The 57,671-nt window shown below is 62.1% G+C and carries 45 protein-coding genes (2 of these 45 only partly in view); 29 read left to right on the top strand and 16 right to left on the bottom strand.

Annotated features, from left to right (window positions below; genetic code table 11):
- On the top strand, positions 1-4,473 hold part of the coding region annotated (locus IAE33_RS24910) for an amino acid adenylation domain-containing protein (RefSeq protein ID WP_442967354.1) (this coding region is incomplete at its 5' end). Its footprint begins 5,939 nt before the window's first position; 4,473 of 10,412 annotated nt are visible.
- Positions 4,474-4,535: 62 nt separating this feature from the next.
- Positions 4,536-5,507 (top strand): alpha/beta hydrolase, encoded by a 972-nt coding sequence (locus IAE33_RS07485; RefSeq protein WP_201163000.1) that lies wholly within the window; start codon positions 4,536-4,538, stop codon positions 5,505-5,507.
- A 198-nt stretch (positions 5,508-5,705) separates the two neighbouring features.
- Here IAE33_RS07485 and IAE33_RS07480 read toward each other — a convergent pair whose 3' ends face one another.
- From IAE33_RS07480 to pvdM, 5 genes are all read right to left on the bottom strand, one after another.
- Positions 5,706-8,180, bottom strand: a complete 2,475-nt coding sequence (locus IAE33_RS07480) for a TonB-dependent siderophore receptor (RefSeq protein ID WP_201162999.1) — start codon at positions 8,178-8,180, stop codon at positions 5,706-5,708.
- A 103-nt stretch (positions 8,181-8,283) separates the two neighbouring features.
- Positions 8,284-9,945 carry a cyclic peptide export ABC transporter gene (locus IAE33_RS07475; protein WP_201162998.1) on the bottom strand — a complete coding sequence of 554 codons (1,662 nt, stop codon included), beginning with the start codon at positions 9,943-9,945 and terminating at the stop codon, positions 8,284-8,286.
- 113 nt (positions 9,946-10,058) lie between these two features.
- Positions 10,059-10,925, bottom strand: coding sequence for a dihydropyoverdine dehydrogenase (gene pvdO / locus IAE33_RS07470; protein WP_201163002.1), 867 nt, complete (start codon positions 10,923-10,925; stop codon positions 10,059-10,061).
- A gap of 82 nt (positions 10,926-11,007) precedes the next feature.
- Entirely contained in the window at positions 11,008-12,288 is a 1,281-nt protein-coding gene (gene pvdN, locus IAE33_RS07465) for a pyoverdine-tailoring periplasmic protein PvdN (RefSeq protein WP_201162997.1), read from the bottom strand.
- Positions 12,289-12,296: 8 nt separating this feature from the next.
- Entirely contained in the window at positions 12,297-13,649 is a 1,353-nt protein-coding gene (gene pvdM / locus IAE33_RS07460; protein ID WP_201162996.1) for a pyoverdine-tailoring dipeptidase-like protein PvdM, read from the bottom strand.
- Positions 13,650-13,826: 177 nt separating this feature from the next.
- On the opposite strand from pvdM, the gene pvdP reads away from it, so the two are divergent.
- On the top strand, positions 13,827-15,449 hold the full coding sequence (pvdP, locus tag IAE33_RS07455) for a pyoverdine maturation tyrosinase PvdP (protein WP_201162995.1): 1,623 nt from the start codon (positions 13,827-13,829) through the stop codon (positions 15,447-15,449).
- Between the two features lie 37 nt (positions 15,450-15,486).
- On the opposite strand, the gene IAE33_RS07450 is transcribed toward pvdP, so the two are convergent.
- The 3 genes from IAE33_RS07450 to IAE33_RS07440 are packed head-to-tail and all read right to left on the bottom strand — an operon-like array spanning position 15,487 to position 20,052.
- Positions 15,487-16,905: an efflux transporter outer membrane subunit gene (locus tag IAE33_RS07450; protein ID WP_201162994.1), complete on the bottom strand. Its 1,419-nt coding sequence runs from the start codon at positions 16,903-16,905 to the stop codon at positions 15,487-15,489.
- Positions 16,906-16,908: 3 nt separating this feature from the next.
- Positions 16,909-18,873 (bottom strand): MacB family efflux pump subunit, encoded by a 1,965-nt coding sequence (locus IAE33_RS07445; protein ID WP_201162993.1) that lies wholly within the window; start codon positions 18,871-18,873, stop codon positions 16,909-16,911.
- Positions 18,874-20,052: an efflux RND transporter periplasmic adaptor subunit gene (locus IAE33_RS07440; RefSeq protein ID WP_201162992.1), complete on the bottom strand. Its 1,179-nt coding sequence runs from the start codon at positions 20,050-20,052 to the stop codon at positions 18,874-18,876.
- Positions 20,053-20,213: 161 nt separating this feature from the next.
- Between IAE33_RS07440 and IAE33_RS07435 the strand changes: the two genes are divergently transcribed.
- The 3 genes from IAE33_RS07435 to IAE33_RS07425 all read left to right on the top strand — a co-directional run bounded on the left by IAE33_RS07435 (position 20,214) and on the right by IAE33_RS07425 (position 22,792).
- Positions 20,214-20,741, top strand: a complete 528-nt coding sequence (locus IAE33_RS07435; protein ID WP_272867583.1) for a sigma-70 family RNA polymerase sigma factor — start codon at positions 20,214-20,216, stop codon at positions 20,739-20,741.
- Positions 20,742-20,908: 167 nt separating this feature from the next.
- Positions 20,909-21,382, top strand: a complete 474-nt coding sequence (locus IAE33_RS07430) for a histidine kinase (protein WP_201162991.1) — start codon at positions 20,909-20,911, stop codon at positions 21,380-21,382.
- Positions 21,383-21,454: 72 nt separating this feature from the next.
- Positions 21,455-22,792, top strand: coding sequence for an MFS transporter (locus tag IAE33_RS07425; RefSeq protein ID WP_201162990.1), 1,338 nt, complete (start codon positions 21,455-21,457; stop codon positions 22,790-22,792).
- 63 nt (positions 22,793-22,855) lie between these two features.
- Here the strand turns inward: IAE33_RS07425 and IAE33_RS07420 are convergent, their stop codons facing one another.
- Entirely contained in the window at positions 22,856-24,520 is a 1,665-nt protein-coding gene (locus IAE33_RS07420; protein WP_201162989.1) for an electron transfer flavoprotein-ubiquinone oxidoreductase, read from the bottom strand.
- A gap of 553 nt (positions 24,521-25,073) precedes the next feature.
- On the opposite strand from IAE33_RS07420, the gene IAE33_RS07415 reads away from it, so the two are divergent.
- From IAE33_RS07415 to IAE33_RS07375, 9 genes are all read left to right on the top strand, one after another.
- Positions 25,074-25,823, top strand: a complete 750-nt coding sequence (locus tag IAE33_RS07415) for an electron transfer flavoprotein subunit beta/FixA family protein (RefSeq protein ID WP_016498683.1) — start codon at positions 25,074-25,076, stop codon at positions 25,821-25,823.
- On the top strand, positions 25,824-26,753 hold the full coding sequence (locus IAE33_RS07410) for an electron transfer flavoprotein subunit alpha/FixB family protein (protein WP_201162988.1): 930 nt from the start codon (positions 25,824-25,826) through the stop codon (positions 26,751-26,753).
- Between the two features lie 73 nt (positions 26,754-26,826).
- Entirely contained in the window at positions 26,827-27,648 is an 822-nt protein-coding gene (locus IAE33_RS07405) for a substrate-binding periplasmic protein (protein WP_201162987.1), read from the top strand.
- Between the two features lie 9 nt (positions 27,649-27,657).
- Positions 27,658-28,011 carry a DUF4398 domain-containing protein gene (locus IAE33_RS07400; RefSeq protein ID WP_201162986.1) on the top strand — a complete coding sequence of 118 codons (354 nt, stop codon included), beginning with the start codon at positions 27,658-27,660 and terminating at the stop codon, positions 28,009-28,011.
- Positions 28,008-28,820, top strand: a complete 813-nt coding sequence (locus IAE33_RS07395; protein ID WP_201162985.1) for an OmpA family protein — start codon at positions 28,008-28,010, stop codon at positions 28,818-28,820. Before IAE33_RS07400 ends, IAE33_RS07395 begins: the two co-directional genes overlap by 4 nt.
- Before the next feature lie 192 nt (positions 28,821-29,012).
- A complete protein-coding gene (locus IAE33_RS07390; RefSeq protein ID WP_028632214.1) occupies positions 29,013-30,455 on the top strand; it encodes an aminotransferase-like domain-containing protein in 1,443 nt (480 codons plus the stop codon).
- A 64-nt stretch (positions 30,456-30,519) separates the two neighbouring features.
- Positions 30,520-30,972: a hypothetical protein gene (locus tag IAE33_RS07385; RefSeq protein WP_201162984.1), complete on the top strand. Its 453-nt coding sequence runs from the start codon at positions 30,520-30,522 to the stop codon at positions 30,970-30,972.
- Positions 30,973-31,099: 127 nt separating this feature from the next.
- Complete coding sequence (locus IAE33_RS07380; RefSeq protein WP_201162983.1) at positions 31,100-31,354, top strand: YkgJ family cysteine cluster protein; 255 nt, start codon at positions 31,100-31,102, stop codon at positions 31,352-31,354.
- Positions 31,355-31,387: 33 nt separating this feature from the next.
- A complete protein-coding gene (locus IAE33_RS07375) occupies positions 31,388-31,993 on the top strand; it encodes an START domain-containing protein (protein ID WP_028632217.1) in 606 nt (201 codons plus the stop codon).
- 102 nt (positions 31,994-32,095) lie between these two features.
- On the opposite strand, the gene gltA is transcribed toward IAE33_RS07375, so the two are convergent.
- The gene (gene gltA / locus IAE33_RS07370; RefSeq protein WP_028632218.1) at positions 32,096-33,385 is read right to left on the bottom strand and encodes a citrate synthase; all 1,290 of its coding nucleotides are present in this window, start codon (positions 33,383-33,385) and stop codon (positions 32,096-32,098) included.
- Between the two features lie 352 nt (positions 33,386-33,737).
- On the opposite strand from gltA, the gene sdhC reads away from it, so the two are divergent.
- The 11 genes from sdhC to IAE33_RS07315 all read left to right on the top strand — a co-directional run bounded on the left by sdhC (position 33,738) and on the right by IAE33_RS07315 (position 47,735).
- On the top strand, positions 33,738-34,124 hold the full coding sequence (gene sdhC, locus IAE33_RS07365) for a succinate dehydrogenase, cytochrome b556 subunit (protein ID WP_174435875.1): 387 nt from the start codon (positions 33,738-33,740) through the stop codon (positions 34,122-34,124).
- Positions 34,118-34,486: a succinate dehydrogenase, hydrophobic membrane anchor protein gene (sdhD, locus tag IAE33_RS07360; protein WP_028632220.1), complete on the top strand. Its 369-nt coding sequence runs from the start codon at positions 34,118-34,120 to the stop codon at positions 34,484-34,486. Before sdhC ends, sdhD begins: the two co-directional genes overlap by 7 nt.
- A 3-nt stretch (positions 34,487-34,489) precedes the next feature.
- Positions 34,490-36,262, top strand: coding sequence for a succinate dehydrogenase flavoprotein subunit (sdhA, locus tag IAE33_RS07355; protein WP_028632221.1), 1,773 nt, complete (start codon positions 34,490-34,492; stop codon positions 36,260-36,262).
- Positions 36,263-36,273: 11 nt separating this feature from the next.
- Entirely contained in the window at positions 36,274-36,978 is a 705-nt protein-coding gene (locus IAE33_RS07350) for a succinate dehydrogenase iron-sulfur subunit (protein WP_028632222.1), read from the top strand.
- Positions 36,979-37,221: 243 nt separating this feature from the next.
- Positions 37,222-40,053, top strand: a complete 2,832-nt coding sequence (locus tag IAE33_RS07345; RefSeq protein WP_201162982.1) for a 2-oxoglutarate dehydrogenase E1 component — start codon at positions 37,222-37,224, stop codon at positions 40,051-40,053.
- A gap of 42 nt (positions 40,054-40,095) precedes the next feature.
- The gene (gene odhB, locus IAE33_RS07340; protein ID WP_201162981.1) at positions 40,096-41,316 is read left to right on the top strand and encodes a 2-oxoglutarate dehydrogenase complex dihydrolipoyllysine-residue succinyltransferase; all 1,221 of its coding nucleotides are present in this window, start codon (positions 40,096-40,098) and stop codon (positions 41,314-41,316) included.
- Between the two features lie 96 nt (positions 41,317-41,412).
- A complete protein-coding gene (gene lpdA, locus IAE33_RS07335) occupies positions 41,413-42,849 on the top strand; it encodes a dihydrolipoyl dehydrogenase (RefSeq protein WP_201162980.1) in 1,437 nt (478 codons plus the stop codon).
- A gap of 172 nt (positions 42,850-43,021) precedes the next feature.
- The gene (gene sucC / locus IAE33_RS07330) at positions 43,022-44,188 is read left to right on the top strand and encodes an ADP-forming succinate--CoA ligase subunit beta (protein ID WP_028632226.1); all 1,167 of its coding nucleotides are present in this window, start codon (positions 43,022-43,024) and stop codon (positions 44,186-44,188) included.
- Positions 44,188-45,072, top strand: coding sequence for a succinate--CoA ligase subunit alpha (sucD, locus tag IAE33_RS07325; protein ID WP_016393102.1), 885 nt, complete (start codon positions 44,188-44,190; stop codon positions 45,070-45,072). Before sucC ends, sucD begins: the two co-directional genes overlap by 1 nt.
- 386 nt (positions 45,073-45,458) lie before the next feature.
- Positions 45,459-46,772 carry a branched-chain amino acid transport system II carrier protein gene (gene brnQ, locus IAE33_RS07320; RefSeq protein ID WP_201162979.1) on the top strand — a complete coding sequence of 438 codons (1,314 nt, stop codon included), beginning with the start codon at positions 45,459-45,461 and terminating at the stop codon, positions 46,770-46,772.
- Positions 46,773-46,985: 213 nt separating this feature from the next.
- Positions 46,986-47,735, top strand: a complete 750-nt coding sequence (locus tag IAE33_RS07315) for a DUF599 domain-containing protein (protein WP_028632228.1) — start codon at positions 46,986-46,988, stop codon at positions 47,733-47,735.
- Positions 47,736-47,801: 66 nt separating this feature from the next.
- Here IAE33_RS07315 and IAE33_RS07310 read toward each other — a convergent pair whose 3' ends face one another.
- Positions 47,802-48,074: a hypothetical protein gene (locus IAE33_RS07310; RefSeq protein ID WP_028632229.1), complete on the bottom strand. Its 273-nt coding sequence runs from the start codon at positions 48,072-48,074 to the stop codon at positions 47,802-47,804.
- Positions 48,075-48,381: 307 nt separating this feature from the next.
- Between IAE33_RS07310 and htpG the strand changes: the two genes are divergently transcribed.
- From htpG to IAE33_RS07295, 3 genes are all read left to right on the top strand, one after another.
- Complete coding sequence (gene htpG / locus IAE33_RS07305) at positions 48,382-50,286, top strand: molecular chaperone HtpG (RefSeq protein WP_201162978.1); 1,905 nt, start codon at positions 48,382-48,384, stop codon at positions 50,284-50,286.
- Positions 50,287-50,350: 64 nt separating this feature from the next.
- Positions 50,351-51,076, top strand: coding sequence for a dienelactone hydrolase family protein (locus IAE33_RS07300; RefSeq protein WP_201162977.1), 726 nt, complete (start codon positions 50,351-50,353; stop codon positions 51,074-51,076).
- Between the two features lie 85 nt (positions 51,077-51,161).
- Positions 51,162-52,166, top strand: coding sequence for an amidohydrolase family protein (locus tag IAE33_RS07295; protein WP_201162976.1), 1,005 nt, complete (start codon positions 51,162-51,164; stop codon positions 52,164-52,166).
- Positions 52,167-52,228: 62 nt separating this feature from the next.
- Here IAE33_RS07295 and fabB read toward each other — a convergent pair whose 3' ends face one another.
- The 5 genes from fabB to IAE33_RS07270 form a co-directional block, all read right to left on the bottom strand.
- Positions 52,229-53,449 carry a beta-ketoacyl-ACP synthase I gene (gene fabB, locus IAE33_RS07290; protein ID WP_060481494.1) on the bottom strand — a complete coding sequence of 407 codons (1,221 nt, stop codon included), beginning with the start codon at positions 53,447-53,449 and terminating at the stop codon, positions 52,229-52,231.
- An 11-nt stretch (positions 53,450-53,460) separates the two neighbouring features.
- The gene (fabA, locus tag IAE33_RS07285) at positions 53,461-53,976 is read right to left on the bottom strand and encodes a 3-hydroxyacyl-[acyl-carrier-protein] dehydratase FabA (RefSeq protein ID WP_008089108.1); all 516 of its coding nucleotides are present in this window, start codon (positions 53,974-53,976) and stop codon (positions 53,461-53,463) included.
- Between the two features lie 207 nt (positions 53,977-54,183).
- Positions 54,184-56,112: an ATP-binding protein gene (locus IAE33_RS07280; RefSeq protein ID WP_201162975.1), complete on the bottom strand. Its 1,929-nt coding sequence runs from the start codon at positions 56,110-56,112 to the stop codon at positions 54,184-54,186.
- The gene (locus IAE33_RS07275; RefSeq protein ID WP_201162974.1) at positions 56,109-56,999 is read right to left on the bottom strand and encodes an ABC transporter substrate-binding protein; all 891 of its coding nucleotides are present in this window, start codon (positions 56,997-56,999) and stop codon (positions 56,109-56,111) included. The genes IAE33_RS07280 and IAE33_RS07275 overlap by 4 nt, the downstream gene beginning before the upstream one ends.
- Positions 56,999-57,671: the final stretch of a TonB-dependent receptor plug domain-containing protein gene (locus tag IAE33_RS07270; RefSeq protein ID WP_201162973.1), read on the bottom strand. The gene runs 1,442 nt beyond the window's last position; the window shows 673 of its 2,115 coding nt (coding positions 1,443-2,115); the start codon falls outside the window, past its right edge; it ends in the stop codon at positions 56,999-57,001. Before IAE33_RS07270 ends, IAE33_RS07275 begins: the two co-directional genes overlap by 1 nt.

The following is a 57,671-nucleotide window of genomic DNA, read 5'->3' as shown; positions in this document are numbered from 1 at the left end:
TCGGCAGACGATGTCGAAGACATCTACGCGCTTTCGCCGATGCAGGAGGGCATGCTGTTCCACTCGGCGAGCGACAATGAGGCAGGGCTGTACATCAACCAGGTCAGCCTGCCGATTGAAGGTGTCGACCCCCAACGCCTTCTGGCGGCCTGGCATTTCGTCAGCGAGCGCCACGACATCCTGCGTAGCAGCTTCCACTGGCAGGGCGACCTGGCCAAGCCATTCCAGGTGGTGCATCGCCAGGTCGAATTGGCCATGGAGATGCAAAACTGGCATGGCCAGCCTGACCAGGAGCAGCGCCTGCAGACCGTGGCGCAGGCGCAGATCGACCGGGGCTTCGAGCTTAGCCAGGCGCCTCTGCAACGTTTGGTGCTCGTGCGCCTGGACGAGCAGCGTTACCAACTCATCTGGACGAGCCACCATATCTTGATGGACGGCTGGAGCCAGTCGCGACTTTTCGGTGAGGTGCTGCAGCATTATGCCAATGGCCAGGTAGCCGGTGACGTTGGGCGTTACCGTGATTTCATCGCCTGGTTGGCACAGCAGGACCAACAGGCCCTGCGTAGGTTCTGGGAGCAGCGTCTCGCGCAGCTTGAGCAGCCGACTTCGCTGAGCCAGGCGATGCATCCTCGTCACGACGCCACTGAAACTGGTCACCGCGCCCTGTACTCCTGTTGGGATACGCAGCAGACCGCAGCGATGCAGGCCTGGTGCCGCCAGCAGCGAATTACCCTCAACACCTTGGTGCAAGGCGCCTGGCTGCTGGTGTTGCAGCGCTTCACCGGGCAACGCACAGTCACTTTCGGGGCTACTGTGGCCGGCAGGCCGCAGAGCCTGGCTGGGGCCGACAACATGCTGGGCCTGTTCATCAACACCTTGCCGGTGATCCAGACCCTGGAACCGAGCCAGCCGCTGGCCGAGTGGTTGCTGCAGTTGCAGGCCTACAACCTGGATATTCGCGACAACGCCCATGCGCCGTTGGCAGATATCCAGCGCTGGTCGGGGCACGGTGGCCAGGGGCTGTTCGACAGCATCATCGTGTTCGAGAACTACCCGATCGACGAACGTCTGAACGAGGAATCCGACACCGGCCTGAGCTTTGGCCAGTCGAACAACCACGGTGTGACCAACTTCCCGATGGACTTGGCAGTGATGGTCGGCGAGCGCCTGAGCATCGAGTACATGTACATGCTGGAGGCGTTCTCCGAAGCTGCGGTAGAGCAGATTCGCCACTGCATGGAGGTAACCCTTGATGCCATGCTGGCTGGCGCGGGGCAGGCATTGGGCAGCTTGCAGCGCCTGGCGCCAGAAGAGCGACACGACCTGTTGGCCTGGAGCCGCGAGTCCGATACCGGAGCCTTGCCGCAGTTGCTGCCTGCCCTCATCCAGCGCCATGCCATCGAGCGCCCGCAAGCGATTGCCGTGGAGTGTGCGGGCAAGTCGTTGAGCTACAGCGACCTGGAGGTACGCGCCAACCGCCTGGCCCATGCCTTGATGGCTCGAGGGGCGGGGCCGGAGGTACTGGTCGGCGTGGCCATGCCGCGTTCGGTGGACACGATCGTGGCGTTCCTCGCAGTGCTCAAGAGTGGCTCGGCCTATGTGCCGTTGGACATTGCCTACCCCGCGGAGCGGCTGGCCTACATGATGCAGGACTGCGCCATGTCGTTGCTGGTGTGCCATAGCACGCTCACGGCCCGCTTGCCGGTACCGGACGGGGTACTCGCTATCGAGCTGGATCGCCTGGACCTGACGGCCTGTCCTGCGTCGGCACCGGCCAGCGCTGCCGGGCCGGACACCTTGGCCTACCTGGTGTATACCTCCGGTTCCACGGGCCGGCCGAAAGGCGTAGCGGTGCCCCAGGGGCCGCTGAGTGGGCATTGCCAGGCCATCGCCGAGCTGTACGAAATGGATAGCAGCGCCTGCGAGCTGCACTTCATGTCGTTCGCCTTCGACGGCGCCCATGAGCGCTGGCTGACCATGCTCTACTGCGGCGGTCGCCTGGTGATCCGTGACGAGGAACTGTGGACACCGGAGCAAACCCATCGGGTACTTGCCGAGCAGGCAGTGACCATAGCTTGCTTCCCGCCGGCCTACCTGAAGCAACTGGCCGACTATGTTCGCGAAAGTGGCGTGGCACCGGCGCCAGTGCGTATCTACTGCTTCGGCGGTGATGCGGTACCCGAGCAGACGTTCGAGTTGGTCAAGAACACCTTGCGCCCACAGTATGTGACCAATGGCTACGGCCCGACCGAAACCGTGGTCACGCCGGTGTTGTGGAAGACCAAGGCCTCTGCCCAGTGCGAAGCCGCCTATGCGCCGATTGGCCGAGCAGTGGGGGCGCGCAGCCTCTACGTTCTGGACGATGACCTGGAGCTGTTGCCGCGCGGTCTTGCAGGCGAGTTGTACATCGGTGGCCAGGCCCTGGCCCGTGGTTACTACCGCCAGCCTTCGCTGACCGCCGAACGTTTCGTGCCTGACCCCCATGGTGCGCCTGGCGCACGGGTATATCGCTCCGGGGACCTGGTGCGCCTGCGCCAAAGCGGTGTGCTGGACTACGTCGGTCGTATCGACCACCAGGTGAAGATTCGCGGCTTCCGTATTGAACTGGGCGAGATCGAGGCTAGCCTGCGCCAGCAGGACGGTGTACGCGATGCGCTCGTGGTAGTACGCGATGGCCCGTCGAGCAAGCAACTGGTGGCTTATGTGATCACCGACGGTGGCCAGGAGTGCAGTGAGCGGCTGCGTGCGGGGCTGCGCCAGAGCCTGCCCGAGCACATGGTGCCGGTACAGGTGATCACCCTGGTCAGCTTCCCGCTCACGCCCAATGGCAAGCTCGACCGCAAGGCCTTGCCCGAACCGCAGTTTGAAAGTGACGCCTATGTGGCTCCCGACACTGACGCCGAGCGCTGGATGGCGCAGATCTGGGCGCAGGTGTTGCAGGTGGACAAGGTCGGCCTGACCGATAATTTCTTCGAACTGGGCGGCGATTCGATCCTGAGCCTGCAGGTGATTTCCCGGGTGCGTAACCACCCCGAGCTGCACATGGACCTGAAGTTGCGCGACTTGATGCGCTACCAGACCATCAAAGGGCTGTTCGAGCAGAAGCCGGCTGGCACGCAACGCCAGGGCGAGGATTTGACCCAGTTGGCCAGCGAAGGGTTGTTCAGCTTGCTGCCGATCCAGGAATGGTTCTTCGAACAGGATATGCAGGAGAAACACCACTATAACCAGGGCATCTTGTTGCGCGCTCGTCAGCCACTGAATCACGATCGCCTGCAGCAGGCACTGGGCTTGCTGCTGCAGCAGCACGACGCGCTGCGTCTGCGGTTCCGCAAGGAAAACGGCCGCTGGTACCAGCAATATGCTGCGGTCGGTGAACTGGACCCGGCAGACCACCTGCTGCACCACACGGTCGCCGACGACCAGAAGGTGGCCGAGTTCGCCGACTGGGCGCAGCGCAGCCTGAACCTGGAAACAGGGCCGGTAATGCGCGTGGTGCATTTCGTGCTGGACAATGGCGAAAGCCGCTTGCTGCTGGCGGTCCACCACCTGGTGATAGACACCGTCTCGTGGCGCATCCTGCTGCAAGACCTGCAACAGGCCTACCAAGCCCTCTGCGAGGGCCGCGAGGTCAACCTGCCGCTACGCAGCAGCAGTTACAGGGCCTGGGTCGAGCGGCTACGGGATCATGCGCCGGTACTGGTCGAACGCGAACTGGACTGGTGGTTGCAGCAGTTGGACCAGCCGAGCGTCGACCTGCCATGCGACAACCCACGTGGCAAGGACCTGGTGGAGCACCTGGTGGGCCTGCCGGTAACCCTGTCGCAGAGCTGCACTTCGCAATTGCTCAAACGCGTGCCGGTGGTTTACCAGACCCAGATCAACGATGTGCTGCTAGCCGCACTCAGCCGCGTACTTTGCCGCTGGAGCGCGCAACCGAGCGTGTTGATCCAATTCGAGGGCCATGGCCGTGAAGACCTGTTCGACGAGGTCGAGTTGTCGCGGACCGTGGGGTGGTTCACCAGCATGTACCCGATTCGCCTGGAGCCCGGTGTAGATGCCGACGTCGGTCAATCCATCCAGGCCGTGAAGGCTCAGTTGGCGGCGTTGCCCAACAAAGGCCTGGGCTATGGCGTATTGCGCCACCTGGCCGAACCCTCGGTGTGCGAGCGTCTGCAGCGGCTGCCACAGGCACGGGTGACCTTCAACTACATGGGCCAGTTTGACCAAAGCTTTGACGACGAGGCCTTGCTGGTGCCCGCCGAGGAGGGGGCTGGCCAGTGCTACAGCCGCAAGGCGCCACTGGGCAACTGGCTGGAAATCGTTGGCCAGGTGTTCGATGGCCAGTTGACCTTGCGTTGCCTGTTCAGCAAGCGCCGCTACCGGCCACAGACCATCGAGTGGCTGATGGCCGAGCTTCAGGGCGAACTGGAGGCGCTGGTGGCCCATTGCATGGATGAAGCACTGGCCTGATCGCCGGTTGACGACTTACCGGGCGAGCTTGGCTCGCCCCTTTTTTTCAAGGAGTGCCGTAGATGGCATTGCATCCCGAATTGGAAGCTTTTCTCGACCTGGCTGACGACAGTGCGGCAGGCGGGTCGGTACCGTTCCATGAATCGACTGCGCAGCAGGCGCGGGCCTTGTTCGAACAGACCACGCAACAGTTGGCCTGGGCAGCCCCGCAGGACATCGACTGGCAGGACATAGATACGCAGGGCCGGGATGGCCGGCCACTGCCGTTGCGCCTCTATCTGCCTCGCGGCCACACGCCTGGGACGTTGCCGTTGATGGTCTACTTCCACGGTGGTGGTTATGTGGTGGGCAGTATTGATTCGCATGATGGTGTGTGCCGCGAATTCTGCTCCAGAACGCCCTGCGCTGTAGTGTCGGTAGGGTATCGCCGGGCACCGGAGCACAAGTTCCCTACTGCCCTGCATGACTGTGCCGATGCCTTGGCCTGGCTGCATGAGCAGGCACCGAGACTGGGCCTGGACCGCCAGCGGGTGATCTTCGCCGGTGACAGCGTGGGGGCATCGCTGGCCACCACGCTGGCGGCCCAGGCCGTTCATCACAGCCATGAGGTGGCCATCCGGCCGATGGTGCAGATGCTTTGCTACCCGATGACCGATGCTTCACGGCGCAGTGTGTCGATGGAGTTGTTCGCCGAAGGTTACCTGCTGGAAAGCGATACCCTGGAGTGGTTCTACACGCAGTACGCCAATACGCCGCAGGACCGGGAAGATTGGCGCTTTTCGCCATTGCTGACGCCGAACCTGGCCGGTGTGGCGCCAGCGCTGGTGGTACTGGCAGGATTCGATCCATTGCTTGATGAAGGCCGTGAGTATGTTGCACGACTGCAGGAGCAGGGCGTAGAGGTTGCGGTTGTCGAATACGAAGGGCTCACCCACGATTTGTTACGGCTGCGTTCGGTGGTGGCAGGCATTGGTGAGATCCACCAGGCGCTGGCCGATCGGCTTCGGGAAATGCTGGAAAAGCAGGCGAGGTGAGGCAGGATGCTGTTCGAAGGCCGCCATGCGGCCTTTTTTGTTCTTCATGCCTAGCGGCGATGTACCGCCCGGCAGATCGGTCAAGGGCTATCAGGTGTCTGGTTCGGGTTCTGAGGTGGTTCGCACATCGAGCCGCCTCACGGCCCGGTGACGAGGAAGAAGCGGGCATGGCGGTGGCCGCCATCCCCGCAAAGTGCATCAGAAAGTGCCGCGCAGGGTCAGCATGTAGTTACGGGGTGCACCGTACCAGTTGCCGCCGTCGCTTGCGTCAACCGTCTGATAGTAGGTCTTGTCGAAGATGTTGTTGGCATTGACCTGGGCCGTCCAGTGGTCGTCGATCTTGTACTCGACCAAGCTGTTCCAGACTGCATAACCCGCTTGCTCGAAGGCGTAGGTCTCACCTTCTTTCAAGCTGCCGTCAGGCATACGGCGTTGTACGGTACCGCTTTTGTAGGTATCGCTCTGAATGGTCGCACCGAGGCCGACTTTCCAGCGATCGAACTCACCCGGCAGCTGATAGGTGGTGAAGAACTTGAACAGATGCTTGGGCGTCTGTGAACTCATCGGCTTGCCGTTGTTGTTCGGGTTGCCCGCTGTGCGCTGTTTGTTGATATTCAACGTGTAACCCACAATCGCCTGCCAGCCTGGCGCCAGCTCACCCGAGATCTCGGTGTCGATACCCTTGCTCACCACTTCCCCGAGCGCGGCGTAGTACCCGCCGCCCACGCTGACCGCTTCGTTTTCGCGCTTGGTGTAGTACAGCGCCGAGGAGACATTCAGGCGGCCACCGAGGAGCTCGCCTTTGGTACCGAATTCGTAGGTTTCACCCTCGATGGGATCCAGAGGATGTGCATCTATCGACTTGTAGGCAGTTTGTGGGTTGAAGATCTTGGCGTAGCTGGTGTACAGCGACCATTGATCTGTCACGTCCAGGACCAAGGCGCCAAAGGGCGTGACCTCGCCGCGGTTGCTTTCCTTGACTGGCGTATCCATGTTGAAGCGAGGAACCACGGTCCGGACGTAGTCACGGTAGTCCGAGTAACGGGCACCCACTGTCAGGTGCAGTGGCTCGGCCAGTTGCGCCTTGAAGCTGGCATAGGCGCCGGATTTGCGCTGGTTCCAATCCGGGTTGTAGTAATAGATATCCGGTTTGGCAGGTTTGGCGATTGAACCTGCATTGTCGTTGAGGACATCGAATGGCACGGTGGCATCGCTGTGATCGGAGTAGGTGCGGGACACTTCCGAATAGTCGGCACCGATGAGCAGCTCATGGGTCAGGCCAAACGCCTGGAATTTACCGGAAACGTTGGCATCGAACAGGTCTTGCTCGTTGGTGTAGCCACGTATCAGGCGACCGAACACCGAACCGTCGGCAGAACGCGGGTTTTCCGGGTCAGCTGCCCAAGCCACTTCGCCGATATCCTGGGTGGAGTCGAACTTGGTCTTGGTGTAGCTGGTATTGACTTTCCAGTTCTCGTCAAGGGCATGTTCGACCTTGGCAAAGTATTCAGTGCGTTTGTAGTTGTTCGACGACCAGCCAGCGGCCAGCGATTTGCTGCGCGAAGTGCTGATCGCGGTGCCATCCTTGTAGCGCACCAGGCCACGGTCCCAATAACCGTCCATGTCACGCCATTCGTAGGAGCCACCTACCGTGAGCAGGGTATCTGGGGTCAGGTCTGCTTCCAGGGTGCCGAAAATGACGTGCTTTTCGCTGTCGGCGCGATCGTAGAAGTAGTCCTTGTCTTCGTACGACATCGCCACACGGCCGCGAAGGGCCCCGTCGAAGGCCAGCGGGCCGGTCAAGTCGATCTCGGTACGGTAATTGTCCCAGCTACCTGCCGACTGGCTGATTTTCAACTGGTTGTAGGGCAGCGCACGCTTGCGTACCAGGTTGATGCTACCACCTGGGTCGCCGGTCCCGCCGAAGAGCCCATCGGCACCGCGCAGGACTTCAACATGGTCATAGGCGGTCATGTCCGGCACTGTGTCGAAGGTTTCGTTGCGAAACATCGGCGCGCCACCGTCGGTCTGGATGCTGCGAATGACGAAACCGCGCGAGTAGAACTCGTTCTTGGAGTCATTGCCGCCCACTACCGTGATGCCGGTGGTCTGGTCCAGCACCTGGGTCAGGCTGGTGAGGTTCTGGTCTTCGATGCGCTGCTTGGTCATGACCGAAACCGACTGCGGCGTTTCACGCAGGGTTTTCTGAGTCTTGCCACCGATGCTCGCGGTACCGGTGGTGTAAGAACCGGTGCCTTCCGTGCTGGCCCCCAAGGTGTTGGCGGTTACCGAAGTTTCATCCAGTTGCACGCTGGAGCTGTCACGCTCGGACGGTGGTGGCAGGATCACGGTGTTGCCTTCGAGGCGGTAACGAATGCCCGTACCACGCAGCAGCTGGCCAAGGGCGTCGTTGGCCTCCATCGAGCCTTTCACCGGGCTACTGCGCAGCCCGCGCAGCATTTCGGGGCTGTAGACGAACTGGAGCTGGGTTTGCGCTCCCAGCTGACGCAGGGCCGTGTCCAAGGGCTGGGCCGGGATGTCGAGGTTTATCGCCTCGGCATGGGCCTGGCTAGCGCAGGCCAGCATGATCGCGGCACTCAACGCACGCAGGGTCAAGGGGCTAGAGGAGGAAGTGCGAGTGTTGCCAATGCCTTTGTCAATCTTGCTTGTCATTGCGCTACAGTCCGTCAAATGTTGTGGTTGCATTTAAGAATTGTTCTGATTCCTATTGTGACGCGCTTCTCATTTGGAACCGGAAAAAATTCTGACGAATTTTTCACATTTGTGGGGTTGAGACGATTCGGTCACTCACGACGCGCCCCGGGACCATGCGAACCAACTGGTCTGCGACGTCGAAATAGCGGTCGTCGTGCGAGATGACGATGATGGTTTTGCCCAGCCGTTTCAGATCGGGTAGCAGCTCGGTGTAGAACACCCGGCGGAACGCGGGGTCCTGGTCGGCGGCCCACTCGTCGAACACCAGCACAGGGCGCTCTTCCACCCAGGCATTGACCAAGGCCAGACGTTTACGCTGCCCGGTGGAAAGGTCGGTGGTGGTGAAACTGCCATCTTGAACGCTGACCTTGTGCGAGATTTCGAGGCGTTCGAGGTATTTGTTGGCATCCTCCGGGATACGTTGGTCGCCTTGGACCACATCGTCGAACAGGTAGTAGTCGGCGAATATGGTGGTGAATAGCTGGCGGTAGTCATCGCGGTTGCTGGCCTCCACAGTCGCGCCGTTCAGGCGGATCTCGCCCTGGTCCGGCGTGTAGAGGCCGAGCAGGAGCTTGATTAATGTGGTCTTGCCGCAGCCGTTTTCACCCACAATGAAGGTGATTTCACCCTCATCGATACGAAGGTTGACCGGGCCAAGGCGAAACGGATCGGCCCCTGGCACGGGCGGGAAGCTGAAGCTGACATTGTCCAGTTCGAGGCTGTGAACGCGGGCGGGCTTGGCGCTTGGCGCGCTGAGCAGCAGGTGTGGCTCGGGTGACGAGAACTGTTCGGACAGCTCGGCGATGCGACGGAAGGCGATCTGCGCACGGCTGATGATCGGCAGGGTGCCAACCAAGTGTTCGAGCGGGCCTTTCATGTACAGCAGCACCAGTACGAACCCGCTCATTACCGCGGCATCGCCAGTGGGCCAGTAGGCTTGAAGGGCCAGTGCCAGGCCGATCACCACGAAGAAAAGCATCGAGCCGAAGGTTTTGGCGACCACGAAAATGTTCACCGAGCGTACCTGGGTTGCGCAGATGCTGTCGGCGGTCCTCTGAATGCCTGAAACGAACATGCGGTGCCGGCGCGGGCGGTGGATGCGTAATTCCTTGGCACCCTCGGCGATGGCGTTGTAGTGCTTCTGCAACTCGTCCTCCGCGTCGCGGGCGGCAAGGAAGCCTTTAATGCCGTGTGCCCGGGCGATGTACTGGATCGTGGTGCCGATCACAATGGCCACTGCCATCATCAGGAACATCGGCAGCGACAGCATGGCCAGGTAGCCCATACAGCCCAGCGTCACCGTAAGCGAAATGGCGAGTGGTGCGAAGGCAAAGGCAAAGTCGCTGATGGTGTCGACGTCGTGGGTCAGCACCGGGATCAGGCGGTGACTGCGGTAGCGTTCGATCTGGCCGATCGGAGCGGAGAGCACCTTCTCGCCCAATTGTTTTCGCAATGTGGCGATGATGTGCTGGCCGACGTAGTTGGTGCCGATGTCGGACAGGATTGAACTGGTCAGGGCCAGCAGGCACAAGGCGGCGAACAATGCGACCACGTTTTGCGTGAGGCCGCTTTCCGAATGCAGGGTGCTGTTGATGGTGGCGAGAAGCAGGGTAACGCTAAGGCCGCCGACCATACCCAGCAGGATGGATGTGATGACGATGGCCCGAAAGGGTTTTAACAGGGCGAATAGCTCGTTGAGCGCGCCTCTAGGTGGCTGAGTCATGGGGCAGGGGTCCGCTTGTAGAAGTGGCTAAGGCTCCCTGTAGAACGACTGATGGAGGGGGTAATTTAGCGGGCTGGCAGGCCCTGTCGCCGCGACAGGGCCGGGTTGGTCGGTTACAAGTCGCGCACTACACGAAACCCTATCCAGTCGCCACGCTCGTTGGGATAGAGGTCGTTGCGGTTGGCGGAGCGGGAGAACACAGGGGCTTCACCGTAGTCGTTGCCACGAATGCTCTGGAACTTGCAGTCTTTTTCCACCCAGGGGCTGCCGTCGGTCGGCGCACCGACATAGTTGTCGTGCTTGCAGTCGGCAGTCCATTCGTAGACGTTGCCGTGCATGTCATACACACCAAAGGCGTTGGCCGGGAAGCTGCCAACCGGCGCGGTGTAGCTGTAGCCGTCGGTCGGGCCGTAGGTGTTGGCGTGCTTGGCGATGCTGTACTCCTTGCCCTCATCGAAGGGGAACGGGAAAGGGCCGGTGCTGCCAGCGCGGGCGGCATACTCACGGATCGATTCACTGGTCAGCCGGTACTGCTTGCCGGTTTTTTTCGACAGCCAGGCGACGTAGGCCTGGACCTCCTTGAGGTTCATGCAGACGGCCGGGTGTTTGCTGGTGACCTGGTGGTTGCCACCGTAGGTGGGCCGGCCGCCTTGGGTCGACGTGCCGGCCTGGCACAGGCGGCCAGGGCGGTCGTCGCCGCTGGGCATCATGTAGCCGGTGGCCTTGATGAACGCATCCCATTCGCCAAAGGTGATCTGGAAGCGGCTGATGGCGAAGGGTTTGCTGAAGGTGACCTGGTGCACAGGGCCCTCATCGTCCTGGCGACCGACTTCGTCGTTGGGGGAGCCCATCATGAATGAACCGGTTGGCAGCACGACCATCTCGGGGCAACCCTTTGCACAGTCCTTGAAAACAGTGCCGGGCGTGGGTGTTTCGGCTTGCGCCGGCACGGCAACGGAAAGCAGGGCGAGTAAAGTCATTGGGGCGAAGATGCACAGCGGGCCATGTGGGGAAGTAGGCAGGGTCGGATTCATGAGGCTTCTCGTTCAAGGTGATCGGAGGTCACAGCTGGGCGCTGAGCAGGGTCATGAAGCGATCAATCTCGGACTCGTCATTGAGCAAGCCCGGTGCGGTGCGCACAACCGGGCCGACATCGCGGTACACCGCATCGACGATCGCTTTGCGCTGAAGCAGGGCAGCGGCGACTTTGTCGCTGTCGCGGCCCTTGACGCGGAAGAAGGTGAAGCCAGCGCTGTGCTCGGGTGACAGTGGCGTGACCAGTTCCACCTGCGCGTGTTCGCTGAGGCGTTGCTTGAGATAGCTGTTGAGCTGGTGAATACGCCCTTGGACTTCGGCCTTGCCCAGTTGCAGGTGCAGTTTGAAGGCCTCGTCCAGTGCCCAGCGATGTTCGAAGGCATGGTAGCCGCCAGGGGTGAGGCTGGTGGCGAAGTCGTTATCCTGTGAGAAGGTTGGGATCAGAGGCGTGATGTTCTTGAGCTGCTCGCTGCGCGCGCAGACGATACCGGTGCCGCGCGGGCCGAACATCCACTTGTGCGTACCGGCGATGAAATAGTCGCAGTTCATCTGCGGGAAGCTCACATTTTCCACGCCAAAGCCATGTACACCGTCGACTACATAAAGAATGCGGTCGGCTTCTGCACGGTCGCGGTTATGCCGGTCGACTACCGCCCCGATGTCGGCCAGGGGCAGCTTCACGCCGCTGCCCGATTGCACCCAGGTCATGCCCAGGACGCGCGTGTTGGGGCGGATGTTGCGGTCGATGTTACCGACGATCTCGTCGGTGCTGACCTTGTCCGGGGCCTTGAACAGGCGGATTCGACGAACCTGGGTGCCCTGGCGCTGGGTGCGGAAGTCGAGAATCGCTTCGGCAGCAGAATGCTCGTGCTCGGTGGTCAGGATCTCCTGGTCTGGACGCACGTGCAGCCCGCCATAGATGACTGCCAGGCCTTCGGTGGTACTGCCGGTCAGGGCGATCTGGCCGGGGCGTGCCTGCAGGTACTTGCCGGCCCATTCGCGCACACGTGCTTCGTGCTGCCAGGGTTCCTGGCAGTCCCAGTCCATTACCAGGCCTGGGTTGCGATCGAGGCTGACACGGTAGCGGTCGATGGCGTTCTGCACCGGCTTGGGGTGGGACGTGATCAGGAAATTGGAGAGATGCAGGTATGCCGGGTCCTGGTTGAACAGCTGGCGCAATTGCGCCCATCGGTCACCTGCCTTCGGCGCGCTGGCGGGGCTGGCCAAGGCCTGGCCAAGGCTGCTGCCCAAGGGCAGGGCGACGGCAAGCAGGCTGGCGTGTTTGAGGAAGGTGCGGCGGTCGCTCATGGTTGCGCTTACCGAGTTGAGGAGAGAGAAGGGCTGGCGGCTTTTTCCACCTGGGCCCAGACACGCAGGAAATTACCGCCCCAGAGCTTGGCGATATCGGCTTCGGAATAGCCACGCTGGATCAGTTCGGCTGTGACGTTGCGCACCTGGCTGACATCGTCCCAACCCTGCACGCCGCCACCTTCGTTGAAGTCCGAGGCAATGCCGACGTGGTCGATGCCAATCTTGCGCACGGTGTAGTCGATGGCATCGCCCAGGTCCTTGAGGCTGGCCTTGGGCTCTTCGTCGAGAATGGCGTAGAGCTGGCTGGCATAGCTGCCGAAACGTTGCTCGGGCCAGGCAGCGATGATCGGGTCGCCTGGCATCAGCGCCATCGCCAGGTTGGGCAGCGGTGGCAGCTCGAACTTGGCGCGCAGCGCGTTGAGCTTGTCCTGGGTCTTTTGCGTGAGCGGCCGCAAGTAGCCGGAGAACCCGACGACCTGCACCACGCCGCCACTTTTCTTGATCAGTTGCAGTTCGCGGTCGCTGAGGTTACGTGGAATGTCGACCATGGCCCGCGGCGCCGAGTGCGAGGCGACGATGGGCGCGCGGGTCAGGGCACTGACCTGCTCCAGGGCCTGGGTGGACATTTGCGAGACATCGATGATCACCCCCAAGTCGTTGAGCCGTTGTACGGCTTGCTTGCCGATAGGTGAGAGGCCGCCCAGGGCATCGGGGGAGTCATTGAAGAACGGCAGCGGGCGGGACGAGTCGGCCCAGTCGTTGTTGCCGATGTAGCTGAAACCGAACATGCGCATGCCCCGTGCTGCCCACTTGTCCAGCAGGTTCAGGTCGTTCCCCAGTGGGTAGGCATTGAGCATGCTGATGAAAATGGCGAACTTCCCTTCCCCGTGCAGACGGCGGAAATCTTCGGGGGTGTAGGCGATGCCAACCTGGTTGGGGAAATCACGGACGAGGCCGGAGATGATCTTGTAACGCACTTCTTGCTGGTTGCGGGCCTCATCGAGAAAGCCTGCGGTCGGCCGATGCGGTGCGTTGGGGCCATTCCAGATTTCCGGCCAGCCGAAGATGGTCAGTGCCGCGCCCGACAGCCTGCCCTTGGCGGCCTTCGCCAGGTCAAACTGGCCGTCCCCATCCTTGTCGGCTTCCTGGCCATAGGTGCCGAAGTCCATCGGCAGGGTGATATGGCTGTCGAAGGAAATCAGCCGCTCCTGCAATTCATCGGCTTGCTTGATCACTTCGCGCGGAAAGTGGGGCGCAGGGCTCAGCCACTGGCTCCAGGCCAGATAGCCGCCGGCGCCGAGCAGCAGGGCCAGCGGCACGCCGATGTACAAGGTTTTCTTCCAGCGAGGTCTTGTCATTGCCATCTCGATTCAGGTCCGCGAATGCCGGGGGCTTGGGCTATCTGGGAGGGACGAGCAGCATGGGCGGAAATTTACCGGGGCGGGCGTGGGGTATCGCGCCGCCGCTAAATTTTGCCGGGCAACATACGTTCTTGCTGGGATAGCGCCTGCTTCATGGCGGACACGGGAAGGGTAATGACGATTTCTCGACGAGGGTTCATGGCCGGTGTGGCCTTGGCGGGCGCGGCCCTGCCAGCGGCCTACTACGGGCACCGCGAGCTGACCAGGGAGGAATTTCCGGTGACGCCCGGGGAGGCCAGCGTGGAGCTTGCCGACACCGCCGGTCAGCGCCTGGGTAACCGCTTGCGCGGTATCTGGAGCTTGCGTCTTGAGGGCGCGGATGCTGGGCTGGCAGGTTTGCCCTCCGAGGCGCTGGAACTGTTCATCGACATTGCCGCGCGTGGTCGTGGCGTACGCGGTTGCCTGGACAGCGCGCAACGCCTGCGCAGCGCGCAGCCGCCTCGTTATCAGTTGATAGGTGACTTGATCGAGGCCGAACCCAACCGCCTGTATTGGCGCCTCAAACCCGAGGATGGTAGCCACCCGGGTTACGAGATGGCGATCACGTTCGACGAAGTGTGGGGCGGGTTCGGCAATGCCGGCAGCGAGACCTTGAGTGGGCGCATCGCAGCGCTGGACCGGCCGCTGGCACTGCCGCTGCAGGACAACCGTTTCGTCGCTATTCGCCAGCGCGTCCCCGAGGCGCGCCAGACCATCGCCTTGGAGCCGCCCCTGCTGGCTTGGCTGATTTCGCCGGAACACCGTCTGTTCCACCAGCTCTGGCATGCCTCGCGGGACAAATGGCACAGCTTGCCGGACGACAAGCGCAATGCCTTGCGCGGGCTGGGCTGGCAGCCCGGCCCCCGTGACCAGGAGCGCGATGCCCGGGGGAAGCTCAAGGACCGCAACGGTTCGGGCGAGGACTTCTTCTTCATGCACCGGCACATGCTGGCTGCGGCCCGTGCCCTGCAGCCGCTGCCGTCATGGCAGCGCTTTCCGTTGCCGCAGCCGGAGCTCGAGCGCGACCGCCTGGGATTTGCCCGCTATTTCGACAACCTCGACGGCTGTTCGGTGCCGCCGACTTGGTTGGCTCCGGGGGACGACGCGTTCAGCGAGTGGGTAAACGGCATCAAGCGGGCCGAGACGTTCCATGGCAACTTCGCGGTCTGGGAGTCTCAGTACCGCGACCCGCGCTACCTGTCGCGAATGACCCTGGGCCAGTTGGGGTCGGAGATGGAGCTGGGCCTGCACGACTGGCTGCACATGCGCTGGGCGTCGGTGCCGCGCGACCCCTCCAATGGCGCGCCGGTGCCGCTCGCCCGTGAGCTGGACGACTTTGCACCACGTTGGTATGCAGCGGAAAACGACTTTCTGGGCGACCCGTTCTCGTCGCATGTGCATCCGGTGTTCTGGCGTTTTCATGGCTGGATTGATGATCGCCTGGAGGACTGGTTTGCGGCCCACGAGCGTTTCCACCCAGGCGAAGTCAGCCGCTCGCAGGTCAACGGTGTACCTTGGTTCGCACCGGGGCGCTGGGTGGAAGTGGACGATCCGTGGCTGGGGCCGGATACCCATGGTTGCAGCACGGTGCCGGGCGTCAGGCCGGGCAAGTCGGTGGAAATGGATGTCGAGACCATGAAGCTGGCCTTGCGCATCATCTTCAGCGAAGACGAAGGGAAGCTGGCAGGGTTCATGCGCCAAGTGCCGAAGCGGCCATGGTATGCCCGGCACCTGTCGTTGAAGGGGTTGCTGGCCTGACGGTTCGACCATGCCGAGGTGCTGGCAGCCCCTGGGCTCATTCCCCCGTTTGTACTTTTTCTACCTGCCAGCCGCCACCCAGCGCCTTGTACAGCGCCACGCTCCCCTGTAACCGTACCAGGCGCAACTGGGCCTGCTGATCCTGGGCTTCATAAAGTGTGCGTTGGGTCTCCAGCACTGTTAGCAGCGTCTCGGCCCCGGCACCATAACGCTGCTGTGCCAGGTCGAAGGCCAGGCGTGCCTGCTGCACTTCCTCGTCCTGCCACTCCCGTTGGCGGTCGACACCCTGGATGGCATTGAGCGCTTTCTCGACATCGGCGAAACCGGCCAGGATGCTACTACGATATCCCTCCAGCAACTCCTCCTGCTCGGCCTTGGCCAGATCGCGTGAGGCGCGCAGTCGGCCGTTGTTGAATATCGGCGCGACCAGGCCCGCGGTCAGCGTGTAGTAGGGGCTGTCGAAGATGTGGGGTAAGGTGCGCGCCCCTGTGCCAAGCTCGGCGCCGAGGGTCAACTTGGGCAGCATGGCGGCCCTGGCCACCTGTACGTTGGCACTGGCCGCTGCCAGTCTTGCTTCGGCTGCGGCGATGTCGGGGCGGCGGGTCAGCAGCTCGCTGGGCATGCCGCTGCCGATCGTAGGCCAGCGCACGGCTTCGATACGTTCATTGCTGCCAGGCAGGTTCTGTACCGGGTCGCCAAGTAGGGTGGCCAAGGTCACGCGGTTGTCCTGCCGACGTTGCTCCAGCAACGGCAACTGCCGTTCCTGAGCCGCCACCAGGCTGCGCTGCTGCGCCAGCTCCAGGCGCGTGGCAGAACCAGAACGCTGGCGTGCTTCGACGAGCCCCAGCACATCCCGGGCGTTGCGCAGGTTCAGGTGGGCAATGCGCAGTTGCTCGTCCAGCGCCAACCCTTGCAGGTAGCTGTCGGCCACGGCGCTGACCAGGGTCAGCTCCACTGTCTGGCGGTCGAAGCGGCTGGCGTCGAGGCCTAGCCGGGCGCTGTCGCGGGCTGCGCGCAGGCCGCCCCAGAAATCGATCTCGTAGGTCGCGCTCAACTGGGTACCGAACGAGGTACTGGTGCGTTCGTTGCTGCTGGCGTCAAGTTGATCGCTGCCCTCACCACGCATCAAATGCTGGCGGCTACCAGTCAAGCCGAGGGCCAGTTCCGGCAGCAACGGTGCCCCTGCGATCACGGCGCGAGCCTGGGCCTGGCGAACCCTGGCAGTGGCGGCGCCAAGGTCGTGGCTGTTGAGGCGGGCGCGTTCGACCAGGTGGTCCAGTTCGCGACTGGCGAAGGCTTGCCACCATTGGGCCTGGGGCGTAGCGAGCGAGGGATCACCGGCTTCCCCCTGCCAGGTGCCAGGTGGGGCGATGCCGCTGGCGGGCGGCGCGGCTGTGTTGCAGGCGGCGAGGGCCAGGCTGAGGGTCAACAGGCTGATGCGGCTTGGCAATGTCATGGATTATTCGCTGGTAAGGGCTTTGACCGGGTCGAGACGGGCCGCCTTGCGGGCAGGCATGAAGCCGAACACGATGCCGGTCACCACGGCGCAGGCAAAGGCGCCAAGAATGGCGGGCAGGGCGAAGGCCACGGCGACGCCGCCAAGCATCAGGCCTGCGCCGATGCCAAGGGCCAGGACGATGCCGGTGAGGCCGCCGACCATCGACAGCATCACCGCCTCGCTGAGGAACTGGCGAAGGATGTCGCGCTGGCGGGCGCCGGTAGCCATGCGGATGCCGATTTCGCGGGTGCGTTCGCGCACGGTCATGAGCATGATGTTCATCACGCCGATACCGCCGACCAGCAGGGAAATCGCGGCGATGGCACCGAGCATCAGCGACAGGCTGTTCTGCGTGCGCGCCTCGGCCTGGATCAGCGCAGCGTCGTTGGTCAGTTCGAAGTCTTGCTTGCCCTGGTGGCGCTGGCGCATCAGGTGGTCGATGGCCGCCTCGGTCTCGGCCACCCGGGCCGAGTCGCGGGCGGCAATGATCACGTACTCCGGGTCCTGGGTGCCGAACAGGCGAATGGACGCTGCCGAGTAGGGCACAACGATACGTTCGTCGCTATTCTGGTCGCCGGAGCTGGCGCCCTTTTCAGCCAGCACGCCGACGATTTGGAAGGGCACGTTGCCGAGCAGCAGGTACTGGCCGATCGGGTCGCTGCCGGGTTCGAGCAGCTTGTCGCGTACCTTCTGGCCAATGACCGCCACGGCGGCGCCGGTGCGTTCGTCGCTATCGCTGAAGAAGCTGCCCCGCACTACCGGCCAGTTGAGAATGTGGGGGAACTCGATGTTATTGCCGCCCACGTAGAATTTCTGGTTGTTGTTACCGTGGCGCACCATCACGTCGTTTCCGATTACCGGCATGACCCGGGTGACCTGGGGCAGTTGCGCAATGGCTGCGACATCGTCGAGGGTAACTATCCCCGCGGGCTCGCGCAGCGTGGCATGGCGGCCATTGAGGTAAAGGATGTTCGAACCGAAGGCGGCCATCTGTGCCATTACCTGGCGCTTGCTGCCTTCGCCCACGGCCAACATGACCACCACCGAAGCGACGCCAATGACGATGCCAAGCAGGGTCAGGGCGGTGCGGAACCGATTGATCCACATCACCCGCCAGGCCGCCTGCAGGGCTTCCAACAACTCACCTTTCCAGGCACCGCGCAGGGTTGCGCCGTGGCCCAGGCGCTGGCGCAGTGCGTCGGCCTGCAGCCCTTTTGGCGTTTCGGCGCTGGGCAGCCCGGCTGCAGAGTCGCTGATGATCAGGCCATCGCGAATCTCGATAACCCGCTGCGCACGTGCCGCCACTTCGCGATCGTGGGTGATCAGGATGATCACATGGCCTTGGCTGGCCAGTTCGTCGAGCAGCGCCATCACCTCGGTGCCGCTGTGGCTGTCCAGGGCACCGGTGGGTTCGTCGGCAAGGATGATGTGGCCGCCGTTCATCAACGCCCGGGCAATCGACACTCGCTGTTGCTGGCCGCCGGACAGCTGGTGCGGGCGATTGCCTGTGCGGCTGGCCAAGCCCAGGCGAGTGAGCAGGGCGGCCGCGCGGGCGTGGCGTTCGCTGGCGGGGGTGCCAGCATAAATGGCTGGCATCTCGACGTTTTCCTGGGCCGAGCCGGAAGGAATCAGGTGGTAGCCCTGGAACACGAAGCCGAAAGCTTCGCGGCGTAACCAGGCCAGTTCGTCGCTGCCCAGTTCGGCCACGTCCTTGCCGGCGAAGCGATAGCTGCCGGAGGAGGGGCGGTCCAGGCAGCCAAGGATGTTCATCAGGGTCGACTTGCCGGAGCCCGAGGCGCCGACAATGGCGAGGAATTCGCCGGGGTGCACGGTCAGGCTGATGCCGCGCAGCACGTCGACTCTCGGGGTGTCGAGGCCGCCATAGACTTTGCGGATATCGTTGAGCTCGATCAGGGGAGCAGGCATTCAACCTCCGCTGGCGGCAGGCGCGCCGATGACAAGGCGTTCGCCTTCGCTGACGCCGTCCAGAATCTGTATCCGCAGGCGGTCACTGAGACCAGTGCGCACCTTGCGCGCTTCGACTTTGCCGTCGCGGGTGAGCACCTGAGCCAGGCGCAGGCCGTCGCCGTTGCTGTCGTCGAGGGCCGCCAGCGGTGCGGTCAGAACCTGGCTGGCCTGGCCGGCGACGAAGAATACCTGGGTGGTCATCTCGGCCATCAGGGCGCCATCCGGGTTGTCCACATCGAGCAGCACGGTGTACTGGACCACTTGGGCACCCGTGGTCCCGGCGGTGGCGCTGACTGGGCTGCCGCCGCCCTGACTTGACTGTTCCAGCGGTTTGGGTGGGATCGGCAGAATCTGCCGCACGGTGCTGGTCCAGCGGCGCTTGCCGCCGGAGAGGGTGGTGAAGTAGGCCATCATGCCGGGCTGGACCTTGCCAATGTCGGCTTCGGAAACCTGCGCCCACACGGTCATCGGTGAAAGCCTGGCGATTCGCAGTATCAGCGGGGTCTGTTGCTGGGCATTGAGGGTCTGGCCTTCACGGGCATCCACGGCCACTACGGTGCCGTCCATGGGTGCATAGATGCGCGTGTAGCCCAGTTCGGCCTGGTCGCTGCGCAGGCTGGCCTGGGCCTGAAGGATCTGCGCCTGGTACATGTCGATGCGCGCCTGGGTGACCTTGAGCTGGGCATCGGCGGTCTGCAGGTCTTGCTCGCGGGTGGCGCCGGCGGCGGCCAGGTCACGCTGGCGCTTGAGCTGCTGCTGGGCCAGGCGATACTGGGCGCGCTGTTCGGCCAGTTGGGCCTTGAGATTTTCGATCGAATAGCGGCCGGCATCGAGCCTGGCCTGCTGGGTGGAAGGGTCGATTTCCACCAGCAACTGGCCTTGGCGAACCTGGTCGCCCGCTTCTACATGCAGGCGACGTATCTGCCCGGAGGCCTGTGCGCCAACGTCCACATAGCGGCGTGGTTGCAGCGTGCCGAGTGCCGTTACACTGCTTTCGATGTCGGCGCGGGTAACAGCGACCGTGTTGACCGGCTGATTGTCGAAGGGCAGGGCCTTCCAGGCCAGCAGGCTGCCCAGGCCAAGCAGGCCCAGGCCACCGAGGAAGAGGCGGCGGCGAGTGTTGGATGAGCGTGTCATGCGGGCTTCCAGCCAGGGATGTTGGCTACACGCGGCTAAATGCGGCGCGCAGGGAGGTCCCAGTGAGACGAAGTTGGGGGAGCAGGATTTACCCGGTTAAGTGGAGGGAGGCTGTGTTGCTGAGAATAATTATAATTTGTAAGATTGCACGCTGATATCACATTTTCCCTCGACCTTGCCGTTGGCCAGGCAGGGCGGCGCCAGGTGTCGTTGTGGAACATTATTACCGTGAATTGGTGAGCTTCCTTTGCGCACGTCTTGGTAGTCGCCAGGCGGCAGAGGACGTTGCCCACGACGCATACCTGCGGGTACTGGAGCGCACCGACCCCGAGCGCATTGAGCACCCACGCGCGTTTCTGTACCGCACAGCACTCAACCTGGTAGTCGACCGTCATCGGAGGCATCAGGTGCGCCAGGCCGAACCGTTGGACGTGCTGGACAACGACGAGCGCTGGCACAGCCCTGCACTGACCCATGGCATGCAGCTCGATCAGCGCCTGGCATTGATGCAGCGTGCGCTGGATGAGTTGAGCAAGCCCTGCCGCGACAGCTTCCTGCTGCGCAAGCTCGAAGGGCTGTCCCACCAACAGATCGCTGAAAGCCTGGGCATCTCGCGCAGCCTGGTGGAAAAGCACATTGTCAACGCCATGAAGCACTGCCGGGTGCGCATGCGCCAGTGGGATTGCTGAGCGCCGGGTTAGAGGCAAATGTAAATTCCAACAGCCAATCACTTGATTTATGCAGCTTTCCCGGCTTCTATCAAAGAAGACCGCTGTTAGGTATGGCCCTCGCAGTAGCCGTGATTGGCGCAGTAGGTCTGGAATGCAACCATTACCCCCTTGCCCCAGGCCCGATCATGGCAAACAAGTCCCTGCGCATCCTCATCGCCGACGCCCACCCGTACCAGCGCCTGCAACTGGAACGCTTGCTCAACGGCATGGGCTATTACCGCATTGCCCCAGTCGAGCATTTTGAAGAGCTGCAGCGCCTGGTGCAGTGCGCCTTGCAGCCGTTCCACCTGCTGTTGGGCAACATCGAACTGGCCAGCCACGCCGGTGTGGACCTGGCGCGGTTCTGCCGGGTGAGCACGCAGATCCAGCACGCCTTGCTCTACCACTCCACCCAGGTGAAAGTGCCGGCTGTGCCCCAGGCCGAACGCCAGGCCATCAACCTGAGCCTGCCGCAGGTGCCGGACAACGACGCGCTGTTGTCATTCATGTCGATCATCGACGCGCCGCAGGTGGTGGGCACACTCAGGTTGCCGGGTGGCGTGCCGGTGCCGGTGGGCAGGCCCCTGGGCAATTTTGCGCAGACGGTGTTCCATCGCTGAAGCCGGCAAGGGCAGGGCAACGAGGCCGCTATTTGTTATCCTCCAGCCCTTCATCCTGTTGCGAAACCTGCCATGACTGCCCTTGATACCGCTCGCCCACCCCGGTTTACCCGCGGCGACCACCGGACCCTTGGCCTGGCTGCGTTGGGCGGCGCGTTGGAAATCTACGATTTCATCATCTTCGTGTTCTTCGCCCTGACCCTCAGCCAGCTGTTCTTTCCCCCTGAAATGCCCGAGTGGCTGCGCCTGCTGCAAAGCTTCGGCATTTTTGTCACGGGTTACCTGGCGCGGCCGCTGGGCGGCATTCTGATGGCGCATTTTGCTGATCACCTGGGGCGCAAGAAAGTGTTCAGCCTGAGCATTCTGATGATGGCCCTGCCGTGCCTGCTGATTGGCGTGATGCCTACCTATGCCGATATCGGCTATGCGGCGCCACTGCTGCTGCTGGCCCTGCGCATTCTGCAAGGGGCGGCGGTGGGCGGCGAAGTGCCCAGTGCGTGGACGTTCGTTGCCGAACATGCGCCCGCGGGCCGGCGCGGTTATGCCCTGGGCTTCCTGCAGGCGGGGCTGACCTTCGGCTACTTGCTGGGGGCGCTGACTGCAACGCTGCTGGCACAGGCGTTCACAGCTGAGGAGATTCTTGCCTACGCCTGGCGCTACCCGTTTCTGCTGGGCGGTGTGTTTGGCGTAGTCGGCGTGTGGCTGCGCCGCTGGCTGAGCGAGACACCGGTATTCTTAGCCTTGCGGGCGCGCCAGGCGCGGCCGGTGAGCTTCCCGTTGCGGCGGGTACTGGGCGAGCACCGGCAGGCGTTGATCCCCGCGGCGCTGCTCACCTGCGTGCTGACGTCCGCAGTGGTGGTACTGGTGGTGATCACGCCGACAGTGATGCAGCAAAGGTTCGGCATGACGGCCGGGCACACCTTTGCCCTGAGCAGCGTGGGTATCGTCTTCCTCAATGTGGGGTGCGTGCTGGCCGGCCTGCTGGTCGACCGGGTGGGGGCCTGGCGTGCCTTGATGGTCTACAGCCTGGTGCTGCCGTTGGGCATCGGCGCTTTGTACGCCAGCCTGGTGGGGCAGTGGGGCGTGACCTGGCTGGCCTATGGGCTGGCAGGCCTTGGCTGCGGGGTTGTGGGGGTGGTGCCGTCGGTGATGGTGGGGTTGTTCCCGGCCGAGATACGCGTGTCGGGTATTTCGTTTACCTACAACGGGGCCTATGCGTTGTGGGCCAGTACCACGCCCCTGGCCTTGATTGCGCTGATGCCATGGAGCCCATGGGTGTGTGTGGGCTTCTGCGCTGTAATGGGGGCGGTGGGGCTGCTGACGGCGTTGTATTTTGGGGCGCGTGAGCCGCTGGCGTTCGCGGCGGAGCCCAAGCCCGTCTTGTGTGGCGCTCGATCAGGCAGGCGCTGAACGCTCACCTGTGCACATAAAAAAACCGGCTCCCAAGAGCCGGTTTTTTTCACCCCAAGAACGTTACATGTTGGGGTAGTTGGGGCCGCCTGCACCCTCAGGGGTGACCCAGGTGATGTTCTGGGCCGGGTCCTTGATGTCGCAGGTTTTGCAGTGCACGCAGTTTTGCGCGTTGATCTGGAAGCGCTTGCTGCCGTCTTCCTGGGTGACCACCTCGTACACGCCGGCCGGGCAGTAGCGCTGGGCAGGCTCATCGTACAACGGCAGGTTGCTGGCGATCGGTACACTCGGGTCGGTCAGCTTCAGGTGGCAGGGTTGCTCCTCTTCGTGGTTGGTGCTGGACAGGAACACCGAGCTGAGCTTGTCGAAGCTCAGCTTGCCATCGGGTTTCGGGTACTCGATTTTTTGTGAATCGGCTGCAAGCTTCAGGCAGGCGTAGTCCGGCTTGGTATCACGCAGGGTGAACGGCAGCTTGCCGGCGAACCAGTTCTGGTCGACGTAGTTGAAGGCAGCGCCCAGCAGGGGGCCGAACTTGTGCATGGCAGGGCCGAAGTTGCGGCTGGCGAACAGTTCTTCGTACAGCCAGCTGGCCTTGAAGGCGCTGACGTAACCATTGAGTTGATCGCCACCCTCGCTGCCGGCCAGCAAGGCATCGGCCACCGCTTCGGCGGCAAGCATGCCGGACTTCATCGCGGTGTGGCTGCCCTTGATCTTGGCCACGTTCATGGTGCCCAGGTCGCAACCGATCAAGGCGCCGCCGTTGAACACCATTTTCGGCAGCGAGTTGAGGCCACCCTTGGCCAGGGCGCGGGCACCGTAGCTGATGCGCTTGCCACCTTCAAGGTACTGGCTGATGACCGGGTGATGCTTGAGGCGCTGGAACTCGTCGAACGGCGACAGGTACGGGTTGGCGTAGGACAGGTCAACGATGAGCCCGACCACCACCTGGTTGTTTTCCAGGTGATAGAGGAACGAGCCACCGGTGTTTTCCTTGGCCATCACATCCAGCGGCCAGCCGGCGGTGTGTACCACCAGGCCCTGCTCATGCTTGGCGGGGTCGATTTCCCACAGCTCTTTCAGGCCGATGCCGTAATGCTGCACGTCCGACGCGTTGTCCAGGTCGAAGCGCTTGATCAGTTGCTTGCCGATATGGCCGCGGCAGCCCTCGGCGAACAGCGTGTACTTGGCGCGCAGTTCCATGCCAGGGGTGTACAGGCCGTCCTTGGGCTGGCCTTCACGGTCAACGCCCAGGTCGCCGGTGACGATGCCGCGCACCACACCGTTTTCGTCGAACAGCGCCTCCTGGGCGGCAAACCCCGGGTAGATCTCCACACCCAGGTTCTCCGCCTGCTGGGCCAGCCAGCGGCACAGGTTGCCCAGGGAGATGATGTAGTTGCCATGGTTGTGCATGGTCTTGGGCACGAACAGGTCTGGCACCTTGGTCGAGCTGCCCGCATCCTTGAGCACATAGATGTCGTCGCGCTTGACTTCGGTATTGAGCGGCGCGCCCATGGCTTTCCAGTCCGGGAACAGCTCGTTCAGGGCGCGGGGTTCGAACACGGCACCGGAGAGAATATGGGCACCGACCTCGGAGCCTTTTTCCACCACGCAGACGCTGATTTCGCTACCGGCTTCGGCGGCCTTCTGCTTCAGGCGGCAGGCGGCGGACAGGCCTGCCGGGCCAGCGCCGACGATGACCACGTCGAATTCCATGTATTCGCGTTCCACTGGTTCTCTCCTACTCATCAAGGCGGGTGTGTTGCTTGGTCTTATGGGTGCACAGGGCATTTGCTGTAGTGGTGGCAACCGCGCAGCGGTAGCCGGGCAAATGGCGGACTACACCGTTTTGTCTTGGTCGCGCATTATATCTACACCACTTGGCGGGTCCAATACAAACGTTTGTTTGAATTTGCCGCAGGCCAGTAAAATCACAGGTAAGCGGCTGGAAGGTGACCGGTTTGCCGTATTGACCGGATTAGGTGTTACGGTCAAGATACGAGCGGTTTTACGTTCGCCGTAGGCTTGCAGCCGGGCGCAGGTACACCTCTAAAAACCAGGTGTGGAGCAGGGTTTTCAGGCTTTGGCGCGGTTTGTAGTGCAGTTTACACACCACGACAGAAAATGACCCGCGCGTATTTGCCGCAGCGGTCCGCATACGACTGTTTGGTCACGCTGAAGAAGCTGCCCCCAGGTACGTTTTTAGAGGTGCCCTTGTACCCACGCGCATCGCCGGGCTCAGCCCCAGGCGACTATCAATTCACCGGAGAGTAACGAGGAATCCATGAAGGTTCTTGTAGCTGTCAAACGAGTGGTCGACTACAACGTCAAGGTTCGCGTCAAGGCGGACAACTCCGGCGTCGACCTCGCCAACGTCAAGATGTCCATGAACCCCTTCTGCGAAATTGCCGTGGAAGAAGCCGTCCGCCTGAAGGAAAAGGGCGTTGCGACCGAGATCGTCGTCGTCTCCGTCGGCCCGACCACTGCCCAGGAACAGCTGCGTACTGCCCTGGCACTGGGTGCCGACCGCGCCATCCTGGTGGAAGCTGCTGACGAGCTGAACTCCCTGGCTGTGGCCAAGGCGCTCAAGGCCGTTGTCGACAAGGAGCAGCCACAGCTGGTTATCCTTGGCAAGCAGGCCATCGACAGCGACAACAACCAGACTGGCCAGATGCTGGCGGCGCTCACCGGCTACGCCCAGGGCACCTTCGCTTCCAAAGTGGAAGTGGCGGGCGACAAGCTGAACGTCACCCGTGAAATCGATGGCGGCCTGCAGACCGTATCGCTGAACCTGCCAGCCATCGTCACCACCGACCTGCGCCTGAACGAGCCGCGCTATGCGTCGCTGCCCAACATCATGAAGGCCAAGAAAAAGCCGCTGGAAACCGTCACGCCCGACGCCCTGGGCGTTTCCCTCGCCTCCACCAACAAGACCCTGAAGGTTGAAGCCCCGGCTGCCCGCAGCGCCGGCATCAAGGTCAAATCGGTGGCCGAACTGGTCGAGAAGCTGAAGAACGAAGCGAAGGTAATCTAAATGACTATCCTGGTTGTCGCTGAATACGAAAACGGTGCCGTAGCCCCGTCCACCCTGAACACTGTCGCTGCAGCCGCCAAGATTGGTGGTGATGTGCATGTGCTGGTCGCAGGCCAGAACGTCGGCGGCGTTGCCGAGTCCGCTGCCAAGATCGCTGGCGTTGCCAAGGTTCTGGTTGCTGATAACGCAGCCTACGCCCACGTCCTGCCGGAAAACGTCGCGCCGCTGATCGTCGACCTGGCCAAGGGCTACAGCCACGTGCTGGCACCTGCCACCACCAACGGCAAGAACATCCTGCCACGCGTTGCCGCGCTGCTGGACGTCGACCAGATCTCCGAGATCATCTCGGTCGAATCCGCCGACACCTTCAAGCGCCCGATCTACGCCGGTAACGCCATTGCCACCGTGCAGTCGAGTGCCGCAATCAAGGTCATCACCGTGCGTACCACCGGCTTTGACGCCGTGGCTGCCGAAGGTGGCTCCGCTGCTGTTGAAGCTGTTGGCGCTGCGCACAACGCTGGTATCTCCACCTTCGTCGGTGAAGAACTGGCCAAGTCCGACCGCCCTGAGCTGACTGCAGCCAAGATCGTCGTCTCTGGCGGCCGTGGCATGGGTAACGGTGACAACTTCAGCCACCTGTACAGCCTTGCCGACAAGCTGGGCGCTGCCGTGGGTGCCTCGCGCGCCGCGGTCGATGCGGGGTTTGTGCCTAACGACATGCAGGTCGGCCAGACCGGCAAGATCGTCGCGCCGCAGCTGTACATCGCCGTCGGTATTTCGGGTGCTATCCAGCACTTGGCCGGTATGAAGGACTCCAAGGTGATCGTTGCGATCAACAAGGACGAAGAGGCGCCCATCTTCCAGGTGGCCGATTACGGCCTGGTCGCGGACCTGTTCGAAGCCGTGCCGGAGCTGGAAAAGCTGGTCTGATCCGCTGGCTTCACTTATAAAGAACCCGGCCCCGTTGAGGGGCCGGGTTTTTTTATGGGTTGAGGAGTAACGGATGATACGGCGGTGGAAGGGCAGGTGGCTGGCCTGCATGGCGGCACTGATAACGCCGCTGGCCATGGCGGCTGGCAAGTGCGAGCGCCTGGTGGCGACCGGCAGCCCTGATGCGCCGCCTTATTCGTGGCAGGACCCGAAAGACCCCCGGCACCTGATCGGCGCCAACGTCGACCTGCTGCGCCAGGTGGCCGGTGAGCTGGGGGTGAAGGTGGAAGTGCTGAGTGCGGGCCGTCGCGATCAGGCCTTGGAAGAGGTGCGCAGCGGGCGCATGGACCTGCTGCTTGACGCGCCCATGCAAGTGGAGCAACTGACGGCGCTGGACTACATTCACCCGCCACTGCAGCTCAACGAATACCTGGTGTGGACGCGCCATGACGCCGAGCTCACCTTCGACGGCCCCGCTGACCTGGCCAAGTACCAGGGCAGTTTGTCGGAGCGGGCCCGCCTCACACCTGCTTTCAGTGCATTCGCCAAGGCCCAGTTGCGGCTGGTGCCCGCTCAGAACCTCACTCAGGCTTTCCAGAAGCTGGTACTTGGCCAGGTCGACTATGTGCTGGCCGGTCGTTACTCCGGCATGGCCATGGCCCAGGGGCTCGGCATGAGCAACCACCTGATTGCACGGGGCCTACCGGTGGACAGGCCTGGCCTGTACCTGGCGCTTTCGCACAATTCTGCCTGCAATGACAGCTGGTTACGTGGGCAATTGGCGAAAAAACTGACAGAATTGCCGATCTCCGGTAAGTCCGACGCTGTGCTGCAGGCCAACCTCGAGCGCTGGAAAGCGCAATTGCAGGTGCCTGCGGACGCCCCCAAACACTAGGAAGATCGCGTGAGAACCCAAGCATTCATCCTTGCCATGGCCGTGTTGGGCCTGGCTGGCTGCGCCAATGATCCGGCCCCTGAAGAACAGATGCGCCTTTCCGAAAAGGCGCTGGAACAGGCCAAGGCCGTGGGCGCTACTGACCAGGTCGAACCCCTGAAGCTGGCTGAAGACAAGCTGGGCCGAGCCCGCACCAACATGCTCACCCAGGACTTCCGTGACGCGCGAATGCGCGCCGAGCAAGCCGAGCTGGATGCCAGGCTGGCCGAAGCACAGGTGCTCAACGTCAAGAGCGATGAACAGCTGCAGTTGTTGCAGACCCGGGTGAAGCGCTTGCGCAAACAGCTGGAGGTGCAGCCATGATCGCTCGCAAGCCATTGGCCACGTTGGCGCTGCTGATGCTGGCGGCAGGGCTTAGCGGGTGCGCCAGCCAGCGCAGTGCTTCTGCGCTGGACGAGGCGACCGTGGCGTTCCAGCAGGTCAAGGACGATTCTGATGTGCTGCGCAGCGCCCCGCGTGATGTGATCCGTGCGGGTGAGTCGCTGGCCCGCGCCGAGCGCTTGTCTACGTACATCGGCAGTGGCTCGGACGTGCGCCATTACGCTTACCTGAGCCAGCGCTACAGCCAGATCGCCCGCGAGCACACCAAACTGGCGTTGAACCAGGAGCGCCTGGCGAAGCTTGACCTGGAGCGCCAGCGTCTGCAGTTGGCATTGCGCGAGGCCAAGTTGGCCAGTGTGCAGCAGCAGGGCCAATGGGTGGAGTCGCAGATCGCCGCACTGGCCTCGGAGCAGGGTGACCGTGGCTTGGTGTTGACGCTGGGCGATGTGCTGTTCGACACGGGCAGTGCCGACCTGCGCAATTCCGCCAGCCGCACGGTGCTCAAGCTGGTGCAGTTCCTCCAGCTCAACCCGCGTCGAGTCGTGCGCATCGAGGGCTACACCGACAGCACGGGTACGCCCGAAGAAAACCTCAAGCTCTCCCGCGACCGCGCCCAGGCCGTGGCAGATATGCTGGCCGACCTTGGTATTGATGAAAAGCGCCTGCTGGTTGAAGGCTACGGCGACCAGTACCCCGTAGAGGTGAACGCGTCGGAGCGGGGCAGGGCGCAGAACCGCCGTGTGGAGATCGTGTTTTCTGACGACAAGGGCAAGCTGGCGCCTGCGCGCTGATTTCGTTGGTAAGGGGCTGCAGTGCAGCCCTCCCGGTCATGGCGAAGGGTGGCAGCCCTCATCCAATCTCAACCTAGGCCGCCAGCGCCAACAAGCTGTATTGTCGATTAAGTTGCATTCTGTCCCCGTACACTTTGCAACTGTTACGGTATCCTCTACCGTCAGCCGTACAAGAACAATGAGCGTGTTGCCATGACCAACCTGCTGCTGTACCAGCGTATCGCCCAGCAACTGGCCGAAGACATCCGCCGTGGTGTGTACCAGCCGGGCGAGCGTGTGCCTTCGGTGCGCAAGATGAGCGCCCAGTTGAATGTCAGCCATGCCACGGTGCTGCAGGCCTACGCCAACCTCGAAGACCAGGGCTTGATCCGTGCGCGGCCGCAGTCTGGCTACTATGTGCACCAGACCCCGGCCCTGACTGCCCAGACCCCGGACATTGCCCGGGTGGAGCGCCCAGGGTTGGTCACCCGCGCCAGTATCATCCAGCAGGTGCTGGCCGAGGCACGTCGTGATGGCGTGTTCCCGTTCGGTGCTGCCGTGCCCCATGTCGATTACCTGCCGGTGCGGGCTTTGCACCAGCAGATTGCCAAGGTCACCCGCTTCCACAGCCCGCGTGCGTTCAGCTACATGTTCAGCCCAGGTTTCGAGCCGTTGCGCCGGCAAATTGCCATTCGCATGCGCGATGCGGGCGTGCTGGTCGACCCGCGTGAGGTCATCGTTACGCACGGTTGTGTAGACGCCCTGCAAATGTCCCTGCGTGTGCTGACGCGGCCAGGTGACCTGATTGCCGCCGAATCGCCCACGTACTACGGTTTGCTGCAACTGGCTGACCTGCTGGGCCTGAAAGTGATCGAAATACCCAGTGATCCGTCTACCGGCATCAGCCTGGAGGCCTTGCAGCTTGCCGCGAACCAGTGGTCGATCAAGGCGCTGGTGCTCACTGCGCGGCTGAGTAACCCACTGGGTGGCACCGTACCGGAGGAGCGACAAAAGCAGTTGCTGCGCCTGGCGTCGGATTTCGATATCCAGATCATCGAAGACGATATCTATGGCGAGCTGATGTTCGATCAGGGCAAGGCCAAGGCGCTCAAAGCCTATGATCGGCTTGACCGGGTGATCTACTGCTCCAGCTTCTCCAAGACCTTGTCCCCCGGCGTGCGCGTTGGCTGGATGATTGCCGGGCGTTACCAGGACGAAATCCAGCGGCTGCAGACCTTTACCACGCACTCGGCCTGCAGCGTCACGCAGATGGCTGTGGCCGCCTACCTGGAGAACGGTGGTTACGACCGGCACCTGCGGTTCATTCGTCAGGAGTACCGCAAGAACCTCAGTGCCTATCAGCTGGCGGTGCAGCAGCATTTCCCTGAAGGCACCCAGATGACGCGGCCCACCGGTGGCTTCATTTTGTGGGTAAGCCTGCCTGGGCGGGTAAACACCCAGGACTTGCACGTACGCGCGCTGGAGCAGGGGATCAGCATTGCACCGGGGCTCATCTTCAGTAATACCGAGCAGTTCAATCACTGCATTCGGCTAAACTGCGGCATCCCATGGAACAAGGAAGCCGAGCGGGCAGTCATCACACTGGGCCTGCTGGCACAACAATTGTGCAGGGAGCCGGCAACCACACTTTTGTAAGGCTTGTCAGGCGGCTGCGGAACAGGGAGCATACGCATTTACCATGTCGGTCTGTCCATTTGCCATGATTGCATTGCGCCGTTTTTTCCTGGTTTTCTGCCTTGCGCCGTTGTGCTGGCCTGCTGGCGTGGTGCTGGCTGCCCAGCCGGCTGCCCAGACGCAGGCTGGCAAGGCCCAGGCGCCGTCCAAGGCGGTGAAAAAACAGGCTGTGCGCAAGCCCGCCAGTAAGAAGGCCAGGCAGGCCAAGGCCGTGGCCAAGCCGCTGCCCAAGGCCAACCTCGACCTGAGCCTGCCTACCGAGATGGTGGAGAACCTGACGCCCAACGTGGGCACCAACCCGTCGCCGATCAAGAAGCGCAAGCCTTTGCTACCGCCCATGTTCGCTGAAAAGCCCGAAGCCGACAGTCCGTTCCAGCTCAATGGCCGCTTGATCAGCAACGAGATGCAGTTGCAGCTGCGCAACGACAGCCGTCGGGATGTGGAAGGTGCGGCCATCGACTTCCAGTACCGCCAGTAAGCCCTGCTGACTGCCCGGTCACTGCAGATTTCATCAAGCCAGCAATTTCAAACGTGCGTTTGAGCCGCTAGTATTCAGGGGTGATCGCCCCGTTGTGTGCCATGGAGTTCTGATTGTGTTGCAAGCCATGACCTGTCGTGAGGGCTGCGGTGCCTGCTGCATCGCGCCCTCCATCACCTCCGCCATGCCGCGCATGCCTGACGGCAAGCCCGCTGGCCAGCGTTGCCTGCACCTGACGGCTGCAAACCTCTGCGACTTGTTCGGCAAGCCTGAGCGGCCATCGGTGTGCGGCGGTTTCAAGGCTGACCCTGAGGTGTGTGGCCGGGACAGTGAAGAGGCCATCAGAATTCTCGGCTGGTGGGAGCGCATGACGGCGGCGTGACAGGCTGGATCCTCGACAACAAGGATAAACATGATGAGATCGTTGAAGCGTATTGCATTGCTGTGTGGTGTCAGTGCCCTGCTGTCGCCTGTTGCCTGGGCCGAGAATTGGCAGGTGGCCAAGGATGAGGACGGGATCAAGGTGTCCCTGAGTGAAGTGCCTGGCTCCAAGTACAAGGCCTACCGGGGTGTCACCGTCATCAAGGCGCCTCTGGCCAAGGTGCAGGCGCTGCAGGAAGACGTGGCGGGGGCCTGCGCATGGATTCATGAATGCAAGGCGCAAAAGGTGCTCAAGCACGAGGGTGACAAGACCTGGACCTACACCCAGTTCAATACGCCCTGGCCGGTGACGCCACGGGATTCGGTGCTGCAGGTGACCACGGTCAAACAGGCCGATGGCAGCCTGTTGCGCAACCTCAAGGAGGAGCCGACCTATGTGCCGGAAGAAAAAGGCTTCGTGCGGGTGGCCCAGGTCGAGGGCTTCTGGAAGCTGGTGCCTCAAGGCAACAGCACCGAGGTGACGTACCAGGTGCACACCGAGCCAGGGGGCAGCGTGCCGTCGTGGTTGGCCAACAAGTTCGTGGTGGATGCACCGTTCAATACCCTGAAGGCCCTGCGCGAACGCGCTGAGAAAAACTGACAGTCAAATCCGGCCGGGTGCATGTATTTCGGGCACCAGGTTGGGGCGGTGTAATAAAAAGGGCTGCCCGTGGGCAGCCCTTTTGGCTTCAGCCCGTAGGGCTTACTTGCGGTCCTGCAGTGCAACGATGTCGCGTTTCGGTTCGCCGGTGTACAGCTGGCGTGGGCGGCCGATCTTGTACGGGCTGGAGAGCATCTCTTTCCAGTGCGAGATCCAGCCTACGGTGCGCGCCAGGGCGAAGATCACGGTGAACATGCTGGTCGGAATGCCGATCGCCTTCAGGATGATGCCCGAGTAGAAGTCGACGTTCGGGTACAGCGAGCGCTCGATGAAGTATGGATCGGTGAGTGCGATCTCTTCCAGGCGCATGGCCAGTTCCAGCTGCGGGTCATTCTTGATGCCCAGCTCGCGCAGCACTTCGTCGCAGGTCTGCTTCATCACGGTGGCGCGCGGGTCGCGGTTCTTGTAAACGCGGTGACCGAAGCCCATCAGCTTGAACGGGTCGTTCTTGTCCTTGGCCTTGGCAATGAAGGTGTCGATGTTCGAGACATCGCCAATTTCATCGAGCATGGTCAGCACGGCTTCGTTGGCGCCGCCGTGGGCAGGGCCCCACAGCGCGGCGATGCCGGCCGCGATACAGGCGAACGGGTTGGCACCCGAAGAGCCCGCCAGGCGCACGGTGGAGGTGGAAGCGTTTTGTTCGTGGTCGGCGTGGAGGATGAAGATCCGGTCCATCGCCTTGGCCAGCACCGGGCTGATCGGTTTGATCTCGCACGGGGTGTTGAACATCATGTGCAGGAAGTTTTCCGCGTACGACAAGTCGTTGCGCGGGTACATCATCGGCTGGCCCATGGAGTACTTGTAAACCATCGCGGCCAGGGTCGGCATCTTGGCGACCAGGCGCACCGCAGAGATTTCGCGGTGTTGCGGGTTATTGATGTCCAGGGAGTCGTGGTAGAAGGCCGACAGGGCACCGACCACGCCGCACATCACCGCCATCGGGTGAGCGTCGCGACGGAAGCCGTTGAAGAAGGTTTTCAGCTGTTCGTGAACCATGGTGTGGTTCTTGACGTTGCTGACGAACTTGGCCTTCTGCTCGGCGTTTGGCAGTTCGCCATTGAGCAGCAGGTAGCAGGTTTCGAGGTAGTCGGACTGTTCGGCGAGTTGCTCGATGGGGTAGCCGCGGTGCAGCAGTACGCCCTTGTCGCCATCAATGTAGGTGATCTTCGACTCGCACGATGCGGTCGCCATGAAACCAGGGTCGAAGGTGAAGTGACCTGTGGCCCCCAACCCGCGGACGTCGATTACATCAGGACCAACGGTGCCGGTTAAAATGGGCAGCTCGACGGGGGCTGCGCCCTCGATGACCAACTGCGCTTTTTTGTCAGCCATGTGGCCTCCTATTAATGCTTGAAATCATCAGACAGACCCCCCACGCAGGGCCCGCACCACTATAGAGGGATAAATTCAGATGTCAATTTGCCTAAAGGCTTGTTGAATCAAGGGCTGGAGCCTGATTTTTCGGGAATTTTCGGCCCATTTACGCCTTTTGCGCGGCAAAGGCAATGCGCTATTCGGGCTACCCCGTCACGTTGTCATGAGCAGCCTAACTGTCTATACTCGGCACCCGACCGCCAGGGGCTTGCAAGCCCGAACTGCTGGGGGTCGCCGTTCCCTGGGTGGTGGGTACCTGACCAGTACACTTACCAACAACTTTGCCCTGATTCGCTAGGGGCTCTTCAGTGTGAAAAAAGCCGTGAAAAGCCAACGACCTGTAAACCTAGACCTAAGGACCATCAAGCTCCCCGTCACTGCGTACACGTCCATTCTGCACCGTATCTCCGGCGTCATCCTGTTCCTCGGCCTTGCCATCATGCTGTATGCACTGGGCAAGTCGCTGGGTTCCGAGGAAGGCTTCGGCGAGGTGAAGGCGTGTCTGACCAGCCCGCTGGCCAAGTTCGTGACCTGGGCCCTGCTGTCCGCCCTGCTGTATCACCTGGTGGCCGGTGTGCGCCACCTGATCATGGACATGGGCATCGGTGAGACGCTGGAAGGCGGCAAACTGGGCTCGAAAATCGTGATTGTCATCTCCGTGGTGGTGATCGTACTGGTGGGAGTTTGGGTATGGTAACCAACGTCACGAACCTGTCGCGTTCGGGCCTCTACGACTGGATGGCGCAGCGCGTTTCTGCGGTCGTTCTCGCGGCTTACTTCATCTTCCTGATCGGCTACGTGGTCGCTCACCCCGGTATCGACTACGCCCAGTGGCATGGTCTGTTCTCCAACAACGCGATGCGGATCTTCAGTCTGCTGGCCCTCGTTGCCCTCGGCGCTCACGCCTGGGTCGGCATGTGGACCATTGCCACCGACTACCTGACGCCTATGTCGTTCGGCAAGTCGGCAACTGCGATTCGTTTCCTGTTCCAGGCGGTATGCGGCGTTGCGATGTTCGCTTACTTCGTCTGGGGTGTGCAGATTCTCTGGGGTATCTGATCCATGGCTAGCATTCCAACCATTTCCTTCGACGCCATCATCATCGGTGGCGGCGGCGCCGGCATGCGCGCAGCGCTGCAACTGGCACAGGGCGGTCACAAGACTGCCGTGGTCACCAAGGTGTTCCCGACCCGTTCGCACACCGTATCCGCCCAGGGCGGCATCACCTGCGCCATCGCTTCGGCCGACCCGAACGACGACTGGCGCTGGCACATGTACGATACCGTCAAGGGTTCCGACTACATCGGTGACCAGGACGCTATCGAATACATGTGTCAGGAAGGCCCGGCCGCGGTCTTCGAGCTGGACCACATGGGCCTGCCGTTCTCGCGGACCGAAACCGGCCGTATCTACCAGCGTCCGTTCGGTGGCCAGTCCAAGGACTTCGGTAAAGGTGGCCAGGCCGCCCGTACCTGTGCCGCTTCCGACCGTACCGGTCACGCGCTGCTGCACACCCTGTACCAGGGCAACCTGAAAGCCGGCACCACTTTCCTCAACGAGTACTACGCCGTCGACCTGGTAAAAAACCAGGAAGGCGCCTTCGTTGGTGTGATCGCGATCTGCATCGAAACCGGCGAAACCCTGTACATCAAGTCCAAGGCCACCGTACTGGCCACGGGCGGTGCAGGCCGCATCTACGCCTCTACCACCAACGCCCTGATCAATACCGGCGACGGTATCGGCATGGCCCTGCGTGCCGGTGTACCGGTGCAGGACATCGAGATGTGGCAGTTCCACCCAACCGGCATCGCCGGCGCCGGTGTACTGGTCACCGAGGGTTGCCGCGGTGAGGGTGGCTACCTGATCAACGCCCACGGCGAACGCTTCATGGAACGTTACGCGCCGAACGCCAAAGACCTGGCCGGCCGTGACGTGGTTGCCCGTTCCATGGTCAAAGAGATCATCGCCGGCAACGGCGTGGGCCCGAACAAGGACCACGTGCTGCTGAAGCTGGACCACCTGGGCGAGGAAGTGCTGCACAGCCGCCTGCCAGGCATCTGCGAGCTGTCCAAGACCTTCGCCCACGTCGACCCTGTGGTCGCGCCGGTTCCGGTCGTTCCAACCTGCCACTACATGATGGGCGGCGTTGCCACCAACATTCATGGCCAGGCCATCACCATGGACGACGAAGGCAAGGATCACATCATTCCTGGCCTGTTCGCCGTAGGTGAAGTGGCGTGCGTATCGGTTCACGGTGCCAACCGCCTGGGCGGCAACTCGCTGCTCGACCTGGTGGTGTTCGGCCGTGCGGCCGGCCTGCACCTGGAGAAGGCGCTGAGCGACGGCATCGAGCACCTCGACGCCAGCGACACCGATATCGATGTTGCCCTGAGCCGCCTGAACAAGCTCAACGAGCGCTCCACTGGCGAAGACGTTGCCAGCCTCAAGCGCGAGCTGCAGAGCTGCATGCAGAACTACTTCGGTGTGTTCCGTACTGGCGAATACATGCTCAAGGGTATCGAGCAGCTGGCCGGCCTGCGCGAGCGGATCGCCAACGTCAAGATCAACGACAAGTCCCAGGCCTTCAACACCGCGCGTATCGAAGCGCTGGAGCTGCAGAACCTGCTGGAAGTTGCCGAAGCTACTGCCATCGCGGCCGAAGCCCGTAAAGAGTCCCGCGGCGCTCACGCCCGTGAAGACTTCGAAGACCGTGACGACGAAAACTGGCTGTGCCACACCCTGTACTACCCGGGTGTGAAGCGCGTTGCCAAGCGTGGCGTCAACTTTGCGCCGAAGACCGTACCGGCCTTCGAACCAAAAATCCGGACTTACTAAGGGTGGCTGCTATGTTGAAAGTCGAAGTTTATCGTTACAACCCCGACACCGACACGGCCCCCAAGATGGAGTCGTTCGACGTCGACACCGGCGGCAAGGACCTCATGGTTCTGGACGTGCTGGCGCTGATCAAGGAAAAGGACGAGGGCTTCTCGTACCGTCGCTCCTGCCGTGAAGGCGTGTGCGGTTCCGACGGCATGAACATGAACGGCAAGAACGGCCTGGCCTGCATCACCCCGCTGTCGGGCGTGGTCAAGGGCAACAAGCTGGTGCTGCGCCCGCTGCCGGGCCTGCCGGTCATTCGTGACCTGGTCGTCGACATGAGCATCTTCTACAAGCAGTACGAGAAGGTGAAGCCGTTCCTGCAGAACGACACGCCGGCCCCGGCCATCGAGCGCCTGCAGTCGCCAGAACAGCGCGAGAAGCTCGACGGCCTGTACGAGTGCATCCTGTGCGCCTGCTGCTCCACGTCCTGCCCGTCGTTCTGGTGGAACCCGGACAAGTTCCTGGGCCCAGCTGCGCTGTTGCAGGCGTACCGCTTCCTGGCCGACAGCCGTGATACCAAGACCCAGGAGCGCCTGGCGTCCCTGGATGACCCGTTCAGCGTATTCCGCTGCCGCGGGATCATGAACTGCGTAAACGTTTGCCCGAAGGGTCTGAACCCTACCAAGGCAATCGGTCACGTACGTAACATGCTGCTGCAAAGCGGCACCTGATATACACGTTGTACCTGCAGTATGCCGAGGTGCGGGCGCTGAGCCCGCACTGAGGTAAAACCCGAACCGGGGCTCACAAAGCCCTTGTTCATTACCTATGAAGATGAGACCAGCAGGGGCTTTCCGGGCTGGTACCCGGAAAATCAGCAGGATCCAGGTGGCGTGGTTCAGTCGCTGTTTTCGGACTTTTCCAGGTTTGCTATGGCTCTCGCCGATCAGTCCCCTAACCGAGGGTGACCAAGCATGCAAGAAAGCGTGATGCAGCGCATGTGGGAAAGCGCCCACCTTTCAGGTGGTAACGCTGCATATGTGGAAGAGCTCTACGAACTCTACCTGCACGACCCTAACGCTGTGCCAGAAGAGTGGCGCACCTACTTCCAGAAGTTGCCCGCCGACGGCAGCACCGCTACCGATGTCTCGCACTCGACGATCCGCGACCATTTCGTATTGCTGGCGAAGAACCAGCGCCGCGCCCAGCCGGTGTCTGCCGGGAGCGTGAGCAGTGAACACGAGAAGAAGCAGGTTGAAGTGCTGCGACTGATCCAGGCCTATCGGATGCGCGGCCATCAGGCTGCCAAGCTTGACCCCTTGGGGTTGTGGCAGCGTCCAGCGCCTGTAGACCTGTCGATCAATCACTACGGCTTGACCAATGCCGATCTTGATACGACCTTCCGTGCCGGCGACCTGTTCATCGGCAAAGAGGAGGCGAGCCTACGCGACATCCTCGACGCGCTCCAGAAGACATATTGTCGCACCATTGGCGCCGAGTTCACCCACATCGTCGATTCCGAGCAGCGCAGCTGGTTCCAGCAGCGTCTGGAAAGCGTGCGTGGCCGGCCCGAGTTTTCCGCTGATATCCAGTCCCACCTGCTCGAGCGTGTGACCGCTGGCGAGGGCCTGGAAAAATACCTGGGCACCAAGTACCCAGGCACCAAGCGTTTCGGCCTGGAAGGCGGCGAAAGCCTGATTCCGATGCTGGACGAGATGATCCAGCGCTCCGGTTCCTACGGCACCAAGGAAGTGGTCATCGGCATGGCCCACCGTGGCCGCCTGAACGTGCTGGTCAACACCTTCGGCAAGAACCCGCGCGAGCTGTTCGACGAGTTCGAAGGCAAGAAGATGAACGAGCTGGGCTCCGGTGACGTGAAGTATCACCAGGGCTTCTCCTCGAACGTGATGACCCCGGGTGGCGAAGTGCACCTGGCCATGGCGTTCAACCCGTCCCACCTGGAAATCGTCTCGCCGGTTGTCGAAGGCTCGGTGCGTGCCCGTCAGGACCGTCGCAACGACAGCGTGGGTGACAAGGTGCTGCCGATCTCCATCCACGGCGACGCTGCATTTGCAGGCCAGGGCGTGGTGATGGAAACCTTCCAGATGTCGCAGACCCGCGGTTTCAAGACCGGCGGCACCGTGCACATCGTGATCAACAACCAGGTGGGTTTCACCATCAGCAACCCGCTGGATGCGCGCTCTACCGAGTACGCCACCGACGTGGCCAAGATGATTCAGGCGCCAATCCTGCACGTCAACGGCGACGACCCGGAAGCCGTGCTGTTCGTGACCCAGCTGGCGGTCGACTACCGCATGCAGTTCAAGCGTGACGTGGTCATCGACCTGGTCTGCTACCGTCGCCGCGGCCACAACGAGGCTGACGAGCCGAACGGCACCCAGCCGCTGATGTACCAGCAGATCAGCAAGCAGCGCACCACCCGTGAGCTGTATGCCGAAGCGCTGATCCAGGCCGGACGTATCGATGCCGATCGCGCCCAGGCCAAGATCGACGACTACCGCAGTGCGCTGGACAACGGCCTGCACGTAGTCAAGAGCCTGGTCAAGGAGCCGAACCGCGAGCTGTTCGTCGACTGGCGCCCCTACCTGGGCCATGCCTGGACCGCACGCCACGACACCCGCTTCGACCTCAAGACCCTGCAGGAGCTGTCGGCCAAGTTGCTGGAGCTGCCTGAAGGCTTCGTGGTGCAGCGCCAGGTCGCCAAGATCTACGAAGACCGCCAGAAGATGCAGGCCGGTGGCTTGCCGATCAACTGGGGTTATGCAGAGACCATGGCCTACGCCACCCTGCAGTTCGAAGGCCACCCCATCCGCATGACCGGCCAGGACATCGGCCGCGGCACCTTCTCGCACCGGCATGCGGTGCTGCACAACCAGAAGGATGCGGGCACCTACATCCCGCTGATGAACCTGTACCCGGGCCAGCCACGTTTCGAACTGTACGATTCGTTCCTGTCCGAGGAAGCGGTACTGGCGTTCGAATACGGCTACTCCACCACCACGCCGAACGCGCTGGTGATCTGGGAAGCCCAGTTCGGCGACTTCGCCAACGGTGCCCAAGTGGTGATCGACCAGTTCATCACCAGTGGCGAGCACAAGTGGGGCCGCCTGTGCGGTCTGACCATGCTGCTGCCGCATGGCTACGAAGGGCAGGGGCCTGAGCACTCCTCGGCGCGCCTGGAGCGTTACCTGCAACTGTGCGCCGAGCAGAACATCCAGGTCTGCGTACCGACCACGCCGGCCCAGATCTACCACCTGCTGCGTCGTCAGGTCATCCGTCCGCTGCGCAAGCCGCTGATCGTGCTGACGCCCAAGTCGTTGCTGCGCCACAAGCTGGCCGTCTCGACTCTCGAAGACCTGGCCGATGGTTCGTTCCAGACCGTCATCCCGGAAATCGACACCCTCGAGCCTGCGAAGGTGGAGCGCCTGGTGCTGTGCAGCGGCAAGGTCTACTACGACCTGCTGGAAAAGCGCCGCGCCGAAGGCCGCGAAGACATCGCGATCGTGCGCATCGAGCAGCTGTATCCGTTCCCTGAAGACGACCTGGTCGAGATCCTGGCGCCTTACACCAACCTCAAGCATGCGGTGTGGTGCCAGGAAGAACCGATGAACCAGGGCGCCTGGTACAGCAGCCAGCACCATATGCGTCGCATCCTCGGCCGCCATAACAAGGCACTGGCCCTGGAGTACGCGGGTCGCGATGCCTCTGCCGCACCTGCCTGTGGTTACGCTTCGAAGCACGCCGAGCAGCAGGAAAAACTGCTGCAAGACGCCTTCACTGTTTAACGCCTTCGCGCACTTGAAACCGAATTTAAGGAAACACTGATAATGGCTATCGAGATCAAAGCCCCAACCTTCCCGGAATCGGTTGCCGACGGCACCGTTGCCACCTGGCACAAGCAGCCGGGCGAGGCCGTCAAGCGTGACGAACTGATCGTCGACATCGAGACCGACAAGGTCGTGCTCGAAGTGCTGGCCACCGCCGACGGCGTGCTGGGTGCCATCGTCAAGGGTGAGGGCGATACCGTCCTGTCCGACGAGGTGCTGGGTTCGATCGTTGAAGGCGGCGCGGCTGCCGCAGCGCCTGCTGCTGCCCCGGCCGCCGCCGCACCGGCCGCCGTTGCTGCCGATGCCGGTGAAGACGACCCGGTTGCTGCCCCTGCTGCGCGCAAGCTGGCCGAAGAAAACGGCATCGACCTGGCCACTGTAGCCGGTACCGGCAAAGGCGGCCGTGTCACCAAGGAAGACGTCGTTGCTGCCGTCGCCAACAAGAAGGCCGCGCCGGCCGCAGCCCCTGCTGCCAAGCCAGCTGCCGCCCCGGCACCGGTGGTGACCGCTGCTGGCGACCGCACCGAGAAGCGCGTGCCGATGACCCGCCTGCGCGCCAAGATTGCCGAGCGTCTGGTCGAAGCCCAGTCCAACATGGCGATGCTGACCACCTTCAACGAAGTCGACATGACTGAAGTCATGGCCCTGCGTTCGAAGTACAAGGACCTGTTCGAGAAGACCCACAACGGCGTGCGCCTGGGCTTCATGTCGTTCTTCGTCAAGGCGGCCACCGAAGCGCTGAAACGCTTCCCGGCCGTGAACGCCTCGATCGACGGCAACGATATCGTCTACCACGGTTACGCCGACGTCGGTGTGGCGGTTTCCAGCGACCGTGGCCTGGTGGTTCCGGTACTGCGCAACGCCGAGTCGATGAGCCTGGCAGAGATCGAAAACGGCATCGCCACCTTCGGCAAGAAGGCCCGTGACGGCAAGCTGTCCATCGAAGAGATGACCGGCGGCACCTTCACCATCACCAACGGTGGTACCTTCGGCTCGATGATGTCGACCCCGATCGTCAACCCGCCGCAGGCTGCGATCCTGGGCATGCACAACATCATCCAGCGCCCGATGGCCATCAATGGCCAAGTGGTGATCCGCCCGATGATGTACCTGGCGCTGTCCTACGACCACCGCCTGATCGATGGCAAGGAAGCCGTAACCTTCCTGGTGACCATCAAGAACCTGCTGGAAGATCCGTCCCGCCTGCTGCTGGACATCTAATCGCGCAGCTGTAAGCTGCAAGCGGCAAGCTTCAAGTCGAAGCCTGCCTGTCTTGCGGCTTGCAGCGTGCCGCTTGAAGCTAACAAGGAATCTTTTATGACCCAGAAATTCGACGTGGTAGTGATTGGTGCAGGTCCTGGCGGCTACGTGGCTGCGATCAAGGCCGCCCAGCTTGGTCTGAAGACTGCCTGTATCGAGAAGTACACCGATGCCGAGGGCAAGCTGGCCCTGGGCGGCACCTGCCTGAACGTAGGGTGCATTCCTTCCAAGGCGCTGCTGGACAGCTCCTGGAAATACAAGGAAGCCAAAGAGAGCTTCAACGTACACGGTATCTCCACTGGCGAAGTGAAGATGGACGTGGCTGCGATGGTTGGCCGCAAGGCTGGCATCGTGAAGAACCTGACCGGTGGCGTCGCCACCCTGTTCAAGGCCAACGGCGTCACCTCCATCCAGGGCCACGGCAAGCTGCTGGCTGGCAAAAAGGTCGAAGTGACCAAGGCCGACGGCACCACTGAAATCGTCGAAGCCGATAACGTGATCCTGGCCTCCGGCTCTCGCCCGATCGACATTCCGCCAGCCCCGGTTGACCAGAACGTCATCGTCGACTCCACCGGCGCCCTGGAATTCCAGGCCGTACCGAAGCGCCTGGGCGTTATCGGTGCCGGTGTGATCGGCCTGGAGCTGGGTTCGGTATGGGCCCGCCTGGGTGCTGAAGTCACCGTGCTGGAGGCTCTGGACACCTTCCTGATGGCTGCCGACACGGCTGTGTCCAAGGAAGCCCAGAAGACCCTGACCAAGCAAGGCCTGGACATCAAGCTGGGTGCCCGCGTTACCGGTTCCAAAGTGAACGGCGACGAAGTCGAGGTGACCTACACCAATGCCGAAGGCGAGCAGAAGATCACCTTCGACAAGCTGATCGTTGCGGTCGGCCGTCGCCCGGTGACCACCGACCTGCTGGCCTCCGACAGCGGCGTGAACATCGATGAGCGTGGCTACATCTATGTCGACGACTACTGCGCCACCAGCGTGCCGGGCGTCTTCGCCATCGGCGACGTGGTGCGTGGCCTGATGCTGGCGCACAAGGCTTCCGAAGAAGGCATCATGGTGGTTGAGCGCATCAAGGGCCACAAAGCCCAGATGAACTACGACCTGATCCCTTCGGTGATCTACACCCACCCGGAAATCGCCTGGGTCGGCAAGACCGAGCAGGCCTTGAAGGCCGAAGGCGTTGAGGTTAACGTGGGCACCTTCCCGTTCGCGGCCAGCGGCCGTGCGATGGCTGCCAACGACACCGGTGGTTTCGTCAAGGTCATCGCCGATGCCAAGACCGACCGCGTACTGGGTGTTCACGTGATTGGCCCGTCGGCTGCCGAACTGGTGCAGCAGGGCGCTATCGCAATGGAATTCGGCACCAGTGCCGAGGACCTGGGCATGATGGTCTTCAGCCATCCGACCCTGTCCGAAGCGCTGCATGAAGCAGCGCTGGCCGTGAATGGCGGTGCCATTCACGTAGCCAACCGTAAGAAGCGTTAATCATAAGAAACCACGGCGGGCTGCCCGTCGTGAGTCTTGCGTGCATGACTCACCGCGGAAAGTCCGCCGGACCGGATCACATGGGATAACCCGGGGTCAACGGTCACAGGTGGTGCGGCGCCAGTGATGGCGCAGCGCCGAAGCGCAGTACCTAACGAAGACGGTAAAAAGCATGAATCTTCACGAGTATCAGGGTAAGCAGCTGTTCGCTGAGTACGGCCTGCCAGTTTCCAAGGGTTTCGCAGTCGACACCCCTGAAGCAGCGGCAGAAGCCTGCGACAAGATCGGCGGGAACGAGTGGGTTGTAAAAGCCCAGGTTCACGCAGGTGGTCGCGGCAAGGCGGGCGGCGTCAAGCTGGTTCGCAGCAAGGAAGACGCCAAGGCGTTCGCTGCACAGTGGTTGGGCAAGAATCTGGTTACCTACCAGACCGATGCCAACGGTCAACCCGTCTCCAAGATTCTGGTCGAATCCTGCACTGACATCGCCAAAGAGCTGTACCTGGGCGCTGTAGTCGATCGCTCGAGCCGCCGTATCGTGTTCATGGCCTCCACCGAAGGTGGCGTGGACATCGAAAAAGTCGCCCACGACACGCCTGAGAAAATCCTCAAGGCCACCATCGACCCGCTGGTCGGCGCTCAGCCGTTCCAGGGCCGTGAGCTGGCGTTCCAGCTGGGCCTGGAAGGCAAGCAAGTTCAACAGTTCGCCAAGATCTTCGTAGGCCTGGCCAAGCTGTTCAAGGACCATGACCTGGCCCTGCTGGAAGTGAACCCGCTGGTGATCAAGGCCGACGGCGACCTGCACTGCCTCGATGCCAAGATCAACATCGACGCCAACGCCATGTACCGTCAGCCGAAGCTGAAGACCTTCCACGACCCGTCCCAGGACGACGCCCGTGAAGCCCACGCTGCCAAGTTCGAACTGAACTACGTTGCCCTTGAAGGCAACATCGGCTGCATGGTCAACGGTGCTGGCCTGGCCATGGGTACCATGGACATCGTCAACCTGCACGGCGGCAAGCCAGCCAACTTCCTCGACGTAGGCGGCGGTGCTACCAAAGAGCGCGTTACCGAAGCGTTCAAGATCATTCTGTCCGACAGCAATGTCGCGGCCGTTCTGGTCAACATCTTCGGCGGCATCGTTCGCTGCGACATGATTGCCGAAGGCATCATCGGTGCAGTGAAGGAAGTCGGCGTCAAGGTTCCGGTTGTGGTTCGCCTTGAAGGCAACAACGCCGAACTGGGCGCTAAAGTATTGGCAGAAAGCGGTTTGAACATCATTGCTGCAACCAGCCTGACCGACGCTGCTCAACAAGTTGTCAAAGCTGCGGAGGGCAAGTAATGAGCGTCCTGATCAATAAAGACACCAAAGTCATCTGCCAGGGCTTCACCGGCTCGCAGGGTACTTTCCACTCCGAACAAGCCATTGCCTACGGCACCAAGATGGTCGGCGGCGTTACCCCGGGCAAGGGTGGCACCACCCACCTGGGCCTGCCGGTGTTCAACACCGTGAAGGAAGCCGTGGAAGCGACCGGCGCTGACGCTTCGGTCATTTACGTGCCAGCACCGTTCTGCAAGGACTCGATCCTGGAAGCAGCCTTCGGTGGCATCAAGCTGATCGTTTGCATCACCGAGGGTATTCCAACCCTCGACATGCTCGATGCCAAGGTCAAGTGCGACGAGCTGGGCGTGACCCTGATCGGCCCTAACTGCCCAGGTGTCATCACCCCGGGCGAGTGCAAGATCGGCATCATGCCAGGCCACATCCACCTGCCAGGCAAGGTCGGTATCGTTTCGCGTTCCGGCACCCTGACGTATGAAGCGGTCAAGCAGACCACCGACGCCGGCTTCGGCCAGTCGACCTGCGTGGGTATTGGTGGCGACCCGATCCCGGGCTCCAACTTCATCGACATCCTGAAGCTGTTCCAGGAAGACCCGAAGACCGAAGCGATCGTCATGATCGGTGAGATCGGCGGTTCGGCTGAAGAAGAAGCTGCGGCCTACATCAAGGCCAATGTCACCAAGCCTGTCGTTTCCTACATCGCTGGCGTGACTGCGCCGGCAGGCAAGCGCATGGGCCACGCTGGCGCCATCATTTCTGGCGGCAAGGGTACTGCGGACGAGAAATTCGCAGCCCTGCAGGACGCAGGCGTGAAAACCGTGCGTTCCCTGGCTGACATCGGCAAGGCCCTGGCCGAGCTGACTGGCTGGGAAGCCAAGAAGTAATACTGCAACACCCCCCACGCGCACAGAGGCCACCTTCGGGTGGCCTTTGTCGTTTTGGGGTGTGCGGGCTTAATCACTGGCAGGCCAGCATAAACCTCCCAATCGTCCCCATAGGAATTACCTTACAGACGAATATTTCAATCTGAGGATAATTCCCCCTGTCCCCGGACGCACAGACGACAAACACGTACGCACATCGGACAAGCAGCACTGTTCCAGTGCGTTTGCGCGGCAAAACGGTTAATCTACGCGCCTATTCTGTGCCCGTGCCCCAAAAGGGAACGACACGCTTAACGGGTCTGGCCTATCACGCCGGGCAGCATTTTCCTCACCCATTGGAAAGTCCCCTCTCGAACCCCGATTCCAGCAGTGTGGTACTACCTTAAATGAAAGTTCTCAAAGGCCAGGATATCCTGGCGCTTGGCTTTATGACGTTTGCGCTTTTCGTAGGCGCCGGCAACATCATCTTCCCGCCTATCGTCGGCCTGCAATCGGGCCCGCACGTCTGGATGGCCGCCCTGGGCTTCCTGGTGACGGCGGTGGGCCTGCCGGTCATCACCGTGGTCGCCCTGGCCAAGGTCGGCGGCGGTATGGATGCCCTGAGCAGCCCGATCGGCAAGTTCTTCGGCGGCCTGCTGGCCGCTGTTTGCTACCTGTCGGTCGGCCCGTTGTTCGCCACGCCGCGTACGGCGACCGTGTCGTTCGAAGTGGGCGTTGCGCCGTTGACCGGTGAAAGCCCGCTGGTCCTGTTCATCTACAGCCTGGTGTATTTCGCCGTGGTACTGGCCGTGTCCATGTACCCGGGCAAGCTGCTTGATACCGTGGGGCGTTTCCTTGCGCCACTGAAGATCATTGCCCTGGCGGTACTGGGCATCGCCGCGTTCGCGCTGCCGGCCGGTACCATCGGTGAAGCGCAGCCGGCCTACGCCGCCGCCGCGTTCTCCAAGGGGTTCTCTGATGGTTACCTGACCATGGATACCCTGGGTGCCCTGGTGTTCGGCATCGTCATCGTCAACGCCATCCGCTCACGCGGCGTCGAGTCGCCTAAGCTGATCACCCGCTACGCCATCATCGCCGGCCTGATTGCCGGTGTCGGCCTGGCCCTGGTGTACATCAGCCTGTTCCGCCTGGGCGCCGGCAGCCATGAAATTGCCGCGGGTGCCAGCAACGGTGCGGCGGTGCTGCATGCATACGTTCAGCATACCTTCGGCTCGCTGGGCAGCGGCTTCCTCGCCGTGCTGATCGCCCTGGCGTGCCTGGTGACAGCCGTCGGCCTGACGTGCGCGTGTGCCGAATACTTCAGCCAGATGCTGCCGTTGTCGTACCGTGCGCTGGTGGTGATTCTGGCTGGTTTCTCGCTGCTGGTGTCGAACCTGGGGCTGACCAAGCTGATCATGTTCTCCATCCCTGTGCTCACGGCCATCTACCCGCCGTGCATCGTGGTGGTGGGCTTGAGCTTCGTGAAGGACCTGTGGAACTCGCCGACGCGTATCCTGGCCCCGGTAATGCTGGTATCGCTGCTGTTCGGCATGGTTGATGCCATCAAGGGCAGCAGCGCGGCCCATGTGTTGCCCGACTTCATCGCCAACCTGCCACTCAGTGATCAAGGCCTTGCCTGGCTGGTACCTTCGGTCGTCACCCTGGTGGGTGCTGTGGTGTGCGACCGCATGCTGGGCAAGCCTCGCGAGGCCCTGGCGTGATGTGTTGAAGCCCGCTGGCGGCATGGGCCAAAAGCCTGAACCTGTCGCCTCGGTATCAAACACCCAAGCCCCGTATCCGCAAGGATGCGGGGCTTTTGTTTGGCTGTAGGGTGAGTGCGCGTGTTTTTCGCTGTCGCCCTGTGCCTTTTGCCGCTTGCCAGCGTCGAAATGCGGTCCCTATCCTTTTGGCACCTGGCATTTCGGGAACCCGGCATGACTTTCATTTCAAGCAATTTGAACAACCTCCTGGCGGCCTGCTGGTTTGTGCTGTGCTGGGGCGGCTACACACGCTATGCCCTCTGGAAGGGGCGGGACACCGCGTGCCTTGCCAGTGTGTTGCACCTGTACCGTGAAGACTGGATGCGCCGCATGTTGTTGCGTGACAACCGTATTGCCGATGCCAGCGTGATCGGCAACCTTGAGCGCAACGCCTCGTTCTTCGCCTCCAGCACCCTGATCATCCTCGCCGGCATCCTGACGGTGCTGGGCGCGTCCGACCGAGCCCTGTCGCTGCTCGCTGACTTGCCCCTGGTTCAGCAGGCCTCCCAAGGGATGTCGGAAATCAAGTTGCTGTGCCTGGCGACGGTGTTCGTGTATGCCTTTTTCACCTTCAGCTGGTGCATGCGGCAGTACAACTTCGCCGCGGTGCTGGTGGGCTCGGCACCCATGATCGGCGAACGCCAGGTCAATGAAATGGAGCGCAAGGCGTTTGCCGCGCGTGCGGCGCGGGTGCTGTCGCTGGCTGCCAACCAATTCAACTTCGGCCTGCGGTCGTATTATTTCGGCATGGCGATGTTGAGCTGGTTCATCAGCCCGTGGTTGTTCATGGGCATTAGCGTGGGGGTGGTGTTGATTCTGTATCGCCGCGAGTTCCATTCCGATGTACTGGACGTGATGGTATTTACGCCCACGGAAAGTTCAGCGACCGAAGTACCCGGGCAGCGTTCAAATGTGAATGACTGAAACGGTTAGCCTAATAATTTCAGGCATAAAAAAACCCGACAATGTCGGGTTTTTTTTACGGCGCGATTACTGCTTGGCAGGTTCGGCCGGAACAGTGGTCGCCGGGGTGGCCGGGGCGGCCTCTTCAGCAGCCTTCTGGTTGGCTTCGGCCTGGTCTTTGGCGGCTTCGGCGTTTTCCTTGGCAGCGTCGTTCATCTTGTCCTGAGCATCACCCATTTTTTCCTGGGCTTGTTCACGGTGTTCTTGTGCGTCCTGGGCTTTGTCTTCGCTCGCTTTATCGCAAGCGGCCAGGCCCATGGCAGCAGCCAGCATCAGAGCAAAAGCAAATGGTTTACGCATGGGGGTGTTTCTCCTTGGTGGAATAAGTTGGCTTGTTCCTTCGAGTGGGGCCTTCTGAAATAAGTTCCACGGTAATTTCACAGCTATAAACATGTTTTTAAGGTGCAGGCACTTCTGCTGTCTACAGGGTCCTGCCATGGCGCGCGGGGGGGGGCGCCTCGCTCACCCTGGCGCAGGTGCATTCAAGGTTCGCACCGCAAAAGCCCTTGAAATCATCCGGGCAGCCCCCATCTGCATGTCATCCGCCGCCAACGCAGCCAACCGGGCCGCTTGGCGACTACTGCCATCAGATCGGAGTGTGACGACCATGAGTGTGGAGACTCAAAAAGAAACCCTGGGCTTCCAGACCGAGGTGAAGCAGCTGCTGCACCTCATGATTCATTCCCTGTACTCGAACAAGGAGATCTTCCTGCGTGAATTGATCTCCAACGCCTCCGATGCGGCCGACAAGCTGCGTTTCGAAGCACTGGCCAAGCCCGAGCTGTTCGAAAACGATGCCGACCTGAGGATCCGCCTGAGCTTCGACAAAGATGCCGGCACCGTCACCCTCGAGGACAACGGCATCGGCATGAGCCGTGAAGATGTCATCACGCACCTGGGCACCATCGCCAAATCGGGCACTGCCGACTTCATGAAGAACCTCACCGGTGACCAGAAGAAGGACTCGCACCTGATCGGTCAGTTTGGCGTTGGCTTCTACTCGGCGTTCATTGTTGCCGACCAGGTCGATGTCTACAGCCGCCGTGCTGGCCAACCGGCCAGCGAAGGTGTGCACTGGTCCTCGAAGGGCGAGGGCGACTTTGAAGTGGCCACCGTCGACAAGCCAGAGCGCGGCACCCGCATTGTCCTGCACCTGAAGAAGGACGAGCAGGAGTTCGCCGATGGCTGGCGCCTGCGCAACGTGGTCAAGAAGTACTCCGACCATATCGCGCTGCCTATCCAGCTGCCCAAGGAACAGGTGGCGGCCGAAGGCGAAGAGCAGCCGGCTGAAGAGTGGGAAACCGTCAACCGTGCCAGCGCCCTGTGGACCCGCCCGCGTACCGAGATCAAGGACGAGGAGTACCAGGAGTTCTACAAGCACATCGGCCACGACTTCGAAAACCCGCTGGCCTGGAGCCACAACAAGGTAGAAGGCAAGCTCGAGTACAACTCGCTGCTGTACGTGCCGGCCCGTGCCCCGTTCGACCTGTACCAGCGTGAAGCGCCCCGTGGCCTGAAACTGTACGTACAGCGTGTGTTCATCATGGACCAGGCCGAATCGTTCCTGCCGCTGTACCTGCGCTTCATCAAAGGCGTGGTCGACTCCAACGACCTGTCGCTGAACGTGTCGCGTGAAATTCTGCAGAAAGACCCGATCATCGACTCGATGAAGACGGCGCTGACCAAGCGCGTGCTGGACATGCTGGAAAAACTGGCCAAGAACGAGCCTGAGCAGTACAAGGGCTTCTGGAAAAACTTCGGGCAAGTGCTCAAGGAAGGTCCGGCCGAAGATTTCGCCAACAAGGAGAAAATCGCCGGCCTGCTGCGCTTTGCCTCCACCCATGACGAAAGCGGCGAGCAGAGCGTCAGCCTTGCCGATTACCTGGCGCGTGCCAAAGAGGGCCAGGACAAAGTCTACTACCTCACCGGCGAATCCTACGCGCAGGTCAAGAACAGCCCACACCTTGAGGTCTTCCGCAAGAAAGGCATCGAAGTGCTGCTGCTGACCGACCGTATCGATGAGTGGCTGATGAGCTACCTCACCGAATTCGATGGCAAGGCGTTCGTCGATGTGGCCCGTGGCGACCTGGACTTGGGCAAGCTGGATTCGGAAGAAGACAAAAAGGCCCAGGAAGAAGTCGCCAAGGACAAGGAAGGCCTGGTGGAGCGCCTGAAAGCTGCCCTGGGTGAAAGCGTGGCCGAGGTGCGCGTATCCCACCGCCTGACGGACTCGCCGGCAATCCTGGCGATCGGAGAACAGGACCTGGGCCTGCAAATGCGCCAGATTCTGGAAGCCAGCGGCCAGAAAGTGCCAGATTCCAAGCCGATCTTCGAATTCAACCCGACACACCCGCTGATCGAGAAGCTCGACCACGAACAGAGCGAGGACCGTTTCGCCGAGTTGTCGCACATCCTGTTCGATCAGGCCGCGCTTGCCGCGGGTGACAGCCTGAAGGACCCTGCCGCCTATGTACGGCGCCTGAACAAGCTGCTGGTCGAATTGTCTGCTTGAATTGATGCATGGCAAAGCCCGCTTCGGCGGGCTTTTTTCATGGTTCACGCCTGAGGAGTAAAGGATGAGCAAGGTAATCGTCGAGTCGCTGGTGTATCACCTGGCCGGCAAAACCTACGAAAGCCGCCTGGTGTATGAGCCGGGCGCCCTGGGCCGCCCAGGGCTGGTAATGGCGCCGAACTGGATGGGCATTGCCGAAGGGGCTGAGCGCATCGCCAAGGAGGTGGCTGAGCAGGGCTACGTGGTGTTGCTCGCTGACCTGTACGGCCAGTCGGTTCGCCCGTCGAATGCCGACGAGGCAGGTGCTGCAATGATGCCGCTGAAAAATGACCGCGCTGAGCTGCGCAAACGCATGCAGGAAGCGTTGGCGCAGCTACTGGGGCAATCCAAGGCGTTGCTGGCACCTGGCAAGGCCGCCACGTTCGGCTTCTGTTTTGGCGGTTGCTGTGCGCTGGAGTTGGCGCGCTCAGGCGCCGATTTGCGTGCTGCGGTGTCGTTCCACGGCACCCTCGACACCCCCAACCCGGATGACGCAAAGAACATCAAGGGCTCTGTCCTGGTGTTGCATGGCGCGTCCGACCCGCTGGTACCGAAGGACCAGCTGCCAGCGTTCGAGGCGGAAATGGATGCAGCCAAGGTGGACTGGCAGCTGCTGAGCTATGGCGGTGCGGTTCATTCCTTCACTGACCCGGGCGCCAACGTACCAGGCAAGATGCAGTACGACAGGCGTACCGCCGAGCGGGCGTTCCGCTCGATGCACAACCTGCTGAGTGAAGTGTTCCACCCCTAGTGCGCGGGCTTGTAAGAGGGGCGCGCTGAACCGTCCCGCCTGCTGGCGGGTCTATTCGGTTCGTCCCCGTACAAGGAAGCTGACCATGAACGCCAAAGCGCTGGCCTGCGCCGTTGTAGCCGCCTGGCTATGCCAGGCGGCACAGGCCCGTGAGTACCGCTACAGCGATGCTCACCTGCATTATGTGGATTTCTTCCAGGAAACCGAGGGCATGCCTGCGCTGCTCAAGGCCATGGATGCCGCAGGTATCGACCAATCGATGATTTCCGGCATTCCGGTTGCCAAGAAATGGCACGAGGACGAGCCCAAGCGGCCACGCTATTACGCCGGCGATGACGCCGATGCCTATTGGTACAGTGCCACGGACACCTATGTAGCGGCCGCCATCCAGAAACTTCCCCCTGAACAGCGTCAGCGCTTTCATCCCTTTCTTACCGGCATCAACCCGGTGGACAAGAATGCCGTGAGCCACATCGAGCGCATGCTCGACCTGTACCCAGGCTTGTGGCAGGGCATCGGTGAAGTGTTCACCCGCCATGACGACCTGACCGCGCTGACCAGTGGCGAGACGCCGCGGGCCAATAACGAGGCCATGACGCGCATCTATCACCTGGCCGCCGAGCGCGACCTGCCGGTGCTGCTGCACTCGAACATCACCTCCAAGCGCGAGCGTAACCCGTTGTACCTGGCGGAGATCGAGGAGCCCCTGCGCGATCACCCCCACACACGCTTCATCTGGGCCCATGCCGGCAGCAGCATGGAGATTCACCGGCATCAGACCCGCATGGACTTCTTGCTCCCCGTATTGACCCGGCTGCTGGAGGATTACCCCAACCTCTATGTGGACCTGTCTTGGAGCGTGCTTGAGCCTTACCTGCTGGATGAGCAGGGCAAGCCACAGCAGCCATGGCTGGCGCTGGTGCAGAAATACCCCGACCGGTTCATGCTGGGGTCGGATGTGGTAGGGCGGTTCGGGAGCCTTGGCGAGCAGATGCACGGGTTCAAACCGTTTCTGGACGCCTTGCCCGAACCCGTGGCCAACAAGGTCGCGCGCGAGAACTTTCTGGCGGTGTTACCCAAGCCCAAGTAAACGCCTGAAAACAAAAACGCCCCGAACCAGTCGGGGCGTTTTGCATCTACCGCAGCAGCGCCTTACTTGCCTTCCCAGCGCTTGAGCACCAGCGTGGCATTGGTGCCGCCGAAGCCGAAGCTGTTGCTCATGACCGTGTCGATCTTGGCGTTTTCTTCGGTTTTGCGCAGGATTGGCAGGTCGGCAACCTCAGGGTCCAGTTCGTCGATGTTGGCGGAGCCGGCGATGAAGTTGTTTTCCATCATCAGCAGGCAGTAAATCGCCTCGTGTACACCGGCAGCACCCAGAGAGTGGCCCGACAGGCTCTTGGTCGAGCTGATTTTCGGCGCATTGCCGCCAAACACTTCCCGCACGCCCTTGATCTCGGCAACGTCACCTACGGGGGTGGAGGTGCCGTGGGTGTTCAGGTAGTCGATTGGGGTGTCGACAGTCGCCAGTGCCTGCTGCATGCAGCGAATGGCGCCTTCACCGCTTGGCGCGACCATGTCGTAGCCATCGGAAGTGGCGCCGTAGCCGACGATCTCGGCGTAGATCTTGGCGCCACGGGCGAGGGCGTGTTCCAGCTCCTCGACCACGACCATGCCGCCGCCACCGGCGATGACGAAGCCGTCACGGTCGGCGTCGTAGGCGCGGGAGGCCTGTTCAGGGGTGTCGTTGCGCTTGGTCGACAGGGCGCCCATGGCATCGAACAGGAACGACTGGCTCCAGTGCTCTTCTTCACCGCCACCGGCGAACACGATGTCCTGCTTGCCCCACTGGATCTGCTCCAGCGCGGTGCCGATGCAGTGCGCGGACGTGGCGCACGCCGACGAGATCGAGTAGTTCAGGCCCTTGATCTTGAACGGGGTGGCCAGGCACGCCGACACGGTGCTGCCCATGGTGCGGGTAACCCGGTACGGGCCCACACGCTTGACGCCTTTCTCGCGCAGGGTGTCCAGCGCTTCCATCTGGTTCAGGGTCGATGCACCGCCGGAGCCTGCCACCAGGCCGGTACGCGGGTTGGAAACCTGCTCTTCGGTCAGGCCGGCATCCTTGATCGCGTCCTGCATGGCCAGGTAGGCATAGGCAGCGGCATGGCCGACGAAGCGGAAGACCTTGCGGTCGATCAGTTCTTCGAGGTTGAGGTCGATGGACCCGGAAACCTGGCTACGCAGCCCCATTTCCTTGTATTCCGGGTTGGAACGGATACCCGAACGGCTGTTGCGCAGGTTTTCGGTGACGGTAGCTTTGTCATTGCCCAGGCACGATACGATGCCCAGACCAGTGATAACGACGCGGCGCATGCGAATAACCCTTAGAAATTGTCAGTGGAGGTGAACACGCCGACCCGCAGGCCTTCGGCTGTGTAGATCTCGCGGCCGTCTACGCTGACAGAACCATCGGCGATGGCCATGTTCAGCTTGCCTTTCAGGACGCGCTTGATGTGAATGTTGTACGTGACTTTCTTGGCGGTGGGCAGCACCTGGCCGAAGAATTTCACCTCGCCCGAGCCCAGCGCACGACCGCGGCCTGGCAGGCCCTGCCAGCCGAGGAAGAAACCGACCAACTGCCACATGGCGTCAAGGCCCAGGCAGCCTGGCATGACGGGGTCACCTTCGAAGTGGCAGGCGAAGAACCACAGGTCCGGGGTGATATCCAGCTCGGCGACCAATTCACCTTTGCCGTACTTGCCGCCTTCTTCACTGATGTGGGTGATGCGATCGACCATCAGCATGTTCGGCGCGGGCAGTTGCGCATTACCTGGGCCGAACAGCTCACCGCGACTGCAGCGCAGCAGGTCTTCCCGAGTAAAGGCGTGTTGTTTGGTCATGCGAGCTCCTCAATAACCCCCTGCGGCAGGGGATGAATCTTCCCGGCCGGCCCGTTACGCATCGCGTCCGGGGCGGCAGCCTACAGGTAGACTATTGCGTTGTGGTGAAAGTCACAGTGCGCCTGTCGAAAGAAGTACAGGTGTGCACTGAAACGTCTATTTTCAGGTCCGAAGAACGTCCTGTCCAGTCTTTAAGACTGCCGCACTTTAGCATTTATCGCCAGTCGCGGTTGCCTCCCCCGGCAGCCAACGCTGCAACACCTGCTGCAGTTCACTGCGGCGCAAGGGTTTGCTCAGGTAATCGTCCATGCCCGCAGCCAGGCATCGCTCGCGGTCGCCCTGTAACGCATTGGCCGTCAGGGCGATGATCGGTAGGGCTTTGCCGTTGGGCAGCAGGCGGATACGGCGGGTAGCCTCGAAACCGTCCATGAACGGCAGGCCGCAATCCATCAGGATCGCATCGAACCGTTGCTGTTCTACCTGGGCGACGGCTTGTTGACCGTCGTCGGCCGTGCTTACGTCCAGGCCCAGGCTGCGCAGCATGGCCTCGGTGACGCTCTGGTTGACCAGGTTGTCCTCGACCAGCAGCACCTGGCGCCCTTCAACCCACTGCAGTTGGCCCCGTTCGGGTGCTGCCGACGCCGCAGGCCGGGTAGTGAGGGTGAGGGGCATCTCCAGAGTAAAGGTGGACCCGCGGCCCTCGCCGCTCTGGCCACGCAGGTTGCCACCCATGCGTTCGGCCAGCGTTCGGGCGATGGACAAGCCCAGCCCGGTGCCACCGTAACGGCGCGAGATCGAGCTGTCGGCCTGCTGGAACGCCACGAACATCAGTTCGAGGCGTTCGCTGTCGATGCCGATACCGGTGTCGCGTACGTCACAGGTAAGCCAGATCAGCTGGTCATCCAGGGCTTGCCAGCGCGCCTGCACCTGCACATGGCCATGTTCGGTAAACTTCAGCGCGTTGCCGATCAGGTTCAGCAGGATCTGGCGGATGCGCGTAGGGTCACCGTTCACCTGCAACTGCGCCGTATCGGCTGCCAGTTCCAGTTGCAGGCCCAGGCCCCGTTGCTGGGCAGTGTGCTGGAATGACTGCACGCAACTGCTGATGAGTTCGCCGAGGTTGAAATCGATGTGCTCCAGTTGCAGCGCATCGCGCTCGATCCGCGAGAAATCGAGAATATCGTTGATGACCTTGAGCAGGTGCCCGGTGGATTCGCTGGCCACCGCCGTGTAGTCGGCCTGCTCGTTGCTCAGCGGGGTGGTTTCGAGCAGTTGCAGCATACCCAGTACGCCGTTCATGGGCGTGCGCAGTTCGTGGCTCATCATGGCCAGGAAGTCCGACTTGGCGCGGTTGGCCTGCTCGGCTTCTTCCCGTGCCTGGATCAGCTCGGCGATGGCCTGTTTCTGCTCGGCGCTGGCCTGTTCCAGGGCGTGGGCCAGGTTATTGATGTGGCGGGCCAGGTGGCCGAGTTCGCTGTCATCGACCACCGGTACAGGTGTGTCGTACTGCCCCTGCTGAATGGCTTTCACCGCATGGCCCATGTCACTGATTGGCTTGGCCAGGTTCAACGCCAGGCGCCGGGCCAGCAGAAAGGTGAACAGCAGGGCGAACAGGGCCAGTACGGCCGCCTTTATGACGATTTCCTGCTGGCGCTGGCTGAAGGCATCGTCCGACATGCCAACGATCACCCGGCCCAGGTAGTCATCGCCAATTGCCGGTGCAGCGCTCGGGCCTTGCTGCAGGAAGTCGTTCTCCAGACGGATTTGCTGCAGGCGGATGGGCGCCTGGAACACTTCCACCCGCTGCGCGCGGTTGATGCTTTCGTCCGACTGCTCAACGTAGACCAGGATATGGTTACGGCTGTCCTGCACTTCCAGAAAGCGCACGTGCGGGATGGTCAGGGTGGCGCGCATGAGGCTTTCGAGCACTTCATTGTTACCCGAAATCACCCCGTACTCCGACGCCGGTGCCAACTGGTTGGCGATCAGTTGGCCGGTGTGGTTGAGTTCCTGGCGCAAGTCCTGGATGCGCACGAACGTGAAGAAACTGATCAGCAGCAGGGTCAGCAGCAGGGCAGGGCCGAGGCTGATGATCTGGGTGCGGGTGTGGATGTCCCAGCTCAGGCGTTTGCTCATGGCGTGGGGGCTCCTTCGGCCAGCGCCTTGGCGGCAACGTTGACGTCGATGGGTTCAAGGCCGAGGGCGCGTGCCACCTGCTGGTTGCCGCTGACCCCAAACCGGTGGGGGTACAGGCTGCGCGGCCACCGTGCAGGCGCTTGGTCGAGCAGGTGGTCCAGTACCGCGATCCAGTCGTCCTGGTCGCTGTAGGTGCTGGCCAGGGCGCCGGCGCGCACGAATGCGGCGTTCGGGCCAATCAGTGCCATTTGCCGGCCGTAGCTGCTCAACAGCAGGTTTTTCGCGGTCTTGGAGTTATACAGGTCAGGGTCGTCGAGCCCCAACAGCACATCACTGTTGGCCAGCACGTGTTGAAGCGGGCGGCTATCGAGCGGGTCTGACCACGCCTGGGCGACGATCTCCAGCCCCAGGGGGCCTGCGGCCTGGCGCAGTTCGTCAAGCAAAAAGCGGCTGTGTTCACCGTAGAGCACCCCAACGCGCTGGGCTTGCGGTAACAGGTAATGGGCCAGGCGCAGTTGCCGGCCCAGTGGCGGGTCGCTCCACAGCAAGGTGAGAAACCCGGGGCGGGACTTTCCCAGGCGCTGTTCAACCTGTACCCGCCCTACGCGCATCGCCAGTGCCGGCGGGCCGGCGCTCTCCGACAAGCGCCATTCCAGTGCATCGTTATCCAGCAGTACCAGGCGCTGATCCGGCTTCAGGCTGCCTGGGCGCGGCAGGTCGGTGGCCGACTGAAAGTGCACGTGGTCATGGGGGCGGCGGCTTTCCAGGGCCGCAATGAAACTGCGGATACCCGGCTGGTCCTGGGCCCCGACCAGCAGGATTTCGCCGGCGGACAATGGCCCCATTGGCCATAGACACAGCAGCATCAGGCGCAGCAGCAGGGCCATCAGAACTCCAGCTCCGCGCTCACGCTCAGCCGATGGCGGCTGTCGTAGCGGTTCTGCACGGCGGTGGTCGGCTCGTCATCCAGGCGCTGTTGCCACAGTGCGGCCAGCTCGAGGCTGTTGCCGTAGACCCGCCAGCGCTTGGCCAGGCGCAGGTCCAGGCGTTCGTAGCGGTATTGGTTGAGCGCATCGTCGCCATAGTAGAACACCGCACTGGACCAGCCGTCGCCCCAGTTCCTCATCCAGCCAGCCGACCCGCTGTTGTGCGCACTCAGGCGGCGGTCATCCGGGTTGCTGGCCCAGGCGTCCACATGGGCATACGTCAGCCGCAGCCGGTCGCGCAGGGTAGGGCGCCAGTCAAGCTGCGCCTCGCTACCGCTGAAGCGGGCGCGGTTGGCATTGCTGGCGATGTACTGGTTATTCTTCAGCGGCTCGCTGATCATCCCGGTGATCTCGTCGTAGAACAGCTTCACATCCATGCTCAGGTCGATATCGCTGAAGTAGCCGTTGTAGCCCACTTCGCGTGAGCGCATGCGCTCCTGCTCCAGGTCGCCAGGCCCGCGCGTCTTGACGAAGTACTGGCCGCGCTGCTGGCCGAAGGCATACGGGCTGAGGTTGGTGACTGTGTAGCTCCAGTTGACGTTGTTCTCGAACATGTCCGGCGAGCGCACCGCC

The sequence above is a fragment of the Pseudomonas sp. S60 genome, assembly GCF_016647865.1.
GTDB classification, from domain to species: domain Bacteria; phylum Pseudomonadota; class Gammaproteobacteria; order Pseudomonadales; family Pseudomonadaceae; genus Aquipseudomonas; species Aquipseudomonas parafulva.
The sequence above is the reverse complement of the archived record's forward strand: the minus strand, read 5'-3'. Positions and strand labels throughout refer to the sequence as shown.

Bases quoted from the DNA above. Each gene is read 5' to 3' on its own strand.
- IAE33_RS07485 (WP_201163000.1), top strand. From the start codon at position 4,536: ATGGCATTGCATCCCGAATTGGAAGCTTTTCTCGACCTGGCTGACGAC.
- IAE33_RS07480 (WP_201162999.1), bottom strand. From the start codon at position 8,180: ATGACAAGCAAGATTGACAAAGGCATTGGCAACACTCGCACTTCCTCC.
- IAE33_RS07475 (WP_201162998.1), bottom strand. From the start codon at position 9,945: ATGACTCAGCCACCTAGAGGCGCGCTCAACGAGCTATTCGCCCTGTTA.
- pvdO (WP_201163002.1), bottom strand. From the start codon at position 10,925: ATGACTTTACTCGCCCTGCTTTCCGTTGCCGTGCCGGCGCAAGCCGAA.
- pvdN (WP_201162997.1), bottom strand. From the start codon at position 12,288: ATGAGCGACCGCCGCACCTTCCTCAAACACGCCAGCCTGCTTGCCGTC.
- pvdM (WP_201162996.1), bottom strand. From the start codon at position 13,649: ATGACAAGACCTCGCTGGAAGAAAACCTTGTACATCGGCGTGCCGCTG.
- pvdP (WP_201162995.1), top strand. From the start codon at position 13,827: ATGACGATTTCTCGACGAGGGTTCATGGCCGGTGTGGCCTTGGCGGGC.
- IAE33_RS07450 (WP_201162994.1), bottom strand. From the start codon at position 16,905: ATGACATTGCCAAGCCGCATCAGCCTGTTGACCCTCAGCCTGGCCCTC.
- IAE33_RS07445 (WP_201162993.1), bottom strand. From the start codon at position 18,873: ATGCCTGCTCCCCTGATCGAGCTCAACGATATCCGCAAAGTCTATGGC.
- IAE33_RS07440 (WP_201162992.1), bottom strand. From the start codon at position 20,052: ATGACACGCTCATCCAACACTCGCCGCCGCCTCTTCCTCGGTGGCCTG.
- IAE33_RS07430 (WP_201162991.1), top strand. From the start codon at position 20,909: ATGGCAAACAAGTCCCTGCGCATCCTCATCGCCGACGCCCACCCGTAC.
- IAE33_RS07425 (WP_201162990.1), top strand. From the start codon at position 21,455: ATGACTGCCCTTGATACCGCTCGCCCACCCCGGTTTACCCGCGGCGAC.
- IAE33_RS07415 (WP_016498683.1), top strand. From the start codon at position 25,074: ATGAAGGTTCTTGTAGCTGTCAAACGAGTGGTCGACTACAACGTCAAG.
- IAE33_RS07410 (WP_201162988.1), top strand. From the start codon at position 25,824: ATGACTATCCTGGTTGTCGCTGAATACGAAAACGGTGCCGTAGCCCCG.
- IAE33_RS07405 (WP_201162987.1), top strand. From the start codon at position 26,827: ATGATACGGCGGTGGAAGGGCAGGTGGCTGGCCTGCATGGCGGCACTG.
- IAE33_RS07395 (WP_201162985.1), top strand. From the start codon at position 28,008: ATGATCGCTCGCAAGCCATTGGCCACGTTGGCGCTGCTGATGCTGGCG.
- IAE33_RS07390 (WP_028632214.1), top strand. From the start codon at position 29,013: ATGACCAACCTGCTGCTGTACCAGCGTATCGCCCAGCAACTGGCCGAA.
- IAE33_RS07385 (WP_201162984.1), top strand. From the start codon at position 30,520: ATGATTGCATTGCGCCGTTTTTTCCTGGTTTTCTGCCTTGCGCCGTTG.
- IAE33_RS07380 (WP_201162983.1), top strand. From the start codon at position 31,100: ATGACCTGTCGTGAGGGCTGCGGTGCCTGCTGCATCGCGCCCTCCATC.
- IAE33_RS07375 (WP_028632217.1), top strand. From the start codon at position 31,388: ATGAGATCGTTGAAGCGTATTGCATTGCTGTGTGGTGTCAGTGCCCTG.
- gltA (WP_028632218.1), bottom strand. From the start codon at position 33,385: ATGGCTGACAAAAAAGCGCAGTTGGTCATCGAGGGCGCAGCCCCCGTC.
- sdhD (WP_028632220.1), top strand. From the start codon at position 34,118: ATGGTAACCAACGTCACGAACCTGTCGCGTTCGGGCCTCTACGACTGG.
- sdhA (WP_028632221.1), top strand. From the start codon at position 34,490: ATGGCTAGCATTCCAACCATTTCCTTCGACGCCATCATCATCGGTGGC.
- IAE33_RS07350 (WP_028632222.1), top strand. From the start codon at position 36,274: ATGTTGAAAGTCGAAGTTTATCGTTACAACCCCGACACCGACACGGCC.
- IAE33_RS07345 (WP_201162982.1), top strand. From the start codon at position 37,222: ATGCAAGAAAGCGTGATGCAGCGCATGTGGGAAAGCGCCCACCTTTCA.
- odhB (WP_201162981.1), top strand. From the start codon at position 40,096: ATGGCTATCGAGATCAAAGCCCCAACCTTCCCGGAATCGGTTGCCGAC.
- lpdA (WP_201162980.1), top strand. From the start codon at position 41,413: ATGACCCAGAAATTCGACGTGGTAGTGATTGGTGCAGGTCCTGGCGGC.
- sucC (WP_028632226.1), top strand. From the start codon at position 43,022: ATGAATCTTCACGAGTATCAGGGTAAGCAGCTGTTCGCTGAGTACGGC.
- sucD (WP_016393102.1), top strand. From the start codon at position 44,188: ATGAGCGTCCTGATCAATAAAGACACCAAAGTCATCTGCCAGGGCTTC.
- brnQ (WP_201162979.1), top strand. From the start codon at position 45,459: ATGAAAGTTCTCAAAGGCCAGGATATCCTGGCGCTTGGCTTTATGACG.
- IAE33_RS07315 (WP_028632228.1), top strand. From the start codon at position 46,986: ATGACTTTCATTTCAAGCAATTTGAACAACCTCCTGGCGGCCTGCTGG.
- IAE33_RS07310 (WP_028632229.1), bottom strand. From the start codon at position 48,074: ATGCGTAAACCATTTGCTTTTGCTCTGATGCTGGCTGCTGCCATGGGC.
- htpG (WP_201162978.1), top strand. From the start codon at position 48,382: ATGAGTGTGGAGACTCAAAAAGAAACCCTGGGCTTCCAGACCGAGGTG.
- IAE33_RS07300 (WP_201162977.1), top strand. From the start codon at position 50,351: ATGAGCAAGGTAATCGTCGAGTCGCTGGTGTATCACCTGGCCGGCAAA.
- IAE33_RS07295 (WP_201162976.1), top strand. From the start codon at position 51,162: ATGAACGCCAAAGCGCTGGCCTGCGCCGTTGTAGCCGCCTGGCTATGC.
- fabB (WP_060481494.1), bottom strand. From the start codon at position 53,449: ATGCGCCGCGTCGTTATCACTGGTCTGGGCATCGTATCGTGCCTGGGC.
- fabA (WP_008089108.1), bottom strand. From the start codon at position 53,976: ATGACCAAACAACACGCCTTTACTCGGGAAGACCTGCTGCGCTGCAGT.
- IAE33_RS07280 (WP_201162975.1), bottom strand. From the start codon at position 56,112: ATGAGCAAACGCCTGAGCTGGGACATCCACACCCGCACCCAGATCATC.
- IAE33_RS07275 (WP_201162974.1), bottom strand. From the start codon at position 56,999: ATGGCCCTGCTGCTGCGCCTGATGCTGCTGTGTCTATGGCCAATGGGG.